General features: G+C 44.4%; 44 protein-coding genes (2 of these 44 only partly in view). 27 read left to right on the forward strand and 17 right to left on the reverse strand.

Annotated elements, in window-relative coordinates; genetic code table 11:
* The 3 genes from QWZ05_RS01275 to QWZ05_RS01285 all read left to right on the forward strand — a co-directional run.
* On the forward strand, window positions 1-462 hold the 3' portion of the coding sequence (locus QWZ05_RS01275; protein ID WP_264875681.1) for a 3,6-anhydro-alpha-L-galactonate cycloisomerase. The gene continues 627 nt to the left of window position 1, outside the view; the window shows 462 of its 1,089 coding nt (coding positions 628-1,089); the start codon falls outside the window, past its left edge; the stop codon is at window positions 460-462.
* Window positions 463-549: 87 nt separating this feature from the next.
* A complete protein-coding gene (gene gloA2, locus QWZ05_RS01280; RefSeq protein ID WP_264875680.1) occupies window positions 550-936 on the forward strand; it encodes an SMU1112c/YaeR family gloxylase I-like metalloprotein in 387 nt (128 codons plus the stop codon).
* Window positions 937-1,060: 124 nt separating this feature from the next.
* The gene (locus QWZ05_RS01285) at window positions 1,061-2,113 is read left to right on the forward strand and encodes a DUF4382 domain-containing protein (protein ID WP_264875679.1); all 1,053 of its coding nucleotides are present in this window, start codon (window positions 1,061-1,063) and stop codon (window positions 2,111-2,113) included.
* A 45-nt stretch (window positions 2,114-2,158) separates the two neighbouring features.
* On the opposite strand, the gene QWZ05_RS01290 is transcribed toward QWZ05_RS01285, so the two are convergent.
* The 4 genes from QWZ05_RS01290 to QWZ05_RS01305 form a co-directional block, all read right to left on the reverse strand.
* The gene (locus QWZ05_RS01290; protein ID WP_290296061.1) at window positions 2,159-2,683 is read right to left on the reverse strand and encodes a ricin-type beta-trefoil lectin domain protein; all 525 of its coding nucleotides are present in this window, start codon (window positions 2,681-2,683) and stop codon (window positions 2,159-2,161) included.
* An 80-nt stretch (window positions 2,684-2,763) separates the two neighbouring features.
* Entirely contained in the window at window positions 2,764-3,297 is a 534-nt protein-coding gene (locus QWZ05_RS01295) for a dihydrofolate reductase family protein (RefSeq protein WP_264875677.1), read from the reverse strand.
* A 104-nt stretch (window positions 3,298-3,401) separates the two neighbouring features.
* Window positions 3,402-4,754: an MATE family efflux transporter gene (locus QWZ05_RS01300; protein WP_290296064.1), complete on the reverse strand. Its 1,353-nt coding sequence runs from the start codon at window positions 4,752-4,754 to the stop codon at window positions 3,402-3,404.
* A 142-nt stretch (window positions 4,755-4,896) separates the two neighbouring features.
* A complete protein-coding gene (locus QWZ05_RS01305) occupies window positions 4,897-5,751 on the reverse strand; it encodes a helix-turn-helix domain-containing protein (RefSeq protein ID WP_264875675.1) in 855 nt (284 codons plus the stop codon).
* Window positions 5,752-6,092: 341 nt separating this feature from the next.
* Here QWZ05_RS01305 and QWZ05_RS01310 point away from each other — a divergent pair, with 341 nt between their 5' ends.
* The 9 genes from QWZ05_RS01310 to QWZ05_RS01350 all read left to right on the forward strand — a co-directional run bounded on the left by QWZ05_RS01310 (window position 6,093) and on the right by QWZ05_RS01350 (window position 17,546).
* Window positions 6,093-7,448, forward strand: coding sequence for an L-fucose/L-arabinose isomerase family protein (locus QWZ05_RS01310; RefSeq protein WP_290296067.1), 1,356 nt, complete (start codon window positions 6,093-6,095; stop codon window positions 7,446-7,448).
* Window positions 7,448-8,392: a carbohydrate kinase family protein gene (locus QWZ05_RS01315; protein WP_290296069.1), complete on the forward strand. Its 945-nt coding sequence runs from the start codon at window positions 7,448-7,450 to the stop codon at window positions 8,390-8,392. The genes QWZ05_RS01310 and QWZ05_RS01315 overlap by 1 nt, the downstream gene beginning before the upstream one ends.
* Window positions 8,376-9,194: a class II fructose-bisphosphate aldolase gene (locus tag QWZ05_RS01320; RefSeq protein ID WP_290296071.1), complete on the forward strand. Its 819-nt coding sequence runs from the start codon at window positions 8,376-8,378 to the stop codon at window positions 9,192-9,194. The genes QWZ05_RS01315 and QWZ05_RS01320 overlap by 17 nt, the downstream gene beginning before the upstream one ends.
* 130 nt (window positions 9,195-9,324) lie before the next feature.
* Window positions 9,325-10,920 carry a solute:sodium symporter family transporter gene (locus QWZ05_RS01325; RefSeq protein WP_290296073.1) on the forward strand — a complete coding sequence of 532 codons (1,596 nt, stop codon included), beginning with the start codon at window positions 9,325-9,327 and terminating at the stop codon, window positions 10,918-10,920.
* A gap of 81 nt (window positions 10,921-11,001) precedes the next feature.
* The gene (locus QWZ05_RS01330; RefSeq protein ID WP_290296074.1) at window positions 11,002-12,204 is read left to right on the forward strand and encodes an aldose epimerase family protein; all 1,203 of its coding nucleotides are present in this window, start codon (window positions 11,002-11,004) and stop codon (window positions 12,202-12,204) included.
* A gap of 25 nt (window positions 12,205-12,229) precedes the next feature.
* Entirely contained in the window at window positions 12,230-13,708 is a 1,479-nt protein-coding gene (locus tag QWZ05_RS01335; RefSeq protein WP_290296076.1) for an aldehyde dehydrogenase family protein, read from the forward strand.
* A 9-nt stretch (window positions 13,709-13,717) separates the two neighbouring features.
* The gene (locus QWZ05_RS01340) at window positions 13,718-14,695 is read left to right on the forward strand and encodes a phosphotransferase family protein (RefSeq protein WP_290296078.1); all 978 of its coding nucleotides are present in this window, start codon (window positions 13,718-13,720) and stop codon (window positions 14,693-14,695) included.
* The gene (gene eno / locus QWZ05_RS01345; protein ID WP_264875667.1) at window positions 14,692-15,990 is read left to right on the forward strand and encodes a phosphopyruvate hydratase; all 1,299 of its coding nucleotides are present in this window, start codon (window positions 14,692-14,694) and stop codon (window positions 15,988-15,990) included. The genes QWZ05_RS01340 and eno overlap by 4 nt, the downstream gene beginning before the upstream one ends.
* Before the next feature lie 197 nt (window positions 15,991-16,187).
* Window positions 16,188-17,546, forward strand: a complete 1,359-nt coding sequence (locus QWZ05_RS01350; protein ID WP_290296081.1) for an RICIN domain-containing protein — start codon at window positions 16,188-16,190, stop codon at window positions 17,544-17,546.
* 54 nt (window positions 17,547-17,600) lie between these two features.
* Here the strand turns inward: QWZ05_RS01350 and QWZ05_RS01355 are convergent, their stop codons facing one another.
* Window positions 17,601-18,269, reverse strand: coding sequence for a hypothetical protein (locus QWZ05_RS01355; protein WP_264875665.1), 669 nt, complete (start codon window positions 18,267-18,269; stop codon window positions 17,601-17,603).
* Window positions 18,270-18,492: 223 nt separating this feature from the next.
* Window positions 18,493-19,896 (reverse strand): Ig-like domain-containing protein, encoded by a 1,404-nt coding sequence (locus tag QWZ05_RS01360; protein WP_290296082.1) that lies wholly within the window; start codon window positions 19,894-19,896, stop codon window positions 18,493-18,495.
* 295 nt (window positions 19,897-20,191) lie between these two features.
* On the opposite strand from QWZ05_RS01360, the gene QWZ05_RS01365 reads away from it, so the two are divergent.
* Entirely contained in the window at window positions 20,192-20,620 is a 429-nt protein-coding gene (locus tag QWZ05_RS01365) for a hypothetical protein (protein WP_290296084.1), read from the forward strand.
* 101 nt (window positions 20,621-20,721) lie between these two features.
* Here QWZ05_RS01365 and QWZ05_RS01370 read toward each other — a convergent pair whose 3' ends face one another.
* From QWZ05_RS01370 to QWZ05_RS01385, 4 genes are all read right to left on the reverse strand, one after another.
* The gene (locus QWZ05_RS01370; RefSeq protein WP_264875662.1) at window positions 20,722-21,975 is read right to left on the reverse strand and encodes an ABC transporter substrate-binding protein; all 1,254 of its coding nucleotides are present in this window, start codon (window positions 21,973-21,975) and stop codon (window positions 20,722-20,724) included.
* 183 nt (window positions 21,976-22,158) lie between these two features.
* A complete protein-coding gene (locus tag QWZ05_RS01375; RefSeq protein WP_264875661.1) occupies window positions 22,159-23,058 on the reverse strand; it encodes a carbohydrate ABC transporter permease in 900 nt (299 codons plus the stop codon).
* Window positions 23,058-23,924 carry a carbohydrate ABC transporter permease gene (locus QWZ05_RS01380; RefSeq protein ID WP_264875660.1) on the reverse strand — a complete coding sequence of 289 codons (867 nt, stop codon included), beginning with the start codon at window positions 23,922-23,924 and terminating at the stop codon, window positions 23,058-23,060. The genes QWZ05_RS01375 and QWZ05_RS01380 overlap by 1 nt, the downstream gene beginning before the upstream one ends.
* A 67-nt stretch (window positions 23,925-23,991) precedes the next feature.
* A complete protein-coding gene (locus tag QWZ05_RS01385) occupies window positions 23,992-25,245 on the reverse strand; it encodes an ABC transporter substrate-binding protein (protein WP_264875659.1) in 1,254 nt (417 codons plus the stop codon).
* 303 nt (window positions 25,246-25,548) lie between these two features.
* Here QWZ05_RS01385 and QWZ05_RS01390 point away from each other — a divergent pair, with 303 nt between their 5' ends.
* The 4 genes from QWZ05_RS01390 to QWZ05_RS01405 all read left to right on the forward strand — a co-directional run bounded on the left by QWZ05_RS01390 (window position 25,549) and on the right by QWZ05_RS01405 (window position 30,372).
* Window positions 25,549-26,640, forward strand: a complete 1,092-nt coding sequence (locus QWZ05_RS01390) for an ABC transporter ATP-binding protein (protein ID WP_290296087.1) — start codon at window positions 25,549-25,551, stop codon at window positions 26,638-26,640.
* 475 nt (window positions 26,641-27,115) lie between these two features.
* A complete protein-coding gene (locus tag QWZ05_RS01395) occupies window positions 27,116-27,871 on the forward strand; it encodes an FCD domain-containing protein (protein ID WP_264875657.1) in 756 nt (251 codons plus the stop codon).
* Between the two features lie 167 nt (window positions 27,872-28,038).
* A complete protein-coding gene (locus tag QWZ05_RS01400) occupies window positions 28,039-29,481 on the forward strand; it encodes a 3,6-anhydro-alpha-L-galactose dehydrogenase (RefSeq protein WP_264875656.1) in 1,443 nt (480 codons plus the stop codon).
* A gap of 123 nt (window positions 29,482-29,604) precedes the next feature.
* The gene (locus QWZ05_RS01405) at window positions 29,605-30,372 is read left to right on the forward strand and encodes an IclR family transcriptional regulator (RefSeq protein WP_290296090.1); all 768 of its coding nucleotides are present in this window, start codon (window positions 29,605-29,607) and stop codon (window positions 30,370-30,372) included.
* A gap of 104 nt (window positions 30,373-30,476) precedes the next feature.
* On the opposite strand, the gene QWZ05_RS01410 is transcribed toward QWZ05_RS01405, so the two are convergent.
* Window positions 30,477-32,846 (reverse strand): glycoside hydrolase family 2 protein, encoded by a 2,370-nt coding sequence (locus QWZ05_RS01410; protein WP_290296092.1) that lies wholly within the window; start codon window positions 32,844-32,846, stop codon window positions 30,477-30,479.
* A 236-nt stretch (window positions 32,847-33,082) separates the two neighbouring features.
* Here QWZ05_RS01410 and galM point away from each other — a divergent pair, with 236 nt between their 5' ends.
* From galM to QWZ05_RS01440, 6 genes are all read left to right on the forward strand, one after another.
* Window positions 33,083-34,186: a galactose-1-epimerase gene (gene galM, locus QWZ05_RS01415; RefSeq protein WP_373875520.1), complete on the forward strand. Its 1,104-nt coding sequence runs from the start codon at window positions 33,083-33,085 to the stop codon at window positions 34,184-34,186.
* A 171-nt stretch (window positions 34,187-34,357) separates the two neighbouring features.
* The gene (locus QWZ05_RS01420) at window positions 34,358-34,885 is read left to right on the forward strand and encodes a TetR/AcrR family transcriptional regulator (RefSeq protein WP_290296093.1); all 528 of its coding nucleotides are present in this window, start codon (window positions 34,358-34,360) and stop codon (window positions 34,883-34,885) included.
* Between the two features lie 8 nt (window positions 34,886-34,893).
* Window positions 34,894-35,949, forward strand: coding sequence for an alcohol dehydrogenase family protein (locus QWZ05_RS01425; protein ID WP_290296095.1), 1,056 nt, complete (start codon window positions 34,894-34,896; stop codon window positions 35,947-35,949).
* Window positions 35,950-36,121: 172 nt separating this feature from the next.
* Window positions 36,122-36,538: a GNAT family N-acetyltransferase gene (locus QWZ05_RS01430; protein ID WP_290297093.1), complete on the forward strand. Its 417-nt coding sequence runs from the start codon at window positions 36,122-36,124 to the stop codon at window positions 36,536-36,538.
* Between the two features lie 9 nt (window positions 36,539-36,547).
* The gene (locus QWZ05_RS01435) at window positions 36,548-36,970 is read left to right on the forward strand and encodes a GNAT family N-acetyltransferase (protein WP_290296097.1); all 423 of its coding nucleotides are present in this window, start codon (window positions 36,548-36,550) and stop codon (window positions 36,968-36,970) included.
* Window positions 36,971-37,120: 150 nt separating this feature from the next.
* A complete protein-coding gene (locus QWZ05_RS01440; protein ID WP_264875648.1) occupies window positions 37,121-38,230 on the forward strand; it encodes an NADH:flavin oxidoreductase in 1,110 nt (369 codons plus the stop codon).
* 81 nt (window positions 38,231-38,311) lie between these two features.
* Here the strand turns inward: QWZ05_RS01440 and QWZ05_RS01445 are convergent, their stop codons facing one another.
* The 3 genes from QWZ05_RS01445 to QWZ05_RS01455 all read right to left on the reverse strand — a co-directional run bounded on the left by QWZ05_RS01445 (window position 38,312) and on the right by QWZ05_RS01455 (window position 43,604).
* Window positions 38,312-39,682 (reverse strand): alanine/glycine:cation symporter family protein, encoded by a 1,371-nt coding sequence (locus QWZ05_RS01445; protein ID WP_264875647.1) that lies wholly within the window; start codon window positions 39,680-39,682, stop codon window positions 38,312-38,314.
* A gap of 274 nt (window positions 39,683-39,956) precedes the next feature.
* Complete coding sequence (locus QWZ05_RS01450; protein WP_290296101.1) at window positions 39,957-42,383, reverse strand: glycoside hydrolase family 2 TIM barrel-domain containing protein; 2,427 nt, start codon at window positions 42,381-42,383, stop codon at window positions 39,957-39,959.
* 138 nt (window positions 42,384-42,521) lie between these two features.
* Window positions 42,522-43,604, reverse strand: a complete 1,083-nt coding sequence (locus QWZ05_RS01455; protein ID WP_290296102.1) for a glycoside hydrolase family 117 protein — start codon at window positions 43,602-43,604, stop codon at window positions 42,522-42,524.
* A 393-nt stretch (window positions 43,605-43,997) separates the two neighbouring features.
* Between QWZ05_RS01455 and QWZ05_RS01460 the strand changes: the two genes are divergently transcribed.
* The 4 genes from QWZ05_RS01460 to QWZ05_RS01475 all read left to right on the forward strand — a co-directional run bounded on the left by QWZ05_RS01460 (window position 43,998) and on the right by QWZ05_RS01475 (window position 54,391).
* Window positions 43,998-45,272 carry a carbohydrate porin gene (locus QWZ05_RS01460; protein WP_264875644.1) on the forward strand — a complete coding sequence of 425 codons (1,275 nt, stop codon included), beginning with the start codon at window positions 43,998-44,000 and terminating at the stop codon, window positions 45,270-45,272.
* 86 nt (window positions 45,273-45,358) lie between these two features.
* On the forward strand, window positions 45,359-48,217 hold the full coding sequence (locus QWZ05_RS01465; RefSeq protein WP_290296103.1) for a beta-galactosidase: 2,859 nt from the start codon (window positions 45,359-45,361) through the stop codon (window positions 48,215-48,217).
* 84 nt (window positions 48,218-48,301) lie between these two features.
* On the forward strand, window positions 48,302-51,283 hold the full coding sequence (locus QWZ05_RS01470; protein WP_290296104.1) for a beta-agarase: 2,982 nt from the start codon (window positions 48,302-48,304) through the stop codon (window positions 51,281-51,283).
* A gap of 195 nt (window positions 51,284-51,478) precedes the next feature.
* On the forward strand, window positions 51,479-54,391 hold the full coding sequence (locus QWZ05_RS01475) for a beta-galactosidase (RefSeq protein WP_290296105.1): 2,913 nt from the start codon (window positions 51,479-51,481) through the stop codon (window positions 54,389-54,391).
* 75 nt (window positions 54,392-54,466) lie between these two features.
* Here QWZ05_RS01475 and QWZ05_RS01480 read toward each other — a convergent pair whose 3' ends face one another.
* From QWZ05_RS01480 to QWZ05_RS01490, 3 genes are all read right to left on the reverse strand, one after another.
* Window positions 54,467-54,904: a YccF domain-containing protein gene (locus QWZ05_RS01480; RefSeq protein ID WP_264875640.1), complete on the reverse strand. Its 438-nt coding sequence runs from the start codon at window positions 54,902-54,904 to the stop codon at window positions 54,467-54,469.
* A 97-nt stretch (window positions 54,905-55,001) separates the two neighbouring features.
* Window positions 55,002-57,173, reverse strand: coding sequence for a sensor domain-containing diguanylate cyclase (locus QWZ05_RS01485; protein WP_290296108.1), 2,172 nt, complete (start codon window positions 57,171-57,173; stop codon window positions 55,002-55,004).
* A gap of 206 nt (window positions 57,174-57,379) precedes the next feature.
* Window positions 57,380-57,671 carry the end of an L-serine ammonia-lyase gene (locus tag QWZ05_RS01490; protein ID WP_290296109.1) on the reverse strand. It continues 1,079 nt past the right edge of the window, so 292 of the gene's 1,371 nt are visible here — the last part of the coding sequence; its start codon lies beyond the right edge, outside the window; its stop codon occupies window positions 57,380-57,382.

Genomic DNA, 57,671 nt, shown 5'->3' on the forward strand with positions numbered 1-57,671 from the left:
AAACTGTCAAAAGCGGTAGAGCAATATGACATCACGTGGTTTGAAGAGCCAACATTGCCAGATGACTACAAAGGTTTTGCTGAGATTGCCGATAACACGTCGATTCCGTTGGCGATGGGTGAAAACCTTCACACAATTCATGAGTTTGGCTATGCGATGGACCAAGCAAAGCTTGGCTACTGCCAACCAGATGCCTCAAACTGCGGTGGTATTACCGGTTGGTTGAAAGCGGCGGACTTGATTACAGAACATAATATCCCAGTGTGTACTCACGGAATGCAAGAGCTACACGTAAGCCTAGTGTCGGCGTTTGATACAGGTTGGCTCGAGGTGCATAGCTTCCCGATTGATGAGTACACCAAGCGTCCTCTCGTGGTAGAAAACTACCGAGCTGTAGCCTCTGATGAGCCGGGGGTTGGGGTCGAGTTCGATTGGGACAAGATTGCACAGTACGAAGTGTAGACACGCAGAATTCGAATCTAAACCCCTCTTTTGAGGGGTTTTGTGTTTCAATCAGGCAATAACTTATTTGAATTTGAATTTGAATCTATGAAACTATTAGGCATCCACCACGCGGCGATAATCTGTTCTGACTACGCAAAATCTAAATCGTTTTACTGTGATGTGCTTGGGCTAAAGGTGCTGGCGGAACATTGCCGTGAAGAACGTAACTCTTATAAGTTAGATTTGCAGTTACCTGACGGTTCACAGATTGAACTGTTCTCATTTCCTAACCCGCCAGCCAGAGTGAGTGGCCCTGAAGCGCAGGGGTTACGTCATTTGGCTTTTCGCGTTCATTCTCTTGAGAAATACGCCCAATACTTAAAGGGCAGAGGGGTAGAGGTCGAAGCCATTCGTGTCGATGAATATACTGGGAAACACTTCACCTTTTTTAAAGATCCTGATGATCTACCTCTAGAGCTTTATCAAGTGTGACACCCATCCCATGTTCTGTTTGATGAGTGAAAAACAGCAATCATCGCACAACCAACTGACGATAGACTGACATTCGATATATAGACTGTGCGGCGTTTATCTCTATCCGATGGAAATATTATAAATGAATACAAAACTTGTAGCAGTGGGTTCAGCTCTTGTCTTGCTTGCGGGGTGTAATGATAGTTCAGATTCTGCGCCGACACTGGGTATGTTCTCATTGGCTGTATCTGATGCCCCTGTTGATGATGCGAAGAAAGTCGTTGTGGCTTTTGATGAGGTGGTTCTGATCCCAACAGGTGATACTGAAGCTAGCATGGGAGAACCTATTGTTTTCAATACCAGTGAAGATGGTGAACTGCGCCAAATTGATCTGATGCAATACCAAGGAAGTAATGCAGAAACAATAATTAGTGAGCGAGAGGTCGTACCTGGAACTTACGCACTTTGTATGTACGTAAAGAACAATTATCAAGGAAACGATGATTCAACATCTTATGTTGAGCAAACAGATGGTGCAGCGACTGGTTTAGTCGTAGGCAACCAAGGTGCTTGTTATGGGTACAAACCAGATAACAATCAAGGCCCTAATAAAGAGCAGGGCACCTTGGTACTTGCCAAAAACAGCCAGCCGATTGAAATCATGACTGGATATAATAGCTTTGTGGTTGAATTTGATCTTCGTAAAGGATTGACTGATCCAAAAGGTCAGGATCATATCAAGATGCAGCGTAATGCGATTGAACTGATTAATGCTTCGGACTCTGGTCACATTAGTGGAGAAGTTGATTTCACTCAATATCAAGCATGTGAAGCGGATAGTGCACCATGGAATGCAATTACAGATGCTCCAGCAGTTCATGCTGTGTACTTGTATGCTGGTGAAATGGATCGCACGACAATGGGAGACATGGCTGCTCCAGAGCCTTTTAACGACCCTGTTGCAGTTGCGAACGTGAGAATGCAAGAAAATCAGGCTGATGAAGTAGTGTACAACTATGAGTTTGGCTTTATTGGACCTGGAACCTATAGCTTGGGCTATACCTGTACGGCATACAACGATGATCCAGAAACCCATCAGACCTCTGAAGATGGTTTTTTAATTTACCAGAATTACGTACCACTTGACGTGGTTGCGGGCGAGCGTACAAATTTCAACATAACGCCTATCTTGTAATTAAACATGTTCTTTTGAGCCGTTTTCTCAAGCGGCTCAATAATTTCAACGAGTTGTCCAAACTTGAAATATCTCTTTAGCTTCACTGCATTTATGCAAAGTCAGGGCTTTTATTTGATGATCTGACGTGCCCCCTCGACCACGTTTCGTTTCCAGCCCTGCAGTAAGGCATAATTGTGTATCAAATGCAGAACGAATGGTGCCATCGGGATTAAACTCAAAGCGCTGTAACTCAGAATCACTACACTCAGCAAGCTCTACGGGTGAGCGACTGTCTAGTTCGGTGGCTTGAACGCATACATCTAACTTAGAAAGATAGAGCTGATGCTCAGCGAATTTAGTATCGTCAAAGGCTTGGTCATCACCGATAGAGCCTTGATAGCGATAGCAGGTGTGTACTTGAAGGCCTTTATCAGGGGTAATGTGGTTTCCATTGCCAACAATATCGAGACAATAGCCATCTAAATAACCATCAAGGTTATCTGCTAGCATGATCTCAACATCTTTGCCGCTCACAGAGTGAGACAGGGCTGATGTCACAAGTATGACGAGAGCGAGTATTTTGCTCATGGAAACTCATCCTATTTTTGTTCGTTCCGGTGCAGTAATAACAGTATAGAAAACAAGATGAGTTCTGCTGGGAAAAGTGCCTATCGTGTTCTGATGTAATGATTTTTTACGATACAGTCTAGCAATCTTTCCGCTTTAACGTGCTTAAACTTTAAAGGTTGTGCAAGGTCACCAAAGAGCGGAATGCCGCCCCCGAGCAGTACAGGAATGGTGGTGATAATCATTTCATCAATTAAATCTTCTTTGAGGAAGCTCTGTACCGTTTTCCCACCGTCGATATAGAGATTATTTAGGCCTTTTGCATTGAGATCGGAAATGACTTGTTTAAGCTCTCCTTTGACGAGAAATACCTTATCTTCGTAACCTTTCGGCACTTGTGTCATGGTATTACTCAGAACATAAACAGGCTTGCTATAAGGCCAATCGATATCAAAGCCCAGAACAATATCTAGTGTGTTTTTTCCCATGACTAAAGCGTCAATGGTTGCCATAAACTCAGCGAAACCCATATCTGAACATTCAGGGTTTGGGAGGTCGTGCAGCCAATCAAGATTGTTCTCTTTATCTGCAATATACCCATCAAGGCTAGTGGCGATATAAACGATGTTTGACATTTTTTTGTTCCGTATTCAAGACCGGTCTAAGGGACGAGCATTATCGTTAACTCGATAGTTTGTGCAAGGTGTATTGCGACGCTTTTCATTTATGCTCTTCTCGCTTAAGACGTCGACACTAACGAGAAACGCTTCCAGTGCATTGAACGCCAGCGAACAAACATGATACAGCTACGGACCCACTCGTCTGCGGCAATGGCTAACCATACACCGAGAACGCCAATACCCCAATGCAGCCCTAATAAGTAGCCTAAGGAAACCGACACACCCCACATGACAAGTATGGCAATTTTGACAGTAAAGTTAATATCTCCCGCTCCTTTTAGTGCAGAAATAAAAATGAGATTGCCAACACGGCCTGCCTCAATAAGCAAAGAGGCGATGAGTAGCGTAGCTAACAAAGCGGTGATTTCTGGGTCTTCAGTAAAGAGACGAATAATGGGTTCTTTTAATAGTATGACCATACTTACCGCAGCTAACGAGGTGGCGAGCCCTACAAAGTAGTATCTATGCACGCGAGTGAAAATCTCATCGAGCCATTGCTTACCTACGAAGTAGCTCGTTTGAATTTGTGTCGCTTGGCCTAACGCGAGTGCAAAAGTGAAAGTCACACGCGTGATATTTTGCGCATAGGTATAGGCGGCTAGTGAAGACGTTCCTAGTTGCACTACGATATAGACTAAAGCGATCTGCGATAGGTTGTAAGAGAGAATCTCGCCGCCATTCATTACGCCAATTCGCAATATCTGACGATAAATAGATTTCGGAATTCGCAGCCAATCTTTATAAGGAAAGTGAATATCACTGCGTTTTAGAATCACTATCAATAGGACTGTGGTGACGATTTGACTAAACACTGTAGCGATAGCGACACCGGTGATACCGTAGACCGGAAGCCCAAAAGGCTGGTAAAGGGCAATATAGTTACCGATGATATTGAGAATACCAGCAATTAGGTTTATCACCATCGGTGAGCGAGAGTAACCATGGCTGCGTAGGATGGTGGTTAATACAACACTAAAAGTTAAGTTAAAGGTGAAGACACCGCTGATAATAAAATAATCGAACCCCATCTGCGCAACGGCAGGTTCAAGGCCAAACACGCCTACAATAGCTTCGGCGCCGAAGAACATCATTAGACTCAATACTATCCCAACACTTAACCCTAGTATCATGCTAGCTAGTCCGACTTGGGACGACTTTTCATGTTGCTGGGCACCATTATATTGTGCAATTAGAATCCCTGTTCCGCTACTAACCATCAACGAAATGACAATCAAGAAGAAGACAATTTGCGACACCACACCGACGGCAGACACGGCTAAATCTGAATAGCCAGAGAGCATGAATACATCGGTGATACCAAGAGCGCTTCGTAGCAGTGTTTCTATGAATATCGGCCAAGTAAGGGCGACAATATTCATTCTCCCATCAAGAGATTGAGATTTTGAAGACATGTTTAGTTTCCCGCGAGATAGAATCAGGTCAACCGAGAAATGAAGACTAGACTTGGTGGTTAACCAATTAGGCTCTATTGTGGTTTAAATAATGAGCAAAATCTTTGCGCTAATCCACAAAAGTTTGAAGTTTAAATCATGACTAATCAGCAAAAATAGCGGTCATCTTTCGATATGCACTCGGCGATGTGCCGTGATATTGCCGAAAATTTCGGTTGAAACTGGACACCGTAGAAAAACCGACTCGAAAACCGATATCGGCAACACCTAATTTTGTTTCAAGTAATAGTTTTGCCGCAGCCTCAGAGCGAATTTGCGTGATGTAGCTCATTGGTGATTGGCCAGTGTGGTTTTTGAAGGCACGACAGAAAGCGTTTTTATTCATACTGGTTCGCGTTGCAATCGCTTCGAGGTCAAACTCACGGTGGTAGTTGTTTTGCATCCAGTCAATTGATGCTGAAATTTTCGTGCTGGGTTGGACTTCGATTTGCGTATCGGTATGGTTTGCAAGGTATTCACATTGGCCTAGCTTACTGATTTCAGAGAGCAAAGAGAGAAACTGAATAACAGAGGAGACCCCTTGACTGTCGATTAAGTTTTTTATGCTATCGAATAGGTAAGTTGGTGCAGATCGTATGACCAATCCGTGACGTGAATCTGAGATCATTTGAGCGATACGTGAAAGTTCGGGGGTATCCACAAACAAACTGCCGAAACAATCAGGGGTAAACTGCAAAACATAAGAACAAAGTGGGTGTTTAGCATTGGCACTGTATGAGGTAAATCGGTGAGGTACATCAGCACCAATCAAGAATATATCGCCCTCACAAAAGTTTGCAGTACTGTTTCCAACTAAGACTTTACCGTGTCCTTTGGTGATAAACACCAATTCTGTTTCGTGATGAAAGTGGTAGGGGTGCTCAAATTCAGCCGATTCAAATTGGTAAGCAGTAAATGAGCGCTCTCTTCGTGTAATGGTTTCTGCAGTCGCTTTCACTTGAGGCTCTCTAGTCTTGTTGCTCTTAAATTAGATATAGAATAAAGGCTAAAAATCAATAGGGTAAGTGATCCATTTCACGAATTTAAGTGATGCTAATTTCTGATCATTTTGCGCAAATATCTGCGCAGATTGGTTCACCATAACCCTCTATGCTAGTCACCATAATCGAAATGGAGACAGATAGATGATTAAATCTGAAATATCGTTAGAGGGTGTCGCAACTGATTTTATTGCTTCACTGATTCCTGCTGAGAAACCTCGCAAAAAAAACGCGCATTGCCTTTGTATCTGTAGCAATTGAGATCCACTTTAATTGGGATTTAGCGCGAGAGACTACATTGTCGGTCGCTGAGTCAATTCGTCAGATGTTGCCAGAAGAGCAGTACGACTTCATTGCTGCTCAAGAGCCTTTCCAAGATCACACCGAACTACAACAGTTTCTTGATGACGCAGCTCATAGAGGCATCGACGGGTTGGTGTTGTGCCATTCAGCTTATACAACAGGTGAGGTCGCTTCACAATTAGGTACATGGCTGTCAAAACACAAAACCCCGACTTTCAGCCTGGCGATGCCTGAGCCAATGGGCAATGGGCTAAACCTTCAAGCCAATCGTCTGTGTTCTCAGAACTTTGTATTAGGAATTTTGAATTCACTCGATGTGAAATATCAGTGGCTGTTCTGTGCACCGCAAGATGAGCGCGTTGAAGCGGAAGTACAACGTTTTGCACGAGTTAGCCGTACATTATCGCAGCTCAAAGGTCGTAAAGCTCTGATTGCAGGCGCAAGCCGAGTACCTGGATTTTATGATTGCGAAGTGAATGAACTTGAGATCATGAAAAAGCTTGAACTGGGCTTTGATCGAGTGAACCTAATCGATATCACCTCTCGCATGTCAGAGTTTAAAGACGACGATGTGCAAGAGGTGAAGCGTTTAATCTTGAGTCACCCTGACTGCAAGCTAAATAACGTTCCAGATAAGCAAGTAGAAGACACAATACGTTTGGCATTGGCTCTTATGGTTGTCGCTCGAGAAGGGGATTACCTTGGTGTGAGTTTCAAAAATTGGCCTGAACTATTTGATCACCTCAACGTTGCTGGTGACGGTGCGATGGCATTAATGAACGACCAAGGCATTATTGTCGCGGATGAAGCGGATACGGGCGCAATGATCACTATGTTGCTGTTTAAAGAGCTCCGTCATGGCTTATCTCAGCCGATGCTGTCTGACATCTCCTATCTCTCGTCTGATGGTGAGCGCTTAGGGGTTTGGCACAATGGCTCTGCGGCGACGTGTCTACGCAAGCAAGGGGCGGGCTTTGAATGTCGTAAGCACGGCATTTTGGAAAACTACGATGAAGAGACCGCTTGGGGCATGTTGTTTGAGTTCTTGGTTGAACCAGGTCCAGTCACTATAGCGAAATACCAAGCACCTTCGATTGATACGGTGTTGGCCTTTGAAGGTGAGATTGTCGAGTCAGACATGAAGTTTCGAGGTACATATGGTGAAGTTGTTCCAGCAGGCGTTAGTGCAGCACAAGTCGTCGGAACCATTTTGGATAAGGGGCTTGACCATCACTGGGTCGTGGGTCGTGGGCACTTCGCTCAAGACTTGAAAGTACTCAACTACTGGTTGGGTGTCGAAGATATTCCCGTGAGTAATGGCGGAGAAAGCGCAGGGTTTGGAGGTCAATAATGAAAACAGTGGCTTGTGTCGGGATGGCCGTGGCTGACTTGATCGTTGGCCCATTAGACTCCTTCGAATTTCATCAGGACGTTACCTTGGTTGATAACGTCAATATTAAACCGGGGGGCGATGCTGCAAATGTAGCTCTTAACCTTGCAGCGATGGGTGTGGATGTCAGTTTGCACTCCAAGTTGGGCGATGATTTGTTTGGTCATCATCTGCATGACGTGTATCAAGGACGTGGTATCGATACTCAAACATTAGCGGTATCTAAGAAACATCCAACAGCAGTCGCGATCGCTCTAGTGCAGCAAGATGGTGAGCGGGTGTTTCTATATCAAGGTGGTGCAGTTGATGCGCTGACTATGGATGATATCGACGTAGCTCAAGTCATGTCGCGAGACATGTTACACACCAGTGGTTTCTATCTGCTGCCTGGGCTTGAGAACAGTGGATTAACTGAGCTTTTTTACACAGCAAAACAGCAGGGAAAAATTACCTCGCTTGACGTCGGTTGGGATTCACAAGGGCTTTGGTTAACAAAGATAGCGTCTTTATTGCCCTCACTTACGTACTTCCTGCCCACGTTAAATGAAGCGCAGCAGATCGCCGAAAAAGAGACCATTGAGGAGTGTGCCGACTTTTTCATCGAAAAAGGTGTCAGTGTTGTCGTTATCAAAGCAGGCGCTAAGGGCGCTTACGTGAACGATGGTACTCAGAGTTACTGGGTTGAAAGTGAGCCCGTCAGTAAAGTCGTGGACACAACCGGAGCTGGTGACGGTTTCGTCAGTGGCTTTTTAGCCGCAATCTCTCGTGGTTATGACGTCTATCAAGCGGTAAAAGTTGCTAATCGAGCAGGTGCAGCCGTTGTGCAGCAATATGGCAGTAGCGGCGCCATTAGTCATTTTGAACAAGTAGATATAACAAGGGAATATTATGAAGAAGTTATCTGAACTGCTGGCTGAATACCATAAAACAGATGAGTGTTTGGTTGGGTATAACTTCAATGATGTCTGGGATGTACAGGCTATATGTGAAGCGGCGGAGCGCAAAAATGTTCCGGTCATGTTAATGGCGTACACCAAGGTGGTGGATGCTCTTGGGTTGGATGTGTTGCATGCCATCGTAGCCTGTATGAAAAAGCGCTATTCAGTGCCAGTCTACCTGCATCTTGATCATTGTGATGACATCACCTTGTGCTTACAAGCTGTCGATGTTGGTTTTGATTCAGTGATGTTTGACGGCTCACACATGCCGCTAGAAGATAACATCAAGCTCACCAAGCAAGTGGTTGATTATGCGCATGCTAAGGGTGTGGTTGTTGAGGCTGAGATCGGCAAAATTCGTGGTCGAGGCGTGGATGGTGATGACTACTTAGCTGCGGTCTCTGATGTTGTGCAACTGGCTGAGCAAACGGGCGTGGATATGATTGCCGTCGGAATTGGTACGGCTCACGGTCATTATGAAGGTAATCCAGAGATCAACTTTGACCGTTTGCTTGAGATCCATAAAGCGGTAGATGTGCCGTTGGTTCTACATGGTGGAACGGGAATTCCAGAACAAGATATTCGCCGTTCTCTCACCATGGGTATCAGCAAAATCAATGTAGGGACGGCAATCCATACCGCTTATATGCAAAACCTTGGTCAACAGATACAACTTGATGGTTTAGATGCGTATCCGCCATTTACGATTAAAAAGATATTGCCGCAAGTAGAAAAAGAAGTGGCTAACTATCTTGAAATGGTGGACTAAATAATAACAACAGAAGCGCCGCTTAAGGTGGCGCTAAATAACATAAAAACCAGTGAAGAGATGATTTTCAACCACTAGTGCTCATAAGAAGCGCAGTGGAATCCAATAACGTGAAAACAAAGGAATTACTATGATTATTCCAATCTCATTTGCTTTAGTGACTGGGGCTGTTGCGCTCGGGTCGTGGTATAAAGTTCGAAGTAAAAAACGTCAGCAAGAGTCGGCTACGTCCTATTTCTTAGCTGGAAGAGGCTTAACAGGCGTCTTGATTGCATCTTCATTGATGCTAACGAATCTATCAACAGAGCAACTTGTTGGTCTTAACGCACAAGGCTATACCGCAAATATGACCCCGATGGCGTGGGAAGTGTGTGCCGCATTGACCCTAGTTGTAGTTGCACTCTACCTTCTGCCAAAGTATCTCAGTGGAGGTGTCATAACCATTCCCGAGTTTATTGAAGGGCGATTTGGTAAAAGTACGATGTATTTCTGTACCTTCCTATTCCTATTTGGTTACGTGCTGAATTTATTACCCCCAATTCTCTACACCGGCTCGGTTGCCCTCGGCGGTATTTTTGATATATCGGGTATTTTTGACGTCTCTTACTGGGGCAGTATCTGGATCATGGTGGTGTCTATCGGTCTGGTTGGTGCTTGCTATGCGGTGTTTGGTGGCTTGAAAGCGATTGCTTACTCAGACACATTCAATGGTATCGGCTTGCTGATTGGTGGCGTGGTATTGATCCCTCTATTTGGTCTATCAGCATTGGGTGATGGTAGCGTCATAGCAGGCTTCCAACACTTGATGACAGAGCACCCAGAAAAGCTCAACGCAATAGGTGGTAAAGATGACCCGGTTCCTTTCTCGACCTTTTTTACCGGCATGTTGATCCTTAATCTTTTCTACTGGGGTACAAACCAATCAATTATTCAGCGAGCATTGGGCGCACAGAACTTGGCCGAAGGTCAGAAGGGGGTTCTTTGGGCTGGTATGTTAAAGTTGCTCGGACCCTTCTTTTTGTTGATTCCGGGTATTATCGCTTATGCGATGTTTGGTCCAGATTTACCCAATGGTGAAGTGGCCTATCCGATGCTGGTTCGTGAAGTGTTACCAACGCCAATGATTGGTTTTTTCGCAGCTGTTCTATTTGGTGCCATTTTGAGTTCATTCAACAGTGTACTGCACAGTACATCAACCTTGTTTACCTTGAACGTTTATAAGCCACTAATTAATAAGAACGCCAATGATAGAGACTTAGTTCGTACAGGAAAGATGTTTGGTGCGGGCGTAGGTTTGTTCGCTATATTTGTTGCGCCCTTTATTCATTACGCTCCAGAGGGGTTTTACCAATACTTCCAAACCATCAATAGTTTCTATATGGCCCCGATGTTTACCGTGATTGTGGTTGGATTAGTCACTAAGCGTGTTCCAGCCATGGCGGCTAATATTGGTATTGTTGTCTTTATGTTGGCTTATGCATTGACCAGCTTTGTATTCAAACCCGACATCCATTTCTTACACCTAACGGGTATTTTGTTCCTAGCGACGGCTGTATTGATGTTGGTGATTGGTCACTTTTTCCCACAAAAAGAGGCTTATGAACCAGTAGAGAAAGAGGAAGTAGAGCTAACACCTTGGAAGCATGCCAAGCAGTTTGCTGGTGTGATTTGTATTGGTGTAGTGGCGCTTTATGTCATTTTTTCTCCACTAGGTATTGCTCAATAAATAGCTTGGGGCTGGCTTGAATAGTGTGATGTGGTTGCCAGCTCTTCCATATCTCATCCGTCATGTAGTTAAGGATAAAGTATGTACGCAGAAATTGGCCGTTATTTGGGGCAGGGTGGCGTCTGGCTGAAGAACGATGAAGTGTCGCTATTTGTGCAAAAATTTGGAGGGATGACCCCCGAATTTTCTATTCAGTTGGACAATAGTTTGTCATCGAGCAGAGTGAACACACATTGGTTGCCACACTTTAAATCGCCTTTCTCAGGCAAGTTAGATTGTCATTCGCAAGAGCAATTGGATTATTGGTCGGTAGAGTTACTGCGCCAAGCTGCGGGGACTTTTTGTTGTGCTCCAGCATTTGGTGGTGGTAATAAGGACATCCCGACACACGGTGATACTGCGAATCAAGATTGGCAACTGACATCTGCACGCTGCACGCATGATGAGGTGACCGAGTACAGCTTTGCGCAATGGAAGCTCGAAGGGGGATACAAAGGCTTAGAATATCAAAAAACCGATTTTGTGAGGGACAATGACAACAGTCACTACATGGTGTTAGATGTGACAAACCCCAATGCAGAGAGTATTCCAATCAATCTTGCTTGGCATACTACGCTGGGTGCTCCTTTTGTTGAGCGTGGATGTCGCATCTTAGATAACTGCAGTGAATATTTGGTGGCTCCACAAGGTACAGAGTTTGACGAAACAACCCAGTTAAGCTCGGGTAGTCGGTTTAATAGTCTTAACCAGGCTCCGGGCCAACATAACCGTACCATTGATTGTTCCACAATGACGGGTTACTCAGGTCACTCTGATTTTATTACGGCTACCACACCATCACCGAGTCGTATGTGGGCCGCGTGTTACAACCCATATATGCAGCTGATATACGTCACCATCATTCCGTTTAATCAGTTGGCCAATCAAGTGTCGCCATCGTTCATGAATTATTGGATTCATGCGGGTGGCAGAGGTGCGCAGCCTTGGGCAGATTATGCTGGTGGTTGCGATAGAAATTATGCCTTAGGAATGGAGTGCTCTATAGGAGGTTCCTGCAAAGGTTATGACTGGAGCTTAGAGAACCCAACTGTTTTGGGCAAGCCGACAATGCATCACCTTCCTGCTTTTTCGTCGGCTGCCTTTCTTTGTATCAATTCGCTGATGAAGCTACCCGCAGAGGTTGCTATCTCATTAACTGAAACTGAGCTGGCCTTGCTCATTGAGAGTCACATAGAAACGCTAGACCTATCGTTTCATGGACTTAAGGCATGCCGTCAAGCTTAATCCAATAACACAAGGAGTGTTTGTTATGACAATCCAATCGTTACACCCTACAACGCTAGCGTTTTTAGAAAAGAAACCACTGCCAATGCTCATCAATGGTGAGTGGAAAGCGACCAAGCATACGCTAGGAGTCGAAAACCCAGCAACAGGCGCTCAAATAGCACAAGTGTGTTTAGCCGATGCACAAGATGTTGATTCTGCAGTCATGGTGGCAGATAGTGCCTTTCCAGCTTGGGCGGCGCTATCACCTGCTGAACGTGCTTTAAGGCTAACCAAGTTAGCAGAGCTGATCAATCGAGATACTCAGGTACTCGCGGACCTTGAGTGTATTGATGTCGGTAAGCCAGTGTCAGCAGCACAGGGGTTTGATGTACCGTTTGGAGCACAGTGTTTTGACTATTTTGCTCAGGTAGCACAAGAGGCAGAGTATGAAATTGAACTAGGTCTTGAAGTTACAGACAGCCAAACCATCAAACGCCCATATGGCGTGGCGGCATTCGTTTTCCCTTGGAATTTCCCTTTAACGCTATGTGCATGGGGCATTGCACCAGCGCTTGCGGCCGGAAATACCGTGGTCATTAAGCCAGCATCCGAAACCCCACTTTCTACATTGTATCTTGCCAAGCTATGTGAAGAGGCTGGCTTTCCTAAAGGTGTCGTGAATATCGTTACAGGGCAAGGAAGTATCGCTGGTGAGGCTTTAATCAATCATCCTAAGATCAAGCTTATGTCGTTTACGGGGTCGACAGAGGTGGGCAAACATGTGGGTGAGGTGTGTGGACGTAATCTTGTTCCAGCTAAGTTAGAACTCGGCGGAAAAGGCGCTGCTGTCGTGTGTAAAGATGCTGATATTGACGGTGCAGTGGAAGGGCTTACTGGTGCGTTAACTTTGAATGCTGGGCAAGTTTGTTGCACAGCGTCTCGCTGGTATATCCATGAATCTATCTATGATGAATTTGTATCGAAAGCAAAAGCCGCGTTTGAAGCGATCCCAATCGGCAACGGATTGGATTCTGACTCTGTTATGGGGCCGATGTGCACTCATAAGCAGATGAGTAAAGTTCTGCAGTGCATCGCTGAAGCGCAATCAGCAGGTGCAGAAGTTGTCACTGGTGGTGACAGGGTAACTACTGACGAGTTGCTCAAAGGGTACTTCATTCAGCCGACATTGCTTGCAGGTAAGGACGATAACCCTTGGGCGCAAGAGGAGATATTTGGTCCAGTAGCATTCCTACTCAAGTTTACCGATGAAGATGAAGTGATTGAACGAGCAAATCGTAATCCATATGGGTTGGCAAATAGTGTTTGGACAACAGATTTGCCTAGAGCTAGAGAGATTGCCGCTCGTTTAGTTTCCGGAAACAGTTGGATTAATGCGCACAATGTATTTGAGTATGGCTTGCATTATGGTGCATGTAATCAGAGTGGTTGCGGTGGTGGTGTGAATAGCCGAGCAACGTTTGAAGGCTACTTGCGATATCAATCAGTCGCTTCAATTCGATAGAGGTAAGGCATGATTTTAGACATCTTGAAAAAGCATAATGTTGTCTCAAAAGATCATGCCACAGCCACCCCGCTTACTGGCGGGGTGAGCTGTGAGATCTATTTAGTTGAAGACGATAAAAGCTGTTTAGTCGTCAAGCGTGCACTGGAAAAGCTCAAAGTAGAAAAAGAGTGGTTTGCTGATACAAGCCGAAACCTATATGAGCAGCGTTATCTAAAGTATGTAGGAGAGCGTTTCCCTCAATACGTGCCGAAAATACTCCACTCTTTTGAACGCGAGCGCTTGTTTACGATGGAGTATTTTCCTGAGCGTTTCAAAGACTGGAAGAAAGAACTGATGCAGGGAGAGGTTCGTGAACGTGTCGCGCAACGTATCGGCGAAGCACTCGGTCAAATTCATGCTGTGAGTTGGCATGATAAACAAGTAGAGGCGCAATTTGATTCAGATAGAAACTTCTATCAACTCAGATTAGAACCGTATTTTGAATCGATGATAGGTCAGCATAATGATCTGAAAACGCAGCTGCAGTCTTTGTGTTTGCAAGTGAGCACCACTAAGCACTGCTTGGTACATGGTGATTTTAGCCCTAAGAATATTTTGGTGTCAGAAGATGAGATAAAAATCGTTGATTGCGAGGTGGCTTGGTATGGCGATCCAGCCTTTGATGTTGCCTTTATGCTTCACCATTTGTTGCTTAAAGCGCTTCATTTCAACCATCGCCGGTATGTGCAGGCTGCTCAAACTTTCTTGAACACCTATCAGCAAGTAATAGGAGCTGAGCGTTATACAACCGTTGATGAGTCTAAAGTTGCAAAACTGACAGCGGCGATGATGCTGGCAAGAGTGGATGGTAAATCCCCCGTAGAGTATCTCTCTTCGGAAGAAAAATCAGAAGTAAGGTCGGCACTAAAACCTATGCTTAAACATCAATTTACAACCATTGAACGTCTTATTGAAACGCTAGATTTAAGGAGTGATAAGCGATGAAAATTATAAACGTTGATGCCTACCAAATTTTTGACTCGCGAGGCCTTCCAACCGTTGAGGCAGTGGTAGAGCTTGATTCAGGCATATGCGGTGTTGGGCTTGTCCCGTCCGGGGCTTCAACGGGGCAGTTTGAGGCACTTGAGCTAAGAGATGGCGACGCTTCTCGTTTTCAGGGGAAGTCAGTGTATCAAGCAATTGCGAATATCAAGACAGAACTTGCACCAGCGCTTGCTGGAAAGGAGGTAAGTCAACAAGCCATGCTTGACCAAATTATGTGTGAAGTCGATGGTACGGCGAATAAATCCCGGCTGGGAGCGAATGCTATTCTGGCAGTGTCACTGGCTATAGCCGATGCTAATGCCAAAGCTCAAGGCTTGCCACTGTTTAAGACGCTCGCACCAACGTGTTCAGCCAACTTGCTTCCTTTGCCAGAAATACAGCTAGTGGGTGGCGGCGCGCATGCTCAGTGGCGGACAGACATTCAAGACTTTTTGATCATCGTTAATGGTGCTAAGAGCTACAATGAGACCCTTGAGGTCACTTCTAATATCTATCGTACTGCAGAAGGTATGCTCAAACAGCGAGGGTTACTAGCGGGTGCTGCCGATGAGGGAGGCTTTTGGCCGACGTTTGATAGTCACGAAGCCATTTTTGAGTTTGTTGTTGAAGCGATTCAGCAGGCGGGTTATCAGCCAGGACGTGATGTCTCAATTTCACTCGATATCGCTGCAAGCGACCTTTACTCTGATGGTCAATACCACTTACCGCTCGATGGAAAGAGTTACACTTCTAAAGAATTTTTAGCGTTGATGCTGGATTGGTGTGAACGTTATCCAGTGCTATCAATTGAAGATCCGTTTGCGGATACCGATTTTGCAGCTTGGAAGGCCTTCACGCATAAGGTGGGTGATAGAATACAAATTATCGGAGATGATTTATTTACCACCAATATCTCTCGGATCGAACAAGGGATCACGGAGAAGCTCGCCAACAGCGTGCTTATCAAACTCAATCAGATTGGCACTGTCTCAGAGACGCTAAAAGCGATCGAAGTGACTCAGAATGCAGGTTGGTTACCTGTTGTATCAGCTCGCTCTGGTGAGACAGAAGACGCATTTATCAGTCATTTAGCTGTAGCGACCAATGCAGGTCAGCTAAAGGTGGGCTCGTTTACTCGCAGTGAACGAATGGTGAAATGGAATGAAGTGATTCGTATTGAACGTGCGTTATCAGGTCACAGTGAGTTTGTTGGTGGCTCAATCTTTCAACAATTGAAACAACTAGAACCCGCTTAACGCCCATCAATACCTTAGATTTTGATAGCCAGCGGTAAATTATCGCTGGTTTTTTTTATCTTGAAATGGGTAATTAGATTTATTTGTTAACCAAAGATCTCATTTTGGTAATCTAATTCTGGTGTATTGGTTAATATTTGATCTATCTTTATTTGCGAGTAACCACTTACACTTCAAAAAAAAACAAAGGAATGAGAATGAAATCGACGACTAAATCCCTACCACTTCTGCCTATTTTCTTGATGAGCACTTCCTTGATGGCCAATGATTGGCAAGATATTCCAATACCTGCACCATTAGATGATGGGCAATCGTGGGAATTGCAGGAGGCGTATTCAGATTCGTTTAACTACACCGGTAAAGGGGATGAATTTAGTAGTAAATGGAATGACACCTATTTTCATGGTTGGACTGGGCCAGGCTTAACCTATTGGCAACGTGATGAGTCGTGGGTGGATGATGGCAATTTGATTATCAGTGCCTCCCGTCGACAAGGTACTGAGATGGTTAACGCTGGCGTGGTGACATCAAAAACAAAGGTCAAATATCCTATTTTCTTGGAAGCCAACATCAAAGTTAGCGGACTCGAACTATCTTCTAATTTTTGGCTATTAAGTGAAAATGATGAGCGAGAAATTGATGTGTTAGAGGTTTACGGTGGGGCAGAGGATGAGTGGTTTGCAAGAAATATGTCGACCAACTTCCATGTGTTTTTCCGTAATGACGACAACACGATACGCAGTGATTTTAATGACCAAACCCATAATGAACCTCAGTGGGGTACCTATTGGCGTGATGGCTTTCACCGCTTTGCCGTTTATTGGAAGAGCCCAACGGAGGTGACGTTTTATATTAACGGAATTGAAACGCCGAAAGGGTCTTGGGAAGAAGTGATCATGAAGGACAAGGATTATACCGGGGCGATTTTAGACAAGTCGACGTATAACATGGACGAAGAGATGTTCATCATTCTCGACACTGAAGATCATTCATGGCGCTCTGAAGCAGGCATTATTGCTAAGGACGAAGATCTCGCAAATGATAGCAAAAACAAAATGTATGTTGATTGGATTCGCGTTTATAAACCGGTAGGAGGCGATGACAACGGAGAGGTTGTTGTTCCGTCGGGATATACCAATACTCAGTTCGTGCACAGTGATTTGTGTTTGGACGTTAAAGATGGTGCTATTTGGAACGGAAGTACCTATCAGCAATGGGTTTGTAACACATCGAACGCGAACCAGCAGTTTGAGTTTGATGAAGTGACCAAAGGGGAGTATCTGATTAAATCAAAACGCAGTCAGCTTTGTTTAGAGCTCAAACCTAGCAATAACCAGTGGCAAGATGGCACGGTTATCCAGCAATATGTTTGTAATTCTGCAGAAGAGAATCAACGTTGGACGTTATTTGATAAAGGCAGCCAAACATTTGAAATCCGCAACAAAGCCACAGGTAAGTGCCTGGAACTTGCCGATAATAAAGGTAGTAATGGCGGATGCGTTCAGCAATGGTCGTGTGATGGCGGTTATAATCAGCGTTTGAAATTTGTCCAGTAATAAACATGATTTTATGAGTGAGCCGAAGCGCAAGCTTCGGCTTTTTTGTTGCGATCAAAGGTGTGTATGTTCTACAGCAATAAAAACAGTAGATAAAGCCATCACAGCATTGGCGATAAAGTATGCCCAATGGACGTTGACAGGTCTCTGTTTTTTGACAAATGCTTTCAGGTAATACTTAGCGAACGTGACAAGATAACCAATAGTAGCAATGAGGAGTATCGTATGAGGGCCGTCGGAATGATAAATGGCTAAATCTAATGTCGCCCAAGTTTGGAGGAAAAATGTCAGGGTGTATAGCTTAAGAGTTTTGTGGCGCTCTTTGAACGTCGGGTAAAGGTAAAACCACGCCAAAATGCTAATCGAGAGAACGAAAGCGGGAACGCTGAGCTCTATTCCATTGGTTTTATCTACCATGATTAAAAACCACAGCGCAGCCGTGCGTGACCCACTAGCTAACGAAAAGGAGTAGAACATAGCGGTATCAGCCCGCTCTTGTTGTCGAATTAAATTACATGACTCAGCGACAATATTGAATATGAAAGAGAGTTGAACTAGCCATTTGTACCAACTTGGGTCTGCTGTGACTTCGATACCAACGATAAGTAGCAACCAACAAAACACGCGCGTTGCAGAGAGCGTTAAAAAAGAGTGATTACGCTGCGTGTTTTCTGAAAAACAGTAAAAAACAGAAAAAGAAGTATAGAGAAAAGAGATCGCCAAACCCATGCGCCTATATTACATCCTTATATTAAGCGATTGAATTCATAGATAATCATTTTTACCGAACGAGTGCAAGTTAAACTTATAAAGGTTGTGGTCTTTGGTTGCGAGTGTATAAAAAAAGAGCTAACCCAAAGGGTTAGCTCTTCACCTACATTACAATACAGAAGTTTTTTCGCTGGATTTTGAAATAATACTTAATCCAGCGATTCTAACTAATACGTTAATTACACTCGACGATATTGATATCCCCTGGAGCCCATCCAATACCTCTTTCGTGCTTTTTGCCTTCATCTGTGACGAACTCGACAAACAGAAAGTGAAAGTGCCCATCAGGTAAGTCAGCTGTCGGGACAACTAGTGGGTTAGTAAGGTCAAAGATAACCGCGGCACTGCCAGAGGTTGTGTCTGCGGATTGTAAATGAGAAATGACGTAGTCATTTACCAAGCCCCAACTCGCATCCATGTGTCTCAAACGGAATGTGAGGCCATTTCCATTTACGGTAGAGCCTGAGCCTGCATGATAGTCAGCAACAACACTTAAAGGCTGGTTAGTGCATAGCGCAGGCCCCATGTATTTATTGTTGTCATCAAATGTTACGCTCGCTTCAAACCAATCTTCTATATCGATGCTTAGACTGTCTGTTACGGTGGCCGGTTGGTGAGCACCATTTGCGCTTGCAGTGATTTGGACTGTACCCGCCTTGAGCGCGTTGACTACACCATCAACCGAGACAGTGGCAGTGGCGCTATCGGACGAGGACCATGTCACAGAGCTATCATCAGGGGACTCTCCAGGCTCACTCGAGGTTAGTTCTACAGAAAGTGCAGTGCTTTGACTTACGTAAAGTGTATCTGACTCATTTACGATAGAAATATCGGTTGCATAGATAGGGTCAAAATCACCGGAGCGTATAAGAAGTGAAGATGATACTTGTTCTGCTACGCTTGATTGAACCAGAATTTCTGTATCTCCTATTGCAAGCGCAGTAACGAGTCCACTATCAGACACGCTTGCAACGGATGGATCGCTTGACTGGAAAGTGACCACAGGGTTGGCATTGAGTGGTGTGAATGAAGGCGCAATTTGATAGGTGGTTCCGGGGCGCAGTTTACGTTCGTCAGCACCTAAGCTAATACTCTCAGGAACAGGCATATCTGCATCATCGCTAGACACTCGCTCGTTTATCATGACATCATTGAGATAAACGACCTCACCATTACGCCAAGTCACTTTGATTTCTTCAATAGTTTGATTCTTACCTAGGCCAAAATGAACTGTATTAAGCAAACTCTGTGAGAAATTTTCACCCGCAGACCCGACTCTTCGCGTGTATGACTTGCTTTCTGTCGTCACAGTAACAACGGCTGACATCGGGTCGATGTTATGTAATGGGCTGTAACCTACGTGGACAAGAGAGTGGTTGCCAACGTTTTGTGTCTGGTTTTTATATAGATACCAGATACCGTCTTCGCTGCCGTTGAGTAGATCTACTTTACCATCTCGAGTAAGAGCGAAGGCTTGCCCCATGTCTCCATGACCAGAGTCGTTAGCATCATGTGCACCATGCGTTTGGGTAATTTCAAATTGTCCGTTTCCATCATTGATAAGGAGGTAATCGGTCACACGTTCTTTTAAGTACCCATAGCGATGAATAAAGATATCATTGTGTAGGGCATATATTTTCCTTGTTATGAATATAAGTAGTGAACGTTTGCTCGCTATTGATTTAACACTTTGGATAAACAATGCTCAATATTGGTTTGTTGTTTGTGCGATTTTGATCGATATTGGTCAACCTTTGTTGTGGTGTAAGTCTAAGTTTTTCTGCGAAGAACTCGCGATTCTTGTGAATGTTTGCCATGTTAATGAGGTGGGAAATAGGCTGTTTATAGATGCCAAATAGATGTGTAACTTATTAATGAAAATAAACAAAACTACTAGAGCGCTGCTATTAATTTCTCTGGCATTCAGTGTGCCAGTGATCGCTTGTAGTGATGGTCGCTTTCATGCAAGTGGTGACATGAAATTTAGTAGACCAATTCCTTTACCCGGGGGAATGAAAATATCAACGCCACGTGTATTGGAATTGAGAGACAAGCAGTTTTCTTATGATGTTATGATCGAAGCAGAGTATCCTATCGAGGAGTTGGCCGTAAAGGTAACCCCCGGACCTGGTGTGATACCCAATGAAGCCTCTTTTGGTGTGTTTGAAGATCAGACACAGCTGACAGTCACTGGCAAGGCTCTGGCGAATGTGATGACGATGACATCGGTTCAAGTGGTTGGGGTATATCAAGGGCAGCCATTTAATGCGTATCGGTTTGTCACAGCCAAACCAGTGAAGTAACGATAAGAAATCAGGGCGAATGTTAAGACATTCGCCCTGATTTAATGTTGGCGCTGAAGTTTATGACCAGCAGCGCCTTACTTAATTACTCGATTACTCAACTACTTAAGATGTTTAGCCACCGTACGGTCCCAACGTTCTAAGATCTTGGTGTAATCTTGATCAGGTTTTAGCATAAATGCTGTTATATCATTTGGCATATCAGCCCCCAAATCAGCAGGGATGTTTCCGACAGGAAACGTAACCAGTTGTCCAGCAGAGCGAGCATCTTCATAAGGTTTGGCTAACTCAGGCACGCCAGAAGTACCGCCTGCTAGAGTCGTTATCGCGGTATCGGCTTCTAGATAGACTTTTAGGTTGTCATCATTCATCCAGAAATCAATCCATTTCTTCGCCGCTTCCACTTCACCTGAATCTTTTGGAATCGCCCAACCTGGGCCGTTATAGTCCATAACAATACCTTTATCGCCGTTCACTGCTGGGAACGGGTGTAAAGAGAAATGCTCAGGAAGTGAATCGTTTGAGAACGGAGTAATGTTCCACATACCCTGTGGCAGCATAGCAACACGGCCAGATTGGAATGTCGTTAGCGCTACTGACCATGGGTCGGTACCCGCTGAAACCATTGGGTTAAAGCACTTGGCATCAATCATCTTTCTAAAGCCTTCAAAGGCATTTTTCATCGATGCATCGTCGGCAAACTTCGCTTCACCACTCACAAACTTGTCCATACGAGACAAATCTGGGTTATTGCCATCCGCCAGTGCCATGCTCAAAAAGTAGACATAAGGCGTCCAGCCACCATTGTTTGCCGCAAGAAGCATTGGCTGAATCCCTTTATCATTCAGCGCTGTACAAGCTTTAACTAACTCATCAACGGTTTGTGGGTAGCTTTTGATACCTGCGTCTTCAAACAAGTCGTTATTCACATATACACCCATACCAGAAACTTGGAGCATTGAGTAATAAACGGTTTCATCAAGGCCAAGGTAAGGTTGCAGTTTAGGTTGTACACGTTCGACAAACGGAAGGTCATTAAGCGGCATTAACTGACCATTGCCACCCCAGTGTTGGATAAACTCACGGTCAACCATCACAACATCGGGTGGCGAGCCTGCCTGCATGCGAGCAGGGATACTCGTCACCATGTCATTGCGAGCCATGTAATTGAGTTTTACTTTGATATCAGGGTTTGCTTTTTCGAATCGCTCGATGATTAACGGGAAGTTAGCGACTTCAGCGCCAGCACCTTTCCAGCTAGAGACTTCAAGTTCGATTTGTTTTGCTGATACGTTGCTGGTGGCAAGTAAACAAGCGGTAATTGCAGTGGCAAGAGAGAGTTTTTTTAGTTCCATGTTATTAGTTTTCCTTGAATCGTTATTGGATAAATACTTGATAGTCTTTACAAAATATTCAAATAGCGCAGGGCGCAATGTACTACTAAAAACATAATTATTATTGGGTGTAGCTCAATCGAGATCTATGAGTGTGTTGTCTCCTAAAAAGTGAGCAAGGCACGAATGCCTTGCTCTGTTGGGTTATTTCACAGCACCTGCTGTCATACCATTTACAATCTGCTTCGATAATGTAAAGAACACAACAAGAAGTGGAAGTGATGCAAGCACTGCCGCTGGGAACAACTGTGTTGGGTCAACAGAATAGGTTCCTAAGAAGCGCAGCACGGCTGGCATAATGGTTAACTTGCTTTCCGTTGTGATGAAGAGTAGTGGGTTAACCACATCATTCCAAACACCTAAAGTGATAAAGATCGCTAATGTACCTGTAATTGGCTTAAGCATCGGGAAGATGATGTACCAGTAAGTCTTTAAGAATGTTGCTCCATCAAGTGTTGCAGCTTCTTCAAGTTCTTTCGGTATAGCTTTCATGAAACTGGTGTAGAAGAACACGCCTAGTGGTAAGTGACCCACTGTGTAAACCAAAATCAGACCGAAGTAAGTATCCAGTAGACCTAAATCACGAATGAAAAGGTAAAGTGGCGTTAGAGCAGCAAACGGCGGAATAACCATACCTAGCATAAAGAAAATGTAGGCAATATTACTCACTCGGCTACGGATTCTAGCTAACGGGTAAGCCGCGAGTGAAGAAATAATCGCAACGGCAAAAATGGTCGCTACAGTAATACCAATCGTGTTCAGCACAGTGCCAAAGTAGTTCATGTCAGCGATGACATTCACATAGTTGGAGAAATGTAATTCAGTTGGTAGCGCAAGTGGATCAAGCATGATTTCACGGCGGCTTCTGAATGACATGAACACCATGTAGAAAACCGGAGATAGAATGATGAACGTGACAACGAACATCAATGAAATCAACAAACCTTGTTTTACATTGCGCGGTGAGAGAAGCTTACTAGTGCGCTTCGCTGCGGGCTGCTCTTCGGCCATTGTTGGCAGTTTATTTGATGTAATACTACTCATTAGATACGGTCCTCACGAGCTCGTAGGTAACTGTTCTGAATAATCGTAATCAGAGCAACCAGTACAATCATGACTACTGACAGAGCTGCTGCAGAGCCATACTTAAAGTCTTGGAAGATGAGTTGGAAGATCTTAAGACCTAGTGTCATCGTCGCGTAATCTGGGCCACCCCCAGTCATGATGAACGGGAATTCGAATGATTTAAGTGTACCGATCGTCGCCAGTGTGATGTTGACGGTGATCGCCGGCGCGAGCAGTGGAATATCAATGTGGAAGAAAGACTTAATCGGTGAAACACCATCCACACGTGCCGCGTCTTTCACTTCGGTAGAGATACCAGCATAGCCGGCTAGAAAAATCGCGGTCGAATAGCCTACGAACATCCATACGTGCACTGCGGCAACAGAGAAGAGTGCAATCGAAGAGTCACCTAGCCAAATTTGTTGCATGCTACCCATACCAAATGAAGCAAGAAGTTCATTCAAACCTCCCCCCATAGGTGCGTAGAGGTATTGCCATACATAACCTGCAATCACTAGCGACAGCATTGAAGGAACCAGTAAGGCAGTACGCAGTGCATCACGTACAGCAGGAATGCTATTTAGGATGGCAGCAAAAATTAAACCTAATCCGTTTTGGAATACGACAACGACAACACCGTATACCAATGTATTTTTCAGCACTTGAACGTAGCGCTGATCAGAGAATATCTCTCGATAATTATCTAAACCAACCCATGTTGCTTCACCAACACCAGCGTACTCTGTCATCGACAATGAGATCCCTTTGAACACTGGATAGATAGTGAACATGAGATACAAAAATAGAGCCGGGATAAGGAAATATAACCTTTTATCGACTTTCATAACTACAACCCTCAATTAGCCCATGGGCAAAGACGGCAGCTACAAGGTGTAGCTGCCAAACAAGCAATTAACGTTTTGCGATGTCGCGAGCGACAAGTGCATCCCAGCGTTCAAGAATCTCATTGTAGTCTTGGCTAGGGTTTAACATGAATGAAGTGATGTCATTGGTCATATCACGAGTCACTTCAACAGGCAGCGCACCCACAGGGAACGTTACGTATTGCATCGCATCACGCGCTTCAACATAATCTTTTGCAATATTCATAGGTAGACCTGAAGTACCGCCAGCAAGCGTGGTCATTGCTGTGTCAGCTTCTAAGAACAGTTTCAAGTTCTCATCGTAGGTCCAGAAGTCGATCCATTTTTTCGCCGCATCAACTTGTTTCGCATCTTTTGGAATTGCCCAACCTGGGCCTAAGTAATCAAGAGTGATACCTTTATCACCGTTGATGGATGGGAAAGGTTTCAATGAGAAATTCTCTGGTAGAGAGTCTTTCATGAATGGATTGATGTTCCATAAACCTTGTGGAAGCATTGCGATACGACCAGATTGGAAGGTTGTAAGTGCAACAGACCATGGGTCAGTACCTGCACTGATCTTAGGATCAAAACATTTAGCATCAATCATTTGGCGGAATGCTTCAAATGCATTCTTCATTGATTGATCTTCAGAGAACTTGATTTTACCTTCGTTGAACTGCGCTAAACGGTCTTGGCTAGGAACATCACCATCAGCTAGGCCTAACGCTAAGAAGAAGATATAAGGTGTCCATGCACCGTTATTACCTGCAAGTAGTGTCGGTGTGATGCCTTTACTATTTAGTTGCTCACATGTCGCAGTAAACTCTGCAATCGTCTCTGGATATTTGGTGACACCTGCTTTATCCATTAAGTCATCATTAACATAGATACCCATGCCAGAAACTTGAAGCATTGCATAGTAAACATCATCGTCTAAGCCTAAGTGGGATTGAAGACCTGGTTGAATACGCTCAACAAATGCTTGATCACCAATTTCCATTAACTGACCAGCACCGCCCCAGTGTGTAATGAATTCACGGTCAACCATTATTACATCCGGTGGGCTGCCTGCTTGGAAGCGTGCTGGAATGCTAGTGACCATGTCGTTACGCGCCATATAGTTAAGACGCACTTTAATATCTGGATACTGCTGCTCAAACTTTTCAATAAGAACAGGAAAGTTTGCAACCTCTGCTCCAGCGCCTTTCCAACTGGCGACTTCCAACTCGACTTTGTCTGCTGCGAATCCAGACGCCGAGAGTGTTAGAGCAGTAATAGCTGCAAGTTTCGTTAGTTTCATTGTTACCTTCCTTTATGGTACTCGATGTAGGCGTAGGGTGAGCCTCACCGAACATCTTTGTTATTTGCCATTGAAAATTAATTGGCATACCAAAACTGGTACTAAGACTAACAATTGGTTGATAAGTAATATGTGACTGGCTTCAAATTAGACGTATTAGGTGGGTGTCATGGTCGACTTATGAGCATATTTATGAATTGAATCACAATAACTGACTAAATACGAAAAACATGTTAACCAGTGTGGCTTTTTTAGGTTATTTTGGTTGATAAGTTGATGTGTTCAGAATTTAAGGCTCAAAAAATGGCAGATATTAAACTATCAAACGTCAAAAAACGTTTTGGAAAAGTACAGACAATTCATGGCGTTGATTTAGAAATAGATCACGGAGAGTTCGTTGTTTTTGTTGGTCCATCAGGCTGTGGTAAGTCTACGCTATTGCGCTTGATTGCAGGCTTAGAGACTATTTCTGACGGTGAGATTTTCATCGACGGTAATATGGTTAATGATGTCGAGCCAGCAGACCGCGGTATTTCAATGGTATTCCAATCCTATGCGCTTTATCCACATATGACTGTGGAAGAGAACATGGGCTTTGGTTTGAAGATGAATGGTGTTTCGAAAGACCAAGTAAACAAACAAGTGTTACTCGCGGCGAAAACGTTGCAGCTTGAGCCGTTATTAAAACGTCGTCCTAAAGAGCTATCGGGTGGTCAGCGTCAGCGTGTTGCGATTGGTCGCGCAATTGTACGAAATCCTAGTGCTTTCTTATTTGATGAGCCACTGTCAAACCTTGATGCTGAACTGCGTGTGGAAATGCGTTTACAGATTGCACGCCTGCACCAAGAGATTGACACAACGATGATCTATGTGACGCACGATCAGGTAGAAGCGATGACACTTGCAGATAAGATTGTTGTGTTAAGGGATGGTCGTATAGAGCAGGTAGGTTCACCGCTCGATCTCTATAACAAACCTATTAATATGTTTGTGGCTGGCTTTATTGGCTCACCGAAGATGAACTTTATTAACGCAGAGGTGACTGGCACTGACAAAGAGTATCTAGATATTCGTTTGGATGATGAGCAAATCGTCTCAATCCCAATGACAAAAATGTCTGATGTCAAAGTAGGGGACAACGTAAAAGTCGGTATTCGCCCGGAACACATTCATGTAGATGAAGAAAAGGGCAATATTTCCATTCGTTTCGCGAGTGAAGTTGTTGAGAGGCTCGGTAATAGTACTTACTTGTTTGGTCAGTTTGCGCAGCAGGAAGGCTTTATTGTTCATCACCCAGGTGATAAAGAAGTGCAGGCTTTCGATAACATTGATCTGTATTTCGCTGCGTCAGATTGTCATGTATTTGATGAGAGCGGTATCTGTATTAGTAACTAGCGAGAATATCGTTAACGGTTACATTGCTGAAGGTTAACTGAGGCTGGGGCTGACGCTCCGGCCTTTTTCATTATTAGAAAATGGAGATAGAGGCTAATCGTGGAGGGGATGTGAATACTATAGACAAAAGAAAGCCCTGAACCTCAAGTTCAGGGCAAAATGCAGATTGTACCCCCAATGTACTTACCTGCTACAAAGTTCTCTAACTACTGATTCGAGAGAACATTTTTCGCTGTCGTAGGAAAGATAAACCTTTGCACGCCATTGGTCAACCATAAATTAAAAGAATACACAAAATGGGTTTACCTTTGTTTGACATTTGTCTTATTATTACCCCTAAAGTAAGGGTTTTTCTGGTTGTTTCGCAATAAATGTGTCACTTTGACCTTATATCAACCGGATAATAAGAAAAATTGAGCGTTGATACTGAAACCACTTGTTGACCAGTAGCGATGAATTTAGGGCGATTAGAGTTATGGCTGAACTAGGAAATAGAAGAAGATATTTTGACGTAGGGACACAAATTGAAGATTTGCTATATTCGGGCGTGTTTAAAGCTGGAGAGAGATTACCCTCAGAAAGGGAGCTAAGCGATCGATTCGAGACAAGCCGTGCAACTATTCGTGAAGCGATTATCATGCTAGAGCTGAAAGGCTTGGTCGATGTAAAGCAAGGCGCGGGCATTTACTTTATTGACTCTCCAGACAAAAGTCGACAGTCACTCCTAACACCGAAAAGCGATATAGGCCCATTTGAACTCCTTCAAGCCCGTCAAGTTATTGAGAGCAACATTGCTGCTTTTGCTGCCACACAAATTAAATTCAACGAACTTCAAGATCTCAAGAAAGTGCTTGCTCAACAAGAGAGTGAGATCAATGGAGACAGTGCGAAGTTTGAAGAACTAGACCAAAAGTTTCATCATATGATCGCAGAGTCGACGCAAAATAGAGTGCTTATCAATCAAGCGACTCAAATGTGGAGTTCGGTTCGCATTCAAAATCCTTTATGGCGAGAGCTAAACCATAAGTACCTTCATGAAACAGCGTTAAAAACTGCCTGGTTAGAAGATCATAAGCGTATATTAATGGCACTTCAAAAGCGTTCAGCAGAAGAAGCCAAAATGGCGGTATGGCATCATATTGAACACAGTCGACAGGAGTTAATGAAGCTTGCCAGTACAGAAGGCGCAACGGCTGAGCTTGACGATTTGTTCTTTGCACAAGAGATTTAGCCTAGCGCTTGGTATTTAAGCAAATCGTTCCGTTTAGTGATGACAAAGAATGAAAATTAGATTTAGCGCACACTAAATTGGTCGATTGGTGGTTAGAATGTGGTAAACCAATTGATATTTTGGCTGCCCAGTTAGGCAGGCATTACTAGTTAAGAGTAGGAAGAGCTATGAAACGTTACCAAATGTATGTTGATGGTCAATGGATCGACGCCGCCAATGGCAAAGTAGATCAGGTTATCAACCCGTCAACCGAGGAAGTGATTGCAGAGATTCAAGACGGCGACCAAGCAGATGCTGACTACGTTTTAAGTGTGGCTAAACGTGCTCAAGCTGAATGGAAGCGCGTGCCAGCTCGACAACGTGCAGAACTGCTAAGAAAGTTTGCTCAGGAAATCCGTAACAACCGCGAGTATCTTGCCGAGTTACTTGTTAGTGAGCAAGGTAAACTGCATCGCGTTGCGTTGGGTGAAGTTGATGTTGCAGCGTCGTTTATTGAGTATGCGTGTGATTGGGCTCGTCAGATGGACGGGGATATTGTTCAGTCTGACAACGAAAACGAACACATCTGGATTCAGAAGATCCCAAGAGGTGTAGTTGTTGCTATCACTGCTTGGAACTTCCCATTCGCTCTAGCAGGCCGCAAGATTGGGCCTGCATTGGTTGCCGGTAACGCAATTGTGGTAAAACCAACGTCTGAAACTCCGTTGGCAACACTTGAGCTTGGCTACCTTGCTGAAAAAGTGGGTATCCCTGCTGGTGTTCTAAATATCGTAACTGGTGGTGGTGCGAGCCTAGGTGGGGCGCTAACAGGTCACGTTGATACCAATATGGTAACAATGACAGGTTCAACACCAGTCGGTCAGCAAATCATTAAAGCATCTGCAAATAATATGGCTCACGTACAACTTGAATTAGGTGGTAAAGCGCCATTCATTGTTATGGAAGATGCAGACTTAGAGCAAGCAGCAGCTGCAGCCCTTCATTCACGCTTTGATAACTGTGGTCAGGTATGTACTTGTAACGAACGCATGTATGTACACAGCAGCGTCTATGATGAGTTCATGGCGATCTTTATGGAGAAAGTGCAAGCGATCAAAGTCGGCAACCCGATGGACCCTGAGTCGGATATGGGGCCAAAAGTAAACAAACGCGAGCTTGACCACATGGAAGAGTTGGTTGCACAGGCATTGAACGAAGGTGCAAAACTCCTGCACGGCGGTAAACGCATCACAGGTGGAGAGTTTGACAAAGGCTTCTGGTTCGAGCCAACAATTCTCGGTGATGTTGAACAATCAATGACGATTGTTCATGAAGAAGCATTTGGTCCAATCCTTCCTGTAATTAAGTTTGATACATTTGAGGAAGTGATTGGTTATGCGAACGACAGTGAATATGGTCTAGCAACGATGATTTGTACTCAAAATATGAAGTACGTACATCGATTGACTCACGAACTTGAGTGCGGCGAAATCTATGTTAACCGTGGTCACGGTGAACAGCACCAAGGTTTCCACAATGGTTACAAACTCAGTGGTACCGGTGGTGAAGATGGCAAGTACGGGTTTGAGCAATACCTAGAGAAGAAAACGTTCTACGTTAACTTCGGTTAATTCTTACCGATATCAATTTCCAAATCCTTTCTTGGGGCAAAGTTTTCTTTGCCTCTTTTTTTATTTTAGATAAACACACAAAATAGCTTATTTAGCAAACTAAACGGTGTTTAGGATTAAGTAATGAAAGCGGAATCAACAAAATACGCTGTACCTGCACTCGACAAGGGCCTCGATATTCTGGAGTATTTGGCCACTCAAGATACGCCACGCTCTCAGGCCGAGATTGCCGTGGCCCTGCAACGCAGTGCGAATGAAATATATCGAGTCTTAGTTGGCCTTGAGCACCGTGGATATTTAGTTCGTGATGATGTCTCAGGGAAGTACCGTGTTTCACTGCGTTTATATCACCTTTCTAGAAGAATTGATCCTGTTGATAAAGTTCGTCAGTGCGCACTTCCACATATGGAAGATTTAGCTTTTTTAACCGGCTATTCTTGTTACTTGAGTATGCTCTATAAAAGCCAAACCATGGTGGTGATCCATGCAGCTAGCCATAGCCCGGTATCAGTGCGTATGGCTGAAGGCACATTGATCCCGACGCTATCTTCCTGTCCAGGCCGTGTGCTGTTGGCGAATAGTAATGATGACGTTCGAGAAATGATTCTCGAGCGAGATGACAGTTTTCAGCGTTTTTCACCAGACGAACGTTATTCGACTCTAGAGGAACTGAATACGATCAGAGAGACCTCTGTTCTCGATGGCTCGAGTCCATTTATTGAGGGAATTCGTGAAAAATCGGCACTCATTGGTAAGCCCGACGGTTCTGTTATTGCTGCTTTGACGATGTCGGTACTTAACTCACCTCAATTCGATTCAATGAATGAGCAAGATTTAATTTCACAACTACAGCTGACCGCTGAGAAAATCACACTTCAGCTGGGTTTGTAGGTCCTTTGCCCTAAGAGAAAACAATGCCCTCATTAAGAGGGCAGTATATTAATTGGTCAGTGCTAAACAGAAACAGTAGAAACTATTCAACACTTACATAGAGGCTAGTCTTTGCTATCCCACATTTCAGGCCAATATCGATATACACAGTGTCCATGTTTTTCTAGGCGGGCTTTCGCTTCAGCTAAATAAGCGAGACTTTGCTCTTTTGCCCTGGCTTGGTCGCCGATAAGTAATGTGTACTCATTGTCAGCTAACACTGAGCCAGATTGATCAGTAAGTGCGAGATTAACAATAAATGTTCCCTCGAGACCTTGAGGAATGAGCCAAGATATTGAGCCTACTTCGATACTCGAATCAGCTAGGCTATCGACCGTTTCCTGACCTGATGCCGCTACTTCGTGCTCTGCAGTACAAATCTTCCATTGGAGGCTTAGGTTATTTATGTCGCGCTGATAGTCATTCACAGCCCATAACTGAGCGCTAAATTGTGAACCAGCGTTCCAGCGGCGTTTACTGAACTCAAGACTTGGAAGCAAAGGCTGATAAGTGCGCTTAAGATAGTCAAAGCTTATCTTTTTCTTGCCATAGAAGTCGACTACACCCCACTTGATGTCCGGTACATGAGTGATGAAGTGACAAAGTGCAGCGCCACTCATTTTTGGTTTACGTCGACGATAGGTTTCTAGTGCAAATTGAATAACCGTCCCCTGAGCAATCTGTGTTGCCTCAACAAACTCTTCTAACGACCCCATTTTGTAATCGTCAAACACTTCAAAGTTAAGGTTTTTGAGGATATCAATATCTGCCCAGTGGTATGCCCAGCTTGGGCCCATTGGCCACAGCTCATTCTCTGGGATGAAGTTACGTAAGCTCTCAACGGAAGGCGCAGATGCAGCCGTCAGTTCTGGAATAATGCAACAATCAAGGGCAGGGTAGTACTCTTCCATAAATTCCGCACCACCTTGATAATAGTGCTCATTAGCATGGATAGACTCGTGTGCTTTAAAGCCCATATTTTGCGCAGATTCTGAGCTTAACGGCGAGGCAAGCCCATAAGGCACGTTGGTGAGTTCGGCGACACACTCCCCGATTTTTTCCATAAGTGCTTTGTTACCACTCTCTTCATGCGCTCCGGAGAAGAAGACTTCTTCTCCACCCATCCAAAATATATTAGATGCATGGTTACGTCGTTGTTTGACAGTCTCACGACACTCATGGAGCACGCCGTTAATGAAGGCTTCGTCACTCGGGTAGGCCTGTGTCGCAAGAGTAAAGTTCGTCCACACAGTAATGCCTAACTCGTCACATAGACGATAGAACTCGGGGAGCTCAGGCGGATGCCAGCCAAAGATACGCAGGTTATTGATGTTTGCCTCTTTAACCATCGCAAGACGATGTTGATATTTCTCATCACTATTTTGACCATAAAGGAAAGAGGGTTGACCACCCCAGCACGCTGACCTTAAGAAATGGCGCTTGCCATTAATCAAGAATGTCCAAGGGTATTCAGCTTCATCACGAGTATAACCGGGGTTAAAGTCCATTTTAACTTCGCGCAGCCCTATTGTTTCGCTTTGGCTGTCGAGGCTACCTTGTTCATCATGTAGGGAAACATTTAGAGTATACAAATTAGGGTTGCCCATATCCCATGGCCACCATAAGTTAGCGTTATCAGCTTGAATGGTGAACTCGACGTCAGATCTCCCCGGTTGTAGCACGACATTGGCTTCGTAACTATAACTCTGACCCTCGCAATTTTTCGGCGTTAGTAAAGCGGTGAGTGTGACAGGTTTTTCTGAGTCGTTGTTACTGTTTAGCTCCGCGTTAACTGTCAGTGTTGCGCAGTCATCATGTTGTACTTGGACATCACTACGAAGTGTATCGATTTTAACGTTATTGGTCGCAATGATTTTTACTGGTCGCCAGATGCCAAAAGGTACGAGGCCAGAAAAGTAGTCACCGGAGAAGTTAACCTTCTTACCACCACAATTACGGTAGTTTTTAGGTGGTGGATTAAGCTTCACCATCAACATATTTGAACCATCACGCCAATCAGCAAAATTGGCCGCTTTAGTGATATCGAATTCAAACTGAGAGAACATTCCTTCATGCGAACCAAGATAATGACCGTTCAACCAGACTTCACAACTGTAATCAACGCCCTCAAAGAGAATTGAAATAGTCTTGCCTTGCATCTCTTTTGGTAGCGCAAATCGACGACAGTACCACCATTCATATTCAGCAGCCCACTTAGCTCTGTGCATGTTACGCCCGAAATAAGGATCATCAATTTCATTGGCTCGATGCAGGTCGGAATACACATCACCGGGTACCTTAGCGAAGTTCCAACTGAAATGTGTTCCCTGATATTCGGCAGGTAATAGATGTAACTCTTCGATAACGCCTTGGCCTGGACGCATGCGCTCCATTTGCCAGCGGTGACCACTCAGGTCTAACTCTATGCGACTCATAATGACTCCTTGTTTGTATATGAATACTATATTTATATCTGTTTCCATTGGTCAATCAAAATCAACATATTGGTTGATGAATTATGAGTTGGATCTCATGATGGTTTAGCCAATAGGAAATGACACACAAGTCGACGAATGATATGTGGTAACGTTTACATTATCGGATTTAGATCACGGATAGCCTGAATAACGGCTGCTAGACTCCAATAAATGCTAAGAATAACGAGGTTTATATGAGTGAGTTGGTGATGGCGCAAACAAACGTAATCGGGACAGAGCAGCGCTTAGAACAGTTAGAGAATACAATGTGTGGAACGCGTTACACTGATGGTGAGCAAGCCATTTTAGTTCATTTGCGTAATAGTAACGGCGTAACCGCAACGTTGATGGACATTGGCGCTACATGGTTAAGCTTTTGTGCACCAGTGATGGGTAAAGATAGAGAGTTACTAATCCGCGCGAATGATATGGACGCTTATCTTGAACAAGAAGCCTATCTAGGCGCGACGGTTGGCCGCTTCGCTAATCGTATCGCTAAAGGTCAGTTCTCAATTGATGGGAGAGAGTATCAACTGCCGATCAATAACGGAAAAAACTCACTGCATGGTGGCGAGCTTGGTTTTGATAAGAAACGTTGGACGATCATTGAGCAAACTCATTCCAGCGTTACCTTCTTCTTGCACTCGGAAGATGGTGAGCAAGGCTACCCAGGTAATATGGATGTTAAAGTGCGTTATGAGTTAACCCAAGATAATGCGCTAGAGATCCGTTATGAAGCCACCTGTGATAAAGATTGCCCAGTCAATCTAACTAATCATGCCTACTTCAACTTAAGTGAATCATCAGAAGATGGCATTGCGCTGAAGCATCATTTAAAGGTCAAGGCAAAGCATTTCCTGCCTATCAGTGAAACGTTAATTCCGACTGGGGAGCTAAAGCCCGCGGTAGGGACAAGCTTTGACTTTCAAAATGAAAAAGAGATAGCACGCGATTTTATGTCAGATAGTGACCAAGCTATTGCTAGCGGTTATGACCATTGTTTCGTGTTTAGCCAAAAGGATTGCGACGCAGAAAGTATAGTGGCGACATTGACTGCTCCAGAGCGCGATCTAAAAATGCACGTGAAAACCACTAAGCCCGGTATGCAGTGTTATACAGGCAACTTCCTAGCCGGTATTCATGGCTACGATAAGTCGTATAAAAATAACGATGGCGTTGCGTTAGAAACGCAATATTTCCCAGATACCCCGAATCAACCTCAATGGAAAATCCGCAACCCTTTATTGAAAGCTGGGGCGACATATCAACACAAAACGGTGTATCAACTTGAGTGGTAGCTAACTAACGATTATTACAGATTTGAGTTTAATTAAGCCTGCTGTTTAGCAGGCTTTTTTGTGCTCGCTGTATTTTGGTAGTTAACGTGATGCGTGAGAATACTATTGCCAAGGTAGAATGATTGTTCTACTCTGTATGTAGAACAATCATTCTACCTGTTGAGTCTTATAATGTTACAAGAACAGATCGCTGGAGAGCTTGAAGTTGCTTTTAGTCAACTCGGCTTTGCTGAACCCAGCGTTGCACAGTTGAAAAAGGCGTGCAGTGTGAGCCTACGTACACTCTACAAGTATTTTCCCTCAAAAGAAGAGATGATCGTGGGGGCGCTAGAGCACCGTCATCATAGATACCTTACGTTGCTTGGGTATGAGCTACCCAATCATCAAATAGCACCTAATTGCCGAGAGGCTGCGCTGTTATCGGTGTTCGACAAGTTGGCCAATTGGATGGAGGATTACGCACCAACAGGCTGTATGTCGATGAATGCGATTTCAGCCTTTCCTGAAAATTCGCAAATCATAACGACGGTCGATACGCATAAAAAAGAGGTTCGTGACCTTCTTTCACGTCTTGCAGGCTCTGATGAGTTAGGTACGGCGATTTTCCTATTGCATGAAGGGGTATCAACCTCATGGCCGCTATTGGGGCATGAATCGATTGATTCCGCAAAATCCACGCTAAAAATGTTAATGAAGTGAGATATAAAATGAGTTCTATTCCATCTAAGATGACTGGCGTTCAATTGGTTGGTCATGGTGGCCCAGAGATGCTGCAAATAAATGACCAAATAGAAGTACCAAAACTTAAACCAGGAGAGGTGCTTATTAAGGTCTCTGCAGCTGGTGTCAATAATACCGATATCAATACACGTATAGGTTGGTACTCAAAAAACGACAATAGCAGCGAAGATGCAAGTTGGTCGGGCTCGGCCCTCAAGCTTCCACGCATTCAAGGTGCAGACGTTTGTGGCCATATCGTTGCTGTGGGTGAAGGAGTGGATAGTGCTCGTATAGGCGAGCGTGTGATTATTGAACCTTGTATCTTTGAAGTGGAGGGCAAAAAACTCGACACACCTGCCTATTATGGCTCAGAGTGCGATGGCGGGTTTGCTGAGTATACAAAGGCTCAATCGCAGTATGTTCACCATGTGAATACTTCAATGACAGACGTCGAGTTGGCCTCATTCCCTTGCTCGTACTCGACAGCAGAAAACATGCTGACTCGCGCTCAAGTCAATGAGATGGATACGGTTCTAGTCACTGGTGCTTCGGGTGGGGTCGGCTCGGCAGCCGTTCAGTTAGCCAAAGCGCGTGGCGCAAAAGTGATTGCAGTGACCAGTGCGAACAAAAAAGATCAGCTACTAAATTTAGGTGCTGACGAGGTTCTAGAGCGCTCGCAGAATGTGGTTGAGGCGCTGGGCGCTAACAGCGTTACCGTTGTGATCGATTTAGTAGCAGGCCCTTCATGGCCCGATCTGCTCAATGTGCTAAACCGCAAAGGTCGCTACGCGGTCTCTGGGGCAATTGCTGGCCCGATGGTTGAGTTAGATGTCCGTACTTTGTATCTAAAGGACTTAAGCTTCTTTGGCTGTACTTTCTTAGAGCCTGAAGTGTTTGGCAATCTTGTTAAACGTATTGAATCTGGACAGATTAAGCCGTTAGTTGCCGAGACTTATCCACTAGAAAATATTGCACAGGCACAGACGGCGTTTGAGAAGAAATCCCATGTGGGAAAAATTGTGTTAACTGTGGCGTCTTGCTAATAATTTACAGTACGATCAAATAATAAAACGATATTAAATAGAGCCTTTGTTGTTATATTTGCAGCAAAGGCTTTTTAACTAGATTTTTCGCAAGTATTGCGACTTAAATTTGGTTATATTGTGGCTTTGATTATTCAATTTCAAGGAAGGAAAAGTGAGTATAATCAGAGTGATGGATATTTCAGATTACCCTCAAGTTATTCAGCTTTGGCAAGGCACTGATGCGATGCTTTTGCGAGAGGCGGATTCGTTAGCCAACATTGACAAATATCTTAGCCATAACTCTGGTTTGAGTTTTGTTGCAGAAACTAGTCAGGAGATCATTGGCGCAATTTTGGTTGGAACGGATGGCCGTCGAGGCTATGTGCAGCACTTAGCGGTAAAGGAATCCATGCGCGGTGAAGGGATAGGCGCTAGTTTGATTGATAGCGCTGTAGCGGCGCTGTCTGCCATCGGTATTGAAAAGACGCATTTGTTTGTTGTCAATGAGAATATAGGCGCTCAACGGCTCTATGAAAAACTAGGCTGGTTTCCTCGAGATGAAGTCCGGATGTACTCCTTTAATAAGTCATCAAATAGTGAAATATAGGGAGTAATTATGCAGGGATATCGTATCTCGACAGATAACAACGAGCTCAATTTGGACGTTGTGTTTGATTTTATTTCTGACAGTTATTGGGCAAAAGGGATTCCTCGGGAGCGTGTAGAAAAGTCAGTCAAACATTCCTTGTGCTTTGGAGTTTATGATGCAAGGGGTGAGCAAGTTGGATTTGCCCGTTTGATTACGGACCGAGCCACGTTCGCCTATTTGTCTGATGTCTTTATTCTCAGTGAGCATCGAGGCAAAGGGTTGAGCAAATGGCTGGTGGAAGTGATCATTTCACATCCAGATTTGCAAGGTTTAAGGCGGATTGTACTTGCAACTCATGATGCGCATGGTCTGTATGCACAATATGGGTTTGAACCACTTTCGCATACAGAAAACTTTATGCAAATTTGGAATCCTGACGTTTACGCGTGATTTGTTAATCTAGATTAAAGAATTTGTGCACTATTCACAGTAAAGTCCGACGCCTTCGTTAGATTTGATAATGAATTTTGGAAAGGGAACAGCAATCGGTGATGATCGCTGTTCCTTTTTGTTTTTTAGCCCCTTTAAGAGGAAGTCTTTTTGAGCACTCTATTTTCTCCCGCTCGTATCGGAAAAGTGTCATTGAAAAACCGCTTTGTTCGCAGTGCAACATGGGAAAACATGGCGACAGAAGACGGTCACATGACCAACAAACTCTATGATATTTATCGAGAGCTTGCTCAAGGTGAGGTCGGTTTGATCGTGACGGGTTATGCCAATATCGTGAAAGAAGAAAAACCAAACGCTGGCATGATGGGCATATATGATGACTCTTTCATTGAGAACTACTCGAAGCTGACTCAACTTGTTCATCAGTATGACTCAAAGATTGTCATGCAGATTGCTTATGGCGGTACTAAAACTACCTATAACGTTGGAGAACGAGTTATTTTTGCCCCTAGCGATGTCGCTGAGCGTGGTACGGGTACGCAAGGTAAAGCGATGACCAAAGAGGATATTGACTATATTGTTGATGCCTTTGCTCAAGCGAGTCTGCGTGCGAAAAAATCAGGTTTCGACGGTGTCGAGATTCATGCCGCACACACCTATCTGATTAATCAGTTTTTGAGCCCGTATTATAACCGTCGTGATGATGAATACGGTGGTAGCCTTGAAAACCGCATGCGCTTTTTAATGGAGATTTATCATAAAACGCGTGAGCTCGTCGGCTCAGAATTTCCGATTTTGGTGAAACTTACCGCGACCGAATTTTTTGAGGGTGGATTGACCTTTGAAGAGACAAGAAAGGTGTGTAAAGCACTAGAGACGGTTGGAGTGGATGCAATTATTGTTTCAGGCAACATTCATGGCAACGCAAATAACATGGTTGGAGAGCAACATGATGGTCATACGTTGCAAGCCGAAGGGTATTTTCACGAGTATGGTGATGTGATCAGTCGTGATGTTGCTATCCCTGTGATTACTGTTGGGGGCTTGAACGATGTGACAGCTATTGAAGAGATTGCCCAGAGAACCAATATCCAGTTCTTCGCATTATCGAGACCGCTGCTTGCGGAACCTATGTTAGTAAAGCGTTGGGGAGAAGGCGATCTAGCACCAGTTGATTGTGAGCGTTGCTCAAAGTGTCGCACCAAACGCGGAAACTTTTGTGTTGTGTTCAAAAAGCGCAAGAAAGTAGCCGTCAAATAGCGTTTTTGACCATTAAAAAAGGCCATTGATGGCCTTTTTTAATTAGGAGATAAGTTTCTACTTAGCTACTTAGCTACTTAGCTACTTAGCTTGGACGGTCGGTTCACCTTTCTTCTCTTTGGAGAAGTAAGACTTAGTTAAAGCGAACACAACTGGGCTTAAGACCGCAAGCGCAATGAGGTTTGGAATCGCCATCATAGCGTTTAATGTATCACTAAGTAGCCAAACAAAGCTCAACTCCATCGTTGCACCAATCGGTAGCGCAAGAACGAAAATGACTCGGAATGGTAGAATCGCTTTATTACCGAACAAGTAACTCGCACAGCGCTCACCGTAGACTGACCAACCAACAATCGTTGTAAACGCGAATACACTCAAGCTGATCGCGACGATATAGTTACCTACACCTGGAATGACCTGACCAAACGCCGCTGAAGTTAATGCCGCACCATCTGCCCCTGATGTCCACTGGCCAGATACAATGATAACCATACCGGTGATGGTACAAATAACCAGTGTATCGAGGAAAGTACCCAGCATTGCAATTAAGCCCTGACGAACTGGGTCATTGGTTTGTGCGCTCGCATGAGCTATAGGAGCAGAGCCTAAACCCGCTTCATTCGAGAAAACACCACGTGCAACACCGAAGCGAATTGCCATCCAGACAGTTGCACCAGCGAAGCCACCTTGAGCGGACGTCGGTGAGAACGCTTGCTCGATGACAAGTGCAAATGCACCCGGTAAAGCTGAAGCGTTAGATCCGAGAATGATCACGCCACAAACTACATATGCGATAGCCATAACAGGCACTAGCGCACCAGCAAATGCCCCGATACGTTTTAGACCACCAATGATAACTGCACCAGCCAGTACCATGGTAATTAGGCCGACAACTAAAGGAGAGAAAGAGAAATTGGATTCGAGTACTTGAGCAATTGAGTTTGACTGCACACCATTACCAATCCCGAAGCAAGCAAACGTACCGAAGATAGCGAATAAGGTGCCTAGCCAAGCCCATTTTTCACCCATGCCGTTTTTGATGTAGTACATCGGGCCGCCAAGGTAGCGTCCTTTGGCATCTTTTTCGCGATATTTTACCGCAAGTACCGCTTCCGCATACTTTGTCGCTAACCCAAATAGTGCAGTGATCCACATCCAAAATAGTGCACCTGGGCCACCAATGAATACCGCAGTGGCAACACCAGCGATATTACCTGTACCGACAGTGGCAGACATCGCGGTCATCAGTGCTTGGAAAGGGGGGATCTCCCCTTTATCTTTAAGTTGGTCTCGGCTTCCCCAAAGCAACTTAAATGCTTTTGGAATGTTGAAAAGCGGCATGAATTTGAGTCCGATACTCAAAAAGATCCCAACACCGAGTATTAGAACCAGCATTGGCACGCCCCAAACAATGCCATTGATCATACCGACCAATTGATTTAGTAATTCCATTCTGTTTCCCTACAGCTAGATTAAAGTAATGAATTCCTTGGTATTAATGCATTTTGCATTCCATAAACCATATCAAAAACAAGGATATGCGATCTGGGTGGTTAAATCATAGTCGATTGTTAATGGGGTGTGATCTGTTACAGGAATGAGGGAGTCAATTTGATAGGATTTCACTAAATTTACATTATTAGTGAGTTTGGTTGCACACTATTGGTGCTAAATGATGAATCAATAGTGTGCAAGTGATAAGAGTACAATGAATGAGGAACGAGTATTAAATAACGTACGTGTCAGTGCCCAATGGCGACGTTATCTTTACTGCTCCCTCGTTACCTGAGTTGCGTTTAACAATAGCTAGTGCTTTGCCTTGGTAGGTCTGTATCGTTGTATCTGTATGGGGCGTTATATTGGCTTCATGCCCGTTGTCACAGCCAATCCAATTGCAACCTGTTACCTCAAACCTTAACTCATACTCTTGGTGGGTAACATCACGACTGACTCGATCTTTTAGTTGGATAACCAACTGTCGATAATCTGCGTTTTGCGCTTTTGTTTCATCCTTTATTTGAATTGTGCTGGCAGGTTCAGTGGTATGAATCGCGTGTTGTGTGGACGGTTGCCCTTGGTTGAACCCTGTAAGTGTTAGTACGCCATGCTCAAAAGGAACGACCCAACGGAACACGCGATCTTGCTGGTCATCTAGTGCTTGTCGCCCAAAGCTCAAACCGCTGATCGAGAGCTCAACTTCTTCACAATTACTATAAGCCTCAATGACGATCCACTCATTTTCCATGTAGTTCCAGTGGGTATTGCGCTTGTCCCAAACCCAAAGTTTAGTTTTCCAAGCATGCTCATCTTTTTCAGAGGCCTCGAAAGTGCGTTTGTTGAGCAACAAGTCTGTCTCATTTGCTGGGATGGTAAAGCCTTGAACAAAGGGTTCATCGTTCCATAAAGAGCGGAACAAGGCATAGCTTGGTTTGGTAAAACCAGCGGAATCGAGGAGCCCACTATCCGTGGTGCGAACAGGCCACTTTCCGTGAGATTCTCCCATGTAGTTTATGCCTGTCCATAAGAACAGCCCAGCAACGTGTGGCCTTTCCAGTACCGCCTTCCATTCATGCCATTGTGGTAGGTTTTCGTTGCCAATAATAGGTAGGTGAGGGTAGTGTTCGTGCCCATAGTCATAGACAACACGTCGATAGCTAAAGCCAATGACATCCAAGGCATCGGCATAACCAGAGAGATAGCTGGCTGACGGTAAGATACAATTAGCCGTCACGGGACGTGTCATGTCGAGCGCTTTAACCCACTTGGACAGTTTGTTGGCAGTGACACCAATATCGGCCCCTTCATTGGGTAGTGATTCTAGTAAATGAGCAATTTTCTCAGGGCTATGAGGGGGGAGGTTCCAAAAATAGTTTCCATCCCATTTAGCATCAAAAAAACCAGTAGCTTCGACGTTACGCGGGTAGGTCCACTCAATCTCGTTACCAATACTCCACATAAAAATGCAGGGATGGTTAATATGGCTGCGCAGTGTATTTGTTAGGTCTTGTTCGGCATGCTGCTCGAAATATTCCGTGTAACCTCGGCTGATAAAATCATCGTGTTGCTCATTCATATTGAGTCGTTTGTCTTTGGGGTTGTCCCATTCATCAAAGAACTCATCTTGAACCAAGAAGCCCAATTCATCACACAGCGTAAGAAAACGTTTCGATGCAGGATTGTGTGCAATGCGAATCGCGTTGACGCCACACTCTTTGAGTTTGTTAAGACGCCTTATCCAGATCTCATCAGGCACGGCTGCACCGACAAGCCCTCCATCATGGTGCAGACAGACCCCTTTGATTTTTGTTGGCTGAGCATTCAAGAAGAAACCTTGATTTGCTGTGAACTCGAGAGTTCTAAATCCGATCTGTTCTTTGAGCTCTTCGACCCAAATGCTATCAAGGTAAACTTTGCTAACGACACGATACAAGTTAGGCGTATTGGGTGACCACAATGTTGGATTTGTTATCTCTATATTGAGTGTGACTTGAGTGTTTGAAGATGGCGTAAAGTCGACTCGATTTTCAGCCGCCACTTTTAGAGTTTGCAAGTCGATAACCTGTGTAACTAGCCTACCTTGTTGATGATGAGTAGATGCAGGGGAACAAACCGTGAGGCTCTGTTCTATTGAACCTGCGGTTAGCGCGCTGTTATTTAGGTTAGCTTTTAGAACGTTTGACCATAACGGAGAGTGAGTTTCTCCCGTAAGAATCATGGTCACATCACGATAGATACCGGACCCAGCATACCAGCGGCTGTCGACATAGCGACGGCGATCTACCTTGATAATCAGTTCATTATCTTCTTTAAGATGCTCAGTAATGTCGAGGTAAAATGGCGAGTAACCATAATGCTGTTGGTGGAGGTATTTGCCATTTAAATAGAGTTCTGCATTGTTATAAATGCCGTCAAACAAAATGACACATCGTGTGAATTTTTGCGATAGAGGTGAAACAAAGGCCTTTTTGTACCATCCAACACCACCAGGTAGATACCCTGTCGCACCATCAAGCTTCGAAGAGAAGGGCTGTAGGATACTCCAATCATGTGGGAGGGTAATTGGGCTCCAGCAATTATGATCTGGTTTGTTTTCATTGAGCTGAAAAGACCAATTATCGTTAAACAGACAGACGTGTCTAGGGGAGGGATTCATCAAGCTATCCTTAGTATTGTGTCGCTATTAGCGAGTTCACCAGTGACCGGCTGGGCAGTGGAGAGGAGAGCTTGTCACTTGGTTATGTTGAGTCGAGAATCACTGGCTCAAGAGCTGAGCCAGTGAGGATATGTGTTTCTAGTTACTATTTTGGAATGTACCCGCATCTAAAATCTGACGTTTTACGCGGTAACGGCAGATGTAATTCCAGTTCCAGCTTGGGTCATACTTATGACATACACCCCAGTTTAACCCTGGTGCTTCGAAGCTATCTTCTTGTGGATCGCGGAATATACCGAGTGCCTCTGGTGCCCCTTTAATATGAGACATAATCTCGAAGTTGATACCATCTTCAGCCCACTGGATGGTGTTCTTTTCAGGTCCATCAGTAGTGATCAAAGATGCGATGCCACCGTTGTGGTGCCAAACCGCCACTTCATGCCCAGAGTTAGAGATAGGGTTATATTCCGATTTGACGTAAGGGCCAAGAATGCTGTCAGCGATAGCGACACCATGCTTGATTTCTCGGCCTCCCATATTCATGTTTTCACCCATAGTTTCACCTTTGTAGTAGAGGTAAAACTTGTCATTGAAGAACATCAAACACGGATCGTGCACTTTATGACTATCAAAACTGCCTTTTGATTTCACATTGAAGCGGTTGTCCTCATCACCATCCCATTCACCATCTTTTTCAGGGCTTAGGATAGGAGCATTAGATTTAGTCCATGGACCAAATGGACTATCTGACCAAGCTAGTGCAATTTCTTCAAATTGACGGTTAGTGTATGGAAATTGAACAGTTTGGTAAACAAGGTAGTAACAACCCTCGTGGGCTAATACTTCGGGAGTGAACACCGCTCGGTCGTCATAGGCACCTGGTTTACCAGCTTGAATGGCAGGGCCTTGTTCTTTCCAGGTGATGCCATCTACAGAAGTTGCATGCCACACTTCCGTTTTATCCCAAGGGAAAACTTTATCATCTGGGTTACCTGTAAAGCCTTTGGTTTCACCTTCACCTTTTGTATACCAACAGTGGTACAGATTATCCACCTTGATTACCGCAGTAGGGTCGCGGCGAATCACGCCCTCTTGATAAGCAAAATCGCCTTTCAGCTCTTGTACATCAAATTCAATCAACCATTCTGGGCCGCGACTGTCGTAACCACGCTCGATAGCACGCAAACTCGCCAAGCTGAGTTTTTTCTTTGGTGAATTCATGAAGTATCTCTCTAAACAACTACAAATTTTGAATAAAGGTAAACCAATTTTAGATTTATGTCTATTTACTGGTCTGCAAAATGAACACTCTTTGGTAATAAGGTGATGAGATACACAGTTTTAAACATTGAGAACATCAATGATTCTGTAAACCATGTTTTTATTTTAAACTACTCGTCGATTTATAAGTGATTGAAAATAAACAACAAACTAGACGTGGATCACTAAAATTGGTAATTGGAATGTCAGATTAGGTTAATCTTTGATCGTAAATTGTTAAACCTGTCACTGATTATTGGTTTGCCATTTTGTAATAATAGTGACATTGAAGCTTGATTGGTAAACCAGCTTCATAATTTCAATTACCATCTACTCAATCTTTAAGGAAAAAAGATGAAACATAAAATCCTGAAGTACTCTGCAGTGTGTTCTGGTCTTTTACTTGCTTTTTCTGCGCACGCAATTGAAGAAGGCTTTGGTTTTCATGGTTATGCCAAAGGCGGTATTGGTATTACTAACGATGACATATTAAATCCAGGTGGCTACGACTGGGCAAATAACGGTATGAACATCTTCCGTTTGCCAGGAAATACTTATACAAACTCATCAGGTGGTCGTCTAGGTAATGAAGCCAACTGGCTAGAGCTTCACCAATCTTATGGTTGGGCCCAACAAAATGGAATGAACTGGGGTATCAAATCGAACATTGTTTATGGTGATGCATTGGCACTTGACGAACTGTTCGTACAAGGCTCTGGTGTTATCCCGTCGAACCCTAGCGCGACGTTTTGGGCTGGTAAGCGTTATTTTAACCGAGTTGAAACTTTCTTAACCGATTCTCAGTCGATGTCGAATGACGGTGCTGGTTTTGGTATGGAAAACTTCGACCTAGGTTTCGGTAAATTGCACTTAGGTGTTTCGCGTAACCTATACGACGAGGCTCCAGCTGATGGTGCAGGCGAATTGGTCGCGTTTAGTTCATCGATTTCTGACATCATGCTGATGGATGATCTTTCGATGAATCTTTATGCCAACTACGGTACGCCAATGGGACCTGACTCAGAAGATAAATTTAAAGACAAGTCAGATGCTTACCAATTGGCAGCAAAATTCCGTTTAGGTGATTGGACAACATACAACACGCTATTCATCCGCTACTCAAATAATGCTTCTGGTTCAATGACACGTAGTTGGGAACCGTTCCCTGAACATCAAATTGGCGGTTTTTGGGAAGGCTATCACGCATTCAATGACAAGTTTGCAGTTTCTTATATTTGGCAGCACGAGACAGCAAAATACGACCAAGACGCGCGTGATGCTACTGGCATGAGAATCCTTGAGTCTAATTGGGATGCTCTAGTGGCCCGCGGTACATTAAACTGGAATACCCGTACTTCTACAGAGCTAGAAGTAGGTTATGAAATGATCGACTTTGAAGCCGTTAATCCATCGGAAGATGGTAAAAATGATGGCTATAAAGTAACGCTAGCTCAAAACCTCCACATTGGCGGCGGCTTCTGGGATCGTCCAGTAATCCGTTTCTTCGTTACATATGCAGAGCAAAATGTCGAAACCAAAGCTTATGACCGTTGGGATCTGGATGGTGCCATCAGCATGGGCAAATCAGATGCCGTCACTTTCGGTGCGCAGTTCGAAGCATGGTGGTAATCCTAACGTAAATATTATTTAAACAGTGTCTCCACGGCTTAGGTCGTGGAGTACTTATATCTACACTTATAAAGATAATAACGAGTATGAACAAGACAAAAATTGCACTTATCCTATCGAGCTTGCTGTTTGGCGCATATGGTTGTCAGTCGACGACAGGATCTCAACCGGAAACTTCTGGAGAGAGTGAGGAACAAGCGAGCATTGCTATCCCTGATTTTGAATCGGATAGTTTCTTTAATAACGTACAAGCATCACACGCGAAATCTGAAAAAGTAACAGGCGTTGGTGTTACCTCAGGTGACTCTGCTTTGAAGGTGACGTTTGATGCTGTCTCAGAAGCAAACAAATTTAAATACTGGCCTAATGTGAAGTTCTTCCCCGAAGGTGGATTGTGGAACTGGAATAACAAGGGCAGTTTAAAGGTTGATGTCACAAACCCAAGTGACAAGCCTGTAACGTTTATCTTTAAGATCGTTGATAACGTTGGCCAAATGGGTGCGGCGACCAACCAGCTTAACTATGCAGTGACAATTCCTGCCAACAGTACCGAAAATGTTGAGATGCTATTTAATGGTGGTAAGCGTGGTCTTGCTGGTTACTGGGATGGTCAGAACATTAACTTGCGTAAACTGGCCGAGCTGCAGGTGTTTGTTCAAGGGCCAATGGATGAGCAAACCATTATTCTCGATAACCTACAACTGGTAGATGCAACGGGTGATTTTATCTCTGCTGAGGAACAAGTCGTCGAAGCAGGGCCAATTCCGACATTAAAATCAATCACCAGCTTTGAATCTGGTGAAAAGCACTTTGTATCAGACCGCAGCGTATCGACGACCATCGAAAAAGTGAAATCAGATGGTGGCCTTGGCCTTCAAGTGAAATTCAAAGCAGACAACGCCTATCCAAATATCACCTTTATGCCAAGCCGCCCTTGGGATTGGTCTCAAGAGGGTAACTTTAACCTCGCCTTTGATATTGAAAACCCTACCAATGATCCTATCCAGATGTTTGTTCGCGTTGACCAAGCGGAAAACAAAAACTGGGGTGGCACGGCTGACGGTGTGAAAGACAGTATGTCAAACTACGTGACGCTGCTACCTAATGAGACAAGCACATACTACATGAGCCTAAGTCAGCTAGAAGGCCATATTGTTTCTGGCATGCGCAGTGAGCCACCTAAGAAAGCGTATAGCGCACAAGCCATTAGCTACGGCTGGGGTGAAACCAGCTTAGATTTGTCTAATATCGTTTCAATTCAGCTTTATCTGCAAAACCCAACCAAAGACGCCACGATTGTGGTTGACTCAATTCGCTTAGTACCAAACCTTGACGCTGACACGACGCGTTACGAAGGTTTAGTCGATCAGTACGGTCAGTTTACCGGCAGTGACTGGGCTGAGAAAGTACACAAGGATGAAGAACTACGTGCTTCAGGCAAAGCGGCGCTTGAGCATCTTGGCAAAGCCGAGCTGATGTCTGACCGCAGTAAATTTGGTGGCTGGAATGCAGGTCCTCGTATGGAGGCCACAGGGTTTTTCCGCACCGAGAAGCTGGATGGCAAGTGGACGTTAGTTGACCCAGAAGGCTACCCGTTCTTCATGACAGGTCTTGCTAATATTCGAATGGATGACACTGTTACCATTACGGGTGCCGATTTTGACAATCCAGAGACAAAGCAAGGGCGTCAAATCGCATCACCATTGCGTGAATCGATGTTCACGTGGCTACCAGAGTATGACGATGAACTTGCTGTGAACTATGACTACGCCGGTTATGTCCACTCCGGTGCATTGAAGAAAGGCGAGGTGTTCAGCTTCTATCGTGCCAACCTGATGCGTAAATACGACACTTCGCAGAAAGAAGCGATGGAGATTTGGCGTGATGTGACGCTTGATCGTATGCAAGATTGGGGTTTTACCACGTTGGGTAACTGGATTGATCCGATGTTCTTCGGAACCGAACGCGTTGCTTATGAAGCGCACGGTTGGATCATGGGTGAACACAAGCGAATCAGCACAGGTAATGACTACTGGGGTCCTATTCATGACCCGTTTGATCCGGAGTTCAAGCAAAGCACGAGAGAGATGGCAGAAGGTCTCGCGAAACAAGTGGAGAAAGATGACCCGTGGCTATTGGGTATCTTTGTCGACAACGAGATCAGCTGGGGTAATGTGCTGAATGAAGCCAACCATTATGGTCTTATTGTCAACGCACTAAGCTATGACGCGAAAGAGAGCCCTGCGAAGGCGGCATTCTCAACATATCTAAAAGAGAAATACACTACGATCAATGCCCTAAATCAGGCGTGGGGAACGGCCCAAGTCAACTCTTGGGAAGAGTTTGATAAGTCGTTCGACTATCGCAGCAGCCTAAAGCCAGGTATGAAGCGTGACTACTCAGACATGTTAACCATGCTGGCAGATAAGTATTTCTCTACAGTAGATGCTGAGCTAGAGCGCGTGTTGCCAAATCACATGTATCTAGGTGCTCGATTTGCTGATTGGGGTGTGACACCAGAAATTGCAAAAGGTGCAGCAAAGTATGTGGATGTCATGAGTTACAACCTCTACGCCAATGACCTGAACGACTCGAAAAAAGCACACTTTAGAAAGTGGCTAGCTGAGGTAGACAAGCCAAGTATCATCGGTGAGTTCCATTTTGGCTCGACAGATACAGGTCTGTTCCACGGCGGAATTGTTAACGTAGCGAATCAAACTGAGCGTGCCAAAATGTACACCAATTACATGCAGAGTGTGGTAGACAACCCTTACTTTGTTGGTGCGCATTGGTTCCAGTACCTTGACTCGCCAGCGACAGGTCGAGCTTGGGATGGTGAAAACTACAACATTGGCTTTGTTACCATCGCTGACGAACCTTATGTTGAATTGATTGAGGCGGCAAAGCAATTCAACGCAAACCTCTATAATAATCGCTTTCAATAATAACTGCTGAAAATAACGTCGAAAATAGGCACGGATGTTCGTTCCGTGCCTGATAATTTCATTAAGGAAAATGAGATCCATTTTATGAACGTGAATAAAACTCTAACAGCCTTGCTTATTGCAGGAATGGCTGCACCTACGCTTGCTTCAACTCTAATAACATCTTTTGAAGATAATGAAACCCATGGTTACGAGTATGGCCATTTTGGTAGCTCAACGCACGCCATTACAGCTGATGTGCAAACTGATGGTGATAAATCCATGCAAGCCAACATGGGGGCGAGCTATGAAGGTGGCGTTAAAATATACGCACCAAATAGTTGGAATTGGTCTGATCAAAAAGAGCTTGTCTTTGATGTTGTAAACAACACAAATGAAGATATTAATTATGGTGTGAAAATTCTGACTAACTATGTTTGGGATGATGCAAACGCACTATCTGAATATTTTAATGTTCCAGCAAACACTACTTTAAAAGATGTTGTACTTTCTTTGGACACAACAGAATATGGTTCGATTGGCGCATCTTATAATAAAGCAATGGCGATGGAGATTAATTTCTTTGCTGCAGAGTCTCCGAACACAACAGTATATATTGACAACATTCGGGTCTCGGATGGCACAACAGAGCCAACACCTCCGCCAACCGACCCAGAAGATGCTAGTGATCGTATCTCATCTGCACCCGTCAAAACACTAAAGCAAATTGAGGCATTCAACGAAATTCCAGATGACCTAGAAATCGGAGATGGACTGCAAATCGAGTTAACTGACTCAAAAGTAAGTGTTGGAGATAGCGCGCTAAAAGTTGCATTTAGTGCAAGTGCTGCTCAACTGAAAATACTGAGAGAAATAGATTTTTCTGGTTATGAAAATGCAGCATTAGCTATTGATGTAAGCAATCTAGGTGAAAGTGGCGTTTGGCTTCTGACTCATCTAGAAAATAGTAATGAAGGCGCATTTGCGAGACGTACGGGCTTAGTTGAGGCAGGTAAATCTAAAATGCTGTATTTGAGCTTGAATGATTTGGATGCTTTAGACCCAGTAAATAAATTGGGTATAAGAGAGTTGCCTGCCAGTGAAATGAAAGCTAATTTAGATTGGGATTGGGAGAACTGGGGTGACCTAGGTGGACTTGATTCTTTTCTGACTGATATGCGCTTCTTTACTTATGTTGATGCTAATTTGGTTTTAGATAACATTCGAGTGATTAAGGACTTCAATCACTTATCTGCTTATGAAGAGTTGGTCGATTCTTTAGGTCAAAACAATCAACATGATTTCTACGCTAAATTAGAAAACAGTGAAGCTCTCGATGGCTTAGGTGATCGAGAGACACAACTTCTCGGTAAGTTGCTCAACCGCAGTCAATATGGCGGTGCACCTACTGGTAGCAGTATTGTCGCTGATCAAGAGTGTAAACTGGCTACCCCAGCGTCATTCAATGCGTGTAAAACAGCAGATGGCAAATGGTATCTGGTTGATCCTGACGGTAACGCCTTTATCTCAACGGGTCTTGCCAACATTCGCATGACCGACACCTACACGTTTACCGGTGAATCGAGCACAACACCATCGGATGTGCGCAAATCAATGTTCACTGAGATCCCGACAAATCACCGCAAAGAGATGGGGCCTGTGCACAGTGGTCCGGTTGAACAAGGTGAGGGCGTGAGTTTCTATGCGAACAACATTGATGCTCGCCACGGTGGTGAAGAAGCTTGGCAAGATATCACTATTAAGCGTATGCAAGACTGGGGCTTTACGTCACTAGGTAACTGGACAGATTCTGCCTTCTATGCAAAAGCGGCCGATGCAAATATGCCTTATGTCGCCAATGGCTGGGTACTTCACCATGAAACCTCAGAGTATCCGATCAATCGTATTGGATCAGGTTATTGGGGGCCGATAGCGGATCCGTTTGACGACAACTTCGCATTAGCTGCTGAGAAAATGGCGGCACGGATTAAAGAAGAAGTTGAAGGGCATGAAGCCACGTTGATGGGCATTTTCGTTGATAACGAAATCAGCTGGGGTAACTGTTTAAGTGATAACGATGCGGCTTGTTATGAGCAAACGCTAGCAGCAATGAACACTGATGCCAGCACAAGCCCAGCAAAAGCTGCGTTTATCTGGTTCCTTGAGAATGGCTATGGCTACTCTAAAACGTTAGAGGCGTTTAATACCTCTTGGGGAACATCGTTCACGTCATGGTCTGAATTAGCCGGAGCACAGAGTTTTGAATACTCTCCAGGCATGTTGGGTGATTTAAAGTCATTGAATTGGCAGTTTGCGAACAAGTACTTTGAGGTGGTGAATAAAGCCGTGAAAGTAGAGTTTCCTAATAACCTGTATTTAGGAGCTCGTTTTGCTGACTGGGGCAGAACTCCAGAAACGATTGATGCTGCTAAAGGCCATGCCGATGTTGTCAGCTTCAACATCTACAAAGACAGCATCACCTCTGAAGATTGGCAATCAGATGTACTGGAGCAAATCGAGAGTTTAGATTTCCCGGCTATCATCGGTGAGTTCCACTTCGGTGCGCTCGATAGTGGTAACTTCGCTACCGGTATTGTCTCTGCAAACTCGCAAAAAGAACGTGGTGACAAGTACATTACGTACATGGAGTCGGTATTAGCCAATGCTAACTTTGTTGGTGCTCATTGGTTCCAGTACCTTGATTCACCAGTGACAGGTCGTGCATGGGATGGTGAAAACTACAACGTCGGTTTTGTTAACGTCACTGATACGCCATACAATCACTTAACGGATGCAGCGCGTCTGATTAACTGTGAGCTCTATGGCGATGATTGTTCAGCTCTAGAGTCGGATCTGGAAACACGGTCAGCACGTGATGCAGGCTCGCTTTACGATGGTCAAAATATTGGTATTACGTCTGGTCAGTTGAATGGGTTGGAAACCATAGAAGGTATTGACCCTGAAGAGCCAGTTGATCCACCAACTGACCCAGAAGAACCGCAACTGCGTACAGGTGGTTCGCTAGGTGCCTTCTTTGTGTCAATCATTGCCGTTTTAGGTTGGGTACGCAGAAAGTACGTGTCATAGCCATAACTACATGAAATAAAAGCCAAAGCCGCGATAGTCACTATCGCGGCTTTTTTGTCGTCTAGCGCACAGAATAAGCAATTGGTGCATATGTTGACCAATAATCGGTCTTGGATCACTCCAAAAAACATTATTGGTATGTACTATTTGTTTTATTGGTTATCCAATAACTACGTGAAGGAAAGGAGAATCTCAGTGCGTTTCAACAAAAATACTATCGCGCTCGCTATCATTGCCAGCACTCTTGCGGCAGGCAGCATTGCCGCTACAAAAACACCGGACACATCCAATAACGAAGCAACTCAAACAGATATGAGTAGTAGCGTTCAACCTGTTGTCATGACAGATGATGGGTTTCTATCAAAAACCGCCAACACACACACCTCATATAATGTCGCTGGCGAAAACCTAGAAATCGTGTTCGATGCGATTTCTGAGTCAGAAGCAAACTCAAAATGGCCAAACATGAAGTTTCGACCTGAGTCTGGTTCTTATGACTGGAATACCAAAGGTGGCTTGCAACTGACACTGGAAAACCCAGGAGATAAAGAAGTTCGCATTGAGATGAAGGTGGCGGACAATATCGGAATTATGGGGGCAGCAACGCACCAATTGGACCTACCGATTTATCTACCAGCAGGCAAAACAACAACAGTCGACTTCTTATTTAATGGCGCAGAGATGAACATCGAAGGCTATCGTGGTGGAAGCGAGTTAGATTTGCGAAATATTGCCGAGTTTCAGTTTTATGCGGTAGGGCCAATCGCCGAACAGAAAGTGGTGGTTCATGGCATTGATTTCATCGAGCGTACTGGTGATTTTGTCGTGTCAGAAGCTCGTCAAGGGCAAGTGATTGAAGCTCAAATCCCAACATTGCTTACTGTCACAGACTTTGAAGAGGGTATTGACCCTATCGTTGAGCGACACACGGGTTCTAACGTCGACCTTGTAAAAACCTCAACCGGCTCTGGGATTAAGGTTCATTACACAACCGACGATGACTATCCGACAATCAAGTTCTCAGCTGGCAAAGATGGTCAGGTTTGGGATTGGTCAAAGTATGGCGATGTTGCGTTCGCATTTGATGCGAAAAACGTGGGTGATTCAGGCATGCAGCTATTTGTGCGTGTCGATGATGCACTAGATGAAAAGCTGGGTGGTACAGCTACGGGAGCAGTAAACAGCCGGACGGGTTATGTACAGATACCAGCAAATTCAGAAGACAAATATTACTTCACATTTAAAGACTTGGCTGAAGGCTTGGATTCAGGTATGCGTGGCGAGCCGCCAAAGAAATCCTTCTCGGCGAGCCAAGTGGTGTTTGGTTGGGGTGAGTCTGAGCTTGATATGTCGAACATTGTCAGCGTGCAGTTTTACATGATGAACCCTCAAGAAGAGGCGACATTGGTTATTGATAACTTATCGTTGATTCCTAACCTAAGTACGGACACTACGAGATACACCAATCTGTTGGATGAGTTTGGTCAATATCAGGAAGAAACGTGGCCGGAAAAAGTCACCGATGTGGATCAGCTAAAGGCTCAAGCCAAAGTCGACAAAAAACTGTTGAAGAATGCCTCGTTGATGAGTGATCGTTCCAAGTACGGCGGCTGGGCTAAAGGTCCGAAACTAGAAGCAACAGGTTATTTCCGCACAGAGAAAGTCAATGACAAGTGGGCGCTGGTGGACCCTGAAGGATACCTCTACTTCGCTACAGGGGTAGACAATATTCGTATGGATGACAGCTACACTGTGACAGGGATGGACTTTGCTGATGCGGTAGAAGCGGACACTAAGGGCATGCGCCCAAGCCAAGTCGCTACTGAACGTTACGTGGATGACAAGCGTGAGCGTGTAGAAGCCTCGACCTTGCGCCGTGGCATGTTTGATTGGCTACCAGACTTTAATGATCCTCTGGCTGATAACTACAGCTACACGCAAATGGTTCACACTGGGCCACTTAAGCATGGTGAGTTATTTAGTTTCTATTCGGCTAACTTGCAACGCAAATATGATACTGACTCTGCGCAAGAAGCGATTGAGATCTGGAAGGACGTGACACTAGCACGAATGCAGGACTGGGGATTCACTTCATTAGGTAACTGGTCAGATCCTATGTACCGCAAAAACGGCAAAGTGCCATATACAGCCCATGGTTGGATTACCGGAGACCACCAACGAGTGAGTACAGGTAACGACTACTGGTGGGCGATGCACGACCCGTTTGACCCGCAATTCCGCGTATCGGTTGCCACAATGGCCAAAGAAATTGGTGAAGAAGTGGACAACGACCCTTGGTGTATTGGTTACTTCGTTGATAACGAGTTGAGTTGGGGTAACACCGTTAACGATACGAACCATTACGCTTTAGCGGTTTCTGGCTTGCGAGAAAGTGCTGAATCAAGTTCAACTAAAGTTGCTTTCGATGAATTGCTAAAAGAAAAGTATGGTTCGATTGAGAAGTTTAACCAAGCTTGGGGCGCGGACGTTGCTTCTTGGAATGAATTCGCCAAAGGTTTCAACTACCAAGGTGAATATACTGATACGGTCAAAGCCGACCTGTCGATTCTATTGGATGCCTTTGCTGATGAGTTCTTTGCTGTCGTGAGCGAAGAGATGGAGAAAGTGCTGCCTAATCACCTCTACATGGGTGTACGTTTCTCTGATTGGGGGATAACCCCAGAAGCTGCGACAGCAGCCGCTCGCTATGTTGATGTGATGAGTTACAACCTCTACGCAACTGACCTAAATGCGAAAGGGGATTGGAGTCGTCTTCCAGAGTTAGACAAACCAAGTATTATCGGTGAGTTCCACTTCGGTTCAACCGACTCAGGTTTGTTCCACCCTGGTATTATCAGTAGTGATGACCAGAAAGGTCGCGCAGAGTCTTATGCTAAGTACATGGAAAGCGTTATAGACAACCCATATTTTGTGGGTGCGCATTGGTTCCAATACATGGATTCACCAGTAACAGGGCGAGCGTGGGATGGCGAAAACTACAACGTTGGTTTCGTAACGGTAACAGATACCCCATACGAGCCTTTGGTTGAGTCTGCGAAAGAGATCAACCGAAACCTTTACAATCGCCGATTTGGTTCTTTGAATTGATGGTTTTATAGGGGTAATATTGACAGAGGGAGCCAATGGCTCCCTTTGATGTTTTAGTCTCTATGGTCGAGTCGCTTAGTATCTTTCATCTCGACCGTACAACGCACGGGCAGCTACTTCTTTTGGAACTACGGTTTTTCCAATAGGTGCGAGCGAAATCAGCGCCAGCTTGAGGTGTTGAATCGCGAAGGGAATACCGATAATGGTGATAAAACAGGCGACGGCTGAAGTAATGTGACCAATTGCCAGCCAAATACCGGCAAACAAGAACCAGATAATATTTCCTATCATACCTAGCGGGCCAGTACCGATGTCAGACTCTTGGGTGAGTTCATCGCGAGAGATAGCCTCATAACCAAATGGGAAGAAAGAGAAATTACCCAATACAAAGCAGGCGCGTCCCCAAGGAATACCTACGATTGTAATGAACGCGAGCAAACCAAAGAACCACCATAGAAGTCCCATGAAGACACCGCCAAAAAGAAACCAGATAATATTGCCGAGCGTTTTCATTTGTTAATCCTTAATCAATCTTATATTCGATAAGTCTACACCTAAATAAATCGAAGTGACACGTGCCTGAGTGCTCACCTCGATTTACAGTGATGGCTCAAAATGAGTCTGAGGTATGGAAGTCGATACTAAAGCCATTACGATCTTTCGCTTTCACTTTATACAGCGCACCATCGGCAAGATTGAATAGTTTGTCGTAATGGATGTTTGATGAATTACCATCTACATAGGCACCACCGCACGATAGGGTGAGATAGTTATCAACGGGCGAACTTGGATTCTCAATTTTAAGCGTTGCTATCGCTTGATAGAGTTGGTTCAGTCGAAGCTCAAGTTCAGAGACGGAATAGCTCAAACTGAGCATCAAAAACTCATCGCCACCATAGCGAAATAGGTAGTCATTAGGGCAATTAAAGGTGTTAAGAAGTGCTTGAGAGACTTCTCTAAGAACCTCATCTCCTTTTTGATGCCCGTAGTGATCGTTGTAGCTCTTGTAGTAATCGATATCGATGATCACCATAGAAAGTGACAGGTGTTGATTGATAGCACGGTTGATCACTTGAGGCGTTATGGAGTCGAGAGAATATCGGTTGTATAGCCCGGTTAAGGGATCGGTTTTGCTAAGTTTATCGAGTGTTTTATTGGCTAATTCAAGCTCTTGTCTTTGCTGGCGGTTATCGAGAGCGATCGCGATAAATGATGCTAGTTGCTCAAATAGTCGGCAATGATGTTGTTGATATTGGTTCACGAGTCTGTGTTGTACTGACAGAATCCCCAATACACGATCACCGAGGGTGATAGGCGTAATTATGACCGAGTTGAGATCGCAGTTATCTATGCCGCTTTTGTTTGTATCACTCGAGTCATGCTTGGTGCTGGTGCTAGCGTTACTGTGAGCCAGCCCAAGGTAGGGGCTAATCGCTTCCTCTGAGACGAGATTAAGGTGCACAGTTTGACGATGTTCAATACAGTAGGCCCCAAGACTTCGCTCGGTCTGTGTATTAACCGAAACGGATTTTACCGGACCTTTCTCATCATAAAAGTAACGATATTGCAGTTGATGCCTTTGCTCATCATAAATGGCAATTCCAAACTCAGTAGCAGGAAATATCTGAGCTACTTGTTGGTAAATCTGCGGTAAGCACTCGTCTAAGTTTTTTGAGGTGGCAACGTATTGACCAATAGCATTGATTGTACCGAGGTTTTCATAAACTTTAGAATCGACCAATTGCACTTGCTCTTGACGCGTAATTTTAACTGCATCAGAGATGGTATGACTTTGTTGCGTTAACGCGATATCCAAATCTTTGCTGAGTTGGTTTATAGCGCGGCGTTGACAGGCGATAAGTGCTTCTGGTTGCTGGCTTTTATTGAGTAGCTTCTGCTCAACATCAAGAAACAAGCGTTGAAACTCACCATAGTCATTATTCTGTAGCTTGGGTTTAACCATGCTAAGTACTTGGGTGGCTTGCACATTTTGCTCAATTGACTCAAGGTATTTAGCCCAATATAAGCCGTTTTCAATGCGGTTAAAGTTCACCTTAACCGATTTATATAGGCGCTCAGCCGTTTCAAAGTGTTCTATGATCTCAGTGTGAGGATAATGCTGTTTGTCGAGCACTTTGGCGTGGGTGAGATAAGTGTGAGCGATCGCTTCTACACGCGGGTTATCGATACTGATAGCAAGATTAACCGCTTTGGTTAGATAGAGGATTGATAGTTGCACCTCTTTGAGGTGTGCATACGCATAACCGACATTGAGTAAGCATATTGCTTGGTTATATGGGTTATTGATAGTTTTTGAGTTTGCGATCCCTTTGTGTCCGACGTCAATAGCCTCATGGTAGAGCTTCATATTGCAGTAGAGGCCGCTGATATTGGTATACGCAAGCGAAAGTGGGTAGCCATCCAGCAAATGAGAGTAGGAGAGCACTTCGTCAAACATCAGATAGGAGCGTTGGTAATTATCCTGTTCTGAACAGATAGAGCCAATCAGAATTTTCGACAGCAAAGAAAGCGTCAGTTCCGACTCATCACACGCATTGATGCAGTGTTCGTAATTTTGAACGGCGAGTTCGAGTTCGTCGTGACGATCGTGCGTAAGGCCAACGATGAAATGTTTGATACTTTGTGGGATCGTCTCATCATAGTCAGCTGCAATTGTGTTTAGCACACTTTTAATTTTCTCTAAGCCTTGAATATCGGGGTATTTTTGTAATTGTGTCAATAAACCAATCATCTTGGTTTTTGCCTGACTGAGCGTTGTCATTATATATATTAATTATTTATGTTATTTCATTAGGTTGTTTAATCTACTTATCGCATGCTGTCAATTAAAAGACCAAAAAACGAGCTAAATTTAGCTTATTTACATCCAATGTAGACGACGTGACATTGTTCCAATGAAAAAAAGCCCTACGTTCCGGAATAACGTAGGGCTTTTCGTTGTGGAGTCTTTAAATTAATGCTGAAGCATTACTCACAAGGTGGTGCAAGGTGAATCAACGCTAGGCCGCCAAGAGAGGTTTCGCGGTATTTCTTATTCATATCTTTACCTGTTTGGTACATGGTCTCGATAACCTTGTCCAAAGAAATCAGGCATTTGCTGGTGCGTTTCAGTGCCATGCGAGAGGCATTGATCGCTTTCATTGCACCCATAGCATTTCGCTCAATACAAGGCACTTGAACTAAACCACCGATAGGGTCACACGTCATGCCCAGTGAGTGTTCCATTGCGATTTCAGCCGCGATACAGATCTGTTCGTTG

This window comes from Vibrio agarivorans (assembly GCF_030409635.1).
GTDB lineage: Bacteria > Pseudomonadota > Gammaproteobacteria > Enterobacterales > Vibrionaceae > Vibrio > Vibrio agarivorans.

Coding starts and splice junctions, on each gene's coding strand:
- gloA2 (WP_264875680.1), top strand. CDS start 550: ATGAAACTATTAGGCATCCACCACGCGGCGATAATCTGTTCTGACTAC.
- QWZ05_RS01285 (WP_264875679.1), top strand. CDS start 1,061: ATGAATACAAAACTTGTAGCAGTGGGTTCAGCTCTTGTCTTGCTTGCG.
- QWZ05_RS01290 (WP_290296061.1), bottom strand. CDS start 2,683: ATGAGCAAAATACTCGCTCTCGTCATACTTGTGACATCAGCCCTGTCT.
- QWZ05_RS01295 (WP_264875677.1), bottom strand. CDS start 3,297: ATGTCAAACATCGTTTATATCGCCACTAGCCTTGATGGGTATATTGCA.
- QWZ05_RS01300 (WP_290296064.1), bottom strand. CDS start 4,754: ATGTCTTCAAAATCTCAATCTCTTGATGGGAGAATGAATATTGTCGCC.
- QWZ05_RS01315 (WP_290296069.1), top strand. CDS start 7,448: ATGAAAACAGTGGCTTGTGTCGGGATGGCCGTGGCTGACTTGATCGTT.
- QWZ05_RS01320 (WP_290296071.1), top strand. CDS start 8,376: ATGAAGAAGTTATCTGAACTGCTGGCTGAATACCATAAAACAGATGAG.
- QWZ05_RS01325 (WP_290296073.1), top strand. CDS start 9,325: ATGATTATTCCAATCTCATTTGCTTTAGTGACTGGGGCTGTTGCGCTC.
- QWZ05_RS01330 (WP_290296074.1), top strand. CDS start 11,002: ATGTACGCAGAAATTGGCCGTTATTTGGGGCAGGGTGGCGTCTGGCTG.
- QWZ05_RS01335 (WP_290296076.1), top strand. CDS start 12,230: ATGACAATCCAATCGTTACACCCTACAACGCTAGCGTTTTTAGAAAAG.
- QWZ05_RS01340 (WP_290296078.1), top strand. CDS start 13,718: ATGATTTTAGACATCTTGAAAAAGCATAATGTTGTCTCAAAAGATCAT.
- eno (WP_264875667.1), top strand. CDS start 14,692: ATGAAAATTATAAACGTTGATGCCTACCAAATTTTTGACTCGCGAGGC.
- QWZ05_RS01350 (WP_290296081.1), top strand. CDS start 16,188: ATGAAATCGACGACTAAATCCCTACCACTTCTGCCTATTTTCTTGATG.
- QWZ05_RS01365 (WP_290296084.1), top strand. CDS start 20,192: ATGAAAATAAACAAAACTACTAGAGCGCTGCTATTAATTTCTCTGGCA.
- QWZ05_RS01370 (WP_264875662.1), bottom strand. CDS start 21,975: ATGGAACTAAAAAAACTCTCTCTTGCCACTGCAATTACCGCTTGTTTA.
- QWZ05_RS01375 (WP_264875661.1), bottom strand. CDS start 23,058: ATGAGTAGTATTACATCAAATAAACTGCCAACAATGGCCGAAGAGCAG.
- QWZ05_RS01380 (WP_264875660.1), bottom strand. CDS start 23,924: ATGAAAGTCGATAAAAGGTTATATTTCCTTATCCCGGCTCTATTTTTG.
- QWZ05_RS01385 (WP_264875659.1), bottom strand. CDS start 25,245: ATGAAACTAACGAAACTTGCAGCTATTACTGCTCTAACACTCTCGGCG.
- QWZ05_RS01390 (WP_290296087.1), top strand. CDS start 25,549: ATGGCAGATATTAAACTATCAAACGTCAAAAAACGTTTTGGAAAAGTA.
- QWZ05_RS01395 (WP_264875657.1), top strand. CDS start 27,116: ATGGCTGAACTAGGAAATAGAAGAAGATATTTTGACGTAGGGACACAA.
- QWZ05_RS01400 (WP_264875656.1), top strand. CDS start 28,039: ATGAAACGTTACCAAATGTATGTTGATGGTCAATGGATCGACGCCGCC.
- QWZ05_RS01405 (WP_290296090.1), top strand. CDS start 29,605: ATGAAAGCGGAATCAACAAAATACGCTGTACCTGCACTCGACAAGGGC.
- QWZ05_RS01410 (WP_290296092.1), bottom strand. CDS start 32,846: ATGAGTCGCATAGAGTTAGACCTGAGTGGTCACCGCTGGCAAATGGAG.
- galM (WP_373875520.1), top strand. CDS start 33,083: ATGAGTGAGTTGGTGATGGCGCAAACAAACGTAATCGGGACAGAGCAG.
- QWZ05_RS01420 (WP_290296093.1), top strand. CDS start 34,358: ATGTTACAAGAACAGATCGCTGGAGAGCTTGAAGTTGCTTTTAGTCAA.
- QWZ05_RS01425 (WP_290296095.1), top strand. CDS start 34,894: ATGAGTTCTATTCCATCTAAGATGACTGGCGTTCAATTGGTTGGTCAT.
- QWZ05_RS01430 (WP_290297093.1), top strand. CDS start 36,122: ATGGATATTTCAGATTACCCTCAAGTTATTCAGCTTTGGCAAGGCACT.
- QWZ05_RS01435 (WP_290296097.1), top strand. CDS start 36,548: ATGCAGGGATATCGTATCTCGACAGATAACAACGAGCTCAATTTGGAC.
- QWZ05_RS01445 (WP_264875647.1), bottom strand. CDS start 39,682: ATGGAATTACTAAATCAATTGGTCGGTATGATCAATGGCATTGTTTGG.
- QWZ05_RS01450 (WP_290296101.1), bottom strand. CDS start 42,383: ATGAATCCCTCCCCTAGACACGTCTGTCTGTTTAACGATAATTGGTCT.
- QWZ05_RS01455 (WP_290296102.1), bottom strand. CDS start 43,604: ATGAATTCACCAAAGAAAAAACTCAGCTTGGCGAGTTTGCGTGCTATC.
- QWZ05_RS01460 (WP_264875644.1), top strand. CDS start 43,998: ATGAAACATAAAATCCTGAAGTACTCTGCAGTGTGTTCTGGTCTTTTA.
- QWZ05_RS01465 (WP_290296103.1), top strand. CDS start 45,359: ATGAACAAGACAAAAATTGCACTTATCCTATCGAGCTTGCTGTTTGGC.
- QWZ05_RS01470 (WP_290296104.1), top strand. CDS start 48,302: ATGAACGTGAATAAAACTCTAACAGCCTTGCTTATTGCAGGAATGGCT.
- QWZ05_RS01480 (WP_264875640.1), bottom strand. CDS start 54,904: ATGAAAACGCTCGGCAATATTATCTGGTTTCTTTTTGGCGGTGTCTTC.
- QWZ05_RS01485 (WP_290296108.1), bottom strand. CDS start 57,173: ATGACAACGCTCAGTCAGGCAAAAACCAAGATGATTGGTTTATTGACA.